The 54,863-nt window shown below is 64.3% G+C and carries 57 protein-coding genes and 1 tRNA gene (1 of these 58 running past the window's edge); 26 read left to right on the top strand and 32 right to left on the bottom strand.

The window, feature by feature from the left end:
- The first annotated feature begins 190 nt into the window (after positions 1-190).
- On the top strand, positions 191-517 hold the full coding sequence (locus tag EN853_RS01125; protein WP_127857441.1) for a hypothetical protein: 327 nt from the start codon (positions 191-193) through the stop codon (positions 515-517).
- Positions 518-600: 83 nt separating this feature from the next.
- Entirely contained in the window at positions 601-846 is a 246-nt protein-coding gene (locus EN853_RS01120; protein WP_027166589.1) for a YMGG-like glycine zipper-containing protein, read from the top strand.
- Between the two features lie 119 nt (positions 847-965).
- Here EN853_RS01120 and EN853_RS01115 read toward each other — a convergent pair whose 3' ends face one another.
- The 4 genes from EN853_RS01115 to xylF form a co-directional block, all read right to left on the bottom strand.
- Complete coding sequence (locus EN853_RS01115; RefSeq protein WP_127857440.1) at positions 966-2,609, bottom strand: CHASE domain-containing protein; 1,644 nt, start codon at positions 2,607-2,609, stop codon at positions 966-968.
- Between the two features lie 131 nt (positions 2,610-2,740).
- Positions 2,741-3,541 carry an ATP-binding cassette domain-containing protein gene (locus tag EN853_RS01110; RefSeq protein WP_127857439.1) on the bottom strand — a complete coding sequence of 267 codons (801 nt, stop codon included), beginning with the start codon at positions 3,539-3,541 and terminating at the stop codon, positions 2,741-2,743.
- A gap of 14 nt (positions 3,542-3,555) precedes the next feature.
- Positions 3,556-4,920: a sugar ABC transporter permease gene (locus tag EN853_RS01105; RefSeq protein WP_127857438.1), complete on the bottom strand. Its 1,365-nt coding sequence runs from the start codon at positions 4,918-4,920 to the stop codon at positions 3,556-3,558.
- A gap of 241 nt (positions 4,921-5,161) precedes the next feature.
- A complete protein-coding gene (xylF, locus tag EN853_RS01100) occupies positions 5,162-6,202 on the bottom strand; it encodes a D-xylose ABC transporter substrate-binding protein (protein WP_127857437.1) in 1,041 nt (346 codons plus the stop codon).
- A 352-nt stretch (positions 6,203-6,554) separates the two neighbouring features.
- Here xylF and EN853_RS01095 point away from each other — a divergent pair, with 352 nt between their 5' ends.
- Positions 6,555-7,790: an ROK family protein gene (locus tag EN853_RS01095; RefSeq protein ID WP_127857436.1), complete on the top strand. Its 1,236-nt coding sequence runs from the start codon at positions 6,555-6,557 to the stop codon at positions 7,788-7,790.
- Positions 7,791-7,933: 143 nt separating this feature from the next.
- On the opposite strand, the gene phoB is transcribed toward EN853_RS01095, so the two are convergent.
- The 7 genes from phoB to EN853_RS01060 form a co-directional block, all read right to left on the bottom strand.
- Positions 7,934-8,623: a phosphate regulon transcriptional regulator PhoB gene (gene phoB, locus EN853_RS01090; protein ID WP_127857435.1), complete on the bottom strand. Its 690-nt coding sequence runs from the start codon at positions 8,621-8,623 to the stop codon at positions 7,934-7,936.
- Positions 8,624-8,642: 19 nt separating this feature from the next.
- Positions 8,643-9,350 (bottom strand): phosphate signaling complex protein PhoU, encoded by a 708-nt coding sequence (phoU, locus tag EN853_RS01085; protein WP_127857434.1) that lies wholly within the window; start codon positions 9,348-9,350, stop codon positions 8,643-8,645.
- Between the two features lie 17 nt (positions 9,351-9,367).
- Positions 9,368-10,171 (bottom strand): phosphate ABC transporter ATP-binding protein PstB, encoded by an 804-nt coding sequence (gene pstB / locus EN853_RS01080; protein WP_127857433.1) that lies wholly within the window; start codon positions 10,169-10,171, stop codon positions 9,368-9,370.
- Complete coding sequence (gene pstA / locus EN853_RS01075; RefSeq protein WP_127857432.1) at positions 10,168-11,019, bottom strand: phosphate ABC transporter permease PstA; 852 nt, start codon at positions 11,017-11,019, stop codon at positions 10,168-10,170. Before pstA ends, pstB begins: the two co-directional genes overlap by 4 nt.
- Before the next feature lie 3 nt (positions 11,020-11,022).
- Complete coding sequence (pstC, locus tag EN853_RS01070; RefSeq protein ID WP_127857431.1) at positions 11,023-12,009, bottom strand: phosphate ABC transporter permease subunit PstC; 987 nt, start codon at positions 12,007-12,009, stop codon at positions 11,023-11,025.
- Positions 12,010-12,072: 63 nt separating this feature from the next.
- A complete protein-coding gene (gene pstS / locus EN853_RS01065) occupies positions 12,073-13,131 on the bottom strand; it encodes a phosphate ABC transporter substrate-binding protein PstS (protein ID WP_127857430.1) in 1,059 nt (352 codons plus the stop codon).
- 514 nt (positions 13,132-13,645) lie between these two features.
- A complete protein-coding gene (locus EN853_RS01060) occupies positions 13,646-17,410 on the bottom strand; it encodes a PAS-domain containing protein (protein ID WP_127857429.1) in 3,765 nt (1,254 codons plus the stop codon).
- 950 nt (positions 17,411-18,360) lie between these two features.
- Here EN853_RS01060 and EN853_RS01050 point away from each other — a divergent pair.
- Positions 18,361-18,576 carry a hypothetical protein gene (locus tag EN853_RS01050; protein ID WP_127857427.1) on the top strand — a complete coding sequence of 72 codons (216 nt, stop codon included), beginning with the start codon at positions 18,361-18,363 and terminating at the stop codon, positions 18,574-18,576.
- 112 nt (positions 18,577-18,688) lie between these two features.
- On the opposite strand, the gene EN853_RS01045 is transcribed toward EN853_RS01050, so the two are convergent.
- The 4 genes from EN853_RS01045 to EN853_RS01030 form a co-directional block, all read right to left on the bottom strand.
- Entirely contained in the window at positions 18,689-19,057 is a 369-nt protein-coding gene (locus tag EN853_RS01045) for a hypothetical protein (protein ID WP_127857426.1), read from the bottom strand.
- 293 nt (positions 19,058-19,350) lie between these two features.
- Entirely contained in the window at positions 19,351-20,220 is an 870-nt protein-coding gene (locus EN853_RS01040; protein WP_127857425.1) for a glutathione S-transferase family protein, read from the bottom strand.
- Positions 20,221-20,243: 23 nt separating this feature from the next.
- Positions 20,244-20,825 (bottom strand): VOC family protein, encoded by a 582-nt coding sequence (locus EN853_RS01035; RefSeq protein ID WP_127857424.1) that lies wholly within the window; start codon positions 20,823-20,825, stop codon positions 20,244-20,246.
- A 227-nt stretch (positions 20,826-21,052) separates the two neighbouring features.
- Positions 21,053-21,535: a helix-turn-helix transcriptional regulator gene (locus tag EN853_RS01030; RefSeq protein WP_127857423.1), complete on the bottom strand. Its 483-nt coding sequence runs from the start codon at positions 21,533-21,535 to the stop codon at positions 21,053-21,055.
- A 218-nt stretch (positions 21,536-21,753) separates the two neighbouring features.
- Between EN853_RS01030 and EN853_RS01025 the strand changes: the two genes are divergently transcribed.
- Positions 21,754-22,830 (top strand): histidine kinase, encoded by a 1,077-nt coding sequence (locus EN853_RS01025; protein ID WP_127857422.1) that lies wholly within the window; start codon positions 21,754-21,756, stop codon positions 22,828-22,830.
- Positions 22,827-23,492 (top strand): response regulator transcription factor, encoded by a 666-nt coding sequence (locus tag EN853_RS01020; RefSeq protein ID WP_127857421.1) that lies wholly within the window; start codon positions 22,827-22,829, stop codon positions 23,490-23,492. The genes EN853_RS01025 and EN853_RS01020 overlap by 4 nt, the downstream gene beginning before the upstream one ends.
- A gap of 278 nt (positions 23,493-23,770) precedes the next feature.
- On the opposite strand, the gene EN853_RS01015 is transcribed toward EN853_RS01020, so the two are convergent.
- Together EN853_RS01015 and EN853_RS01010 are read right to left on the bottom strand one after the other, a co-directional pair.
- Positions 23,771-24,112 carry a DUF2853 family protein gene (locus EN853_RS01015; RefSeq protein ID WP_127857420.1) on the bottom strand — a complete coding sequence of 114 codons (342 nt, stop codon included), beginning with the start codon at positions 24,110-24,112 and terminating at the stop codon, positions 23,771-23,773.
- A 92-nt stretch (positions 24,113-24,204) separates the two neighbouring features.
- Positions 24,205-24,555, bottom strand: a complete 351-nt coding sequence (locus EN853_RS01010; protein ID WP_127857419.1) for a YidB family protein — start codon at positions 24,553-24,555, stop codon at positions 24,205-24,207.
- 402 nt (positions 24,556-24,957) lie between these two features.
- Here EN853_RS01010 and EN853_RS01005 point away from each other — a divergent pair, with 402 nt between their 5' ends.
- The 3 genes from EN853_RS01005 to EN853_RS00995 are packed head-to-tail and all read left to right on the top strand — an operon-like array spanning position 24,958 to position 27,684.
- Positions 24,958-25,314, top strand: a complete 357-nt coding sequence (locus tag EN853_RS01005) for a hypothetical protein (protein ID WP_127857418.1) — start codon at positions 24,958-24,960, stop codon at positions 25,312-25,314.
- Position 25,315: 1 nt separating this feature from the next.
- Positions 25,316-27,178, top strand: coding sequence for an OmpA family protein (locus EN853_RS01000; RefSeq protein ID WP_127857417.1), 1,863 nt, complete (start codon positions 25,316-25,318; stop codon positions 27,176-27,178).
- A 17-nt stretch (positions 27,179-27,195) separates the two neighbouring features.
- Complete coding sequence (locus EN853_RS00995) at positions 27,196-27,684, top strand: hypothetical protein (RefSeq protein ID WP_245516785.1); 489 nt, start codon at positions 27,196-27,198, stop codon at positions 27,682-27,684.
- 432 nt (positions 27,685-28,116) lie between these two features.
- Here the strand turns inward: EN853_RS00995 and EN853_RS00990 are convergent.
- The 3 genes from EN853_RS00990 to EN853_RS00980 form a co-directional block, all read right to left on the bottom strand.
- Positions 28,117-28,191 (bottom strand) — tRNA-Glu (locus EN853_RS00990).
- A gap of 85 nt (positions 28,192-28,276) precedes the next feature.
- On the bottom strand, positions 28,277-28,690 hold the full coding sequence (locus tag EN853_RS00985; protein ID WP_127857415.1) for a VOC family protein: 414 nt from the start codon (positions 28,688-28,690) through the stop codon (positions 28,277-28,279).
- Positions 28,687-29,085, bottom strand: a complete 399-nt coding sequence (locus EN853_RS00980) for a fimbrial protein (RefSeq protein WP_127857414.1) — start codon at positions 29,083-29,085, stop codon at positions 28,687-28,689. Before EN853_RS00980 ends, EN853_RS00985 begins: the two co-directional genes overlap by 4 nt.
- 26 nt (positions 29,086-29,111) lie before the next feature.
- Between EN853_RS00980 and EN853_RS00975 the strand changes: the two genes are divergently transcribed.
- Together EN853_RS00975 and rpoH are read left to right on the top strand one after the other, a co-directional pair.
- A complete protein-coding gene (locus tag EN853_RS00975) occupies positions 29,112-30,167 on the top strand; it encodes an RluA family pseudouridine synthase (protein WP_127857413.1) in 1,056 nt (351 codons plus the stop codon).
- A gap of 210 nt (positions 30,168-30,377) precedes the next feature.
- Positions 30,378-31,289: an RNA polymerase sigma factor RpoH gene (gene rpoH / locus EN853_RS00970; RefSeq protein ID WP_127857412.1), complete on the top strand. Its 912-nt coding sequence runs from the start codon at positions 30,378-30,380 to the stop codon at positions 31,287-31,289.
- A gap of 209 nt (positions 31,290-31,498) precedes the next feature.
- Here the strand turns inward: rpoH and EN853_RS00965 are convergent, their stop codons facing one another.
- From EN853_RS00965 to EN853_RS00955, 3 genes are all read right to left on the bottom strand, one after another.
- On the bottom strand, positions 31,499-32,158 hold the full coding sequence (locus EN853_RS00965) for a peroxiredoxin (protein WP_127857411.1): 660 nt from the start codon (positions 32,156-32,158) through the stop codon (positions 31,499-31,501).
- Between the two features lie 189 nt (positions 32,159-32,347).
- Complete coding sequence (locus EN853_RS00960; RefSeq protein ID WP_127857410.1) at positions 32,348-32,713, bottom strand: cell division protein ZapA; 366 nt, start codon at positions 32,711-32,713, stop codon at positions 32,348-32,350.
- A 4-nt stretch (positions 32,714-32,717) separates the two neighbouring features.
- Positions 32,718-32,990, bottom strand: a complete 273-nt coding sequence (locus tag EN853_RS00955; protein ID WP_127857409.1) for a DUF4164 domain-containing protein — start codon at positions 32,988-32,990, stop codon at positions 32,718-32,720.
- A 261-nt stretch (positions 32,991-33,251) separates the two neighbouring features.
- On the opposite strand from EN853_RS00955, the gene tkt reads away from it, so the two are divergent.
- The 7 genes from tkt to EN853_RS00920 all read left to right on the top strand — a co-directional run bounded on the left by tkt (position 33,252) and on the right by EN853_RS00920 (position 42,743).
- Entirely contained in the window at positions 33,252-35,243 is a 1,992-nt protein-coding gene (gene tkt / locus EN853_RS00950) for a transketolase (protein ID WP_127857408.1), read from the top strand.
- A gap of 207 nt (positions 35,244-35,450) precedes the next feature.
- Positions 35,451-36,461, top strand: coding sequence for a type I glyceraldehyde-3-phosphate dehydrogenase (gene gap, locus EN853_RS00945; protein ID WP_127857407.1), 1,011 nt, complete (start codon positions 35,451-35,453; stop codon positions 36,459-36,461).
- Positions 36,462-36,621: 160 nt separating this feature from the next.
- A complete protein-coding gene (locus tag EN853_RS00940; protein ID WP_127857406.1) occupies positions 36,622-38,511 on the top strand; it encodes a potassium/proton antiporter in 1,890 nt (629 codons plus the stop codon).
- Positions 38,512-38,614: 103 nt separating this feature from the next.
- The gene (locus EN853_RS00935) at positions 38,615-39,811 is read left to right on the top strand and encodes a phosphoglycerate kinase (protein ID WP_127857405.1); all 1,197 of its coding nucleotides are present in this window, start codon (positions 38,615-38,617) and stop codon (positions 39,809-39,811) included.
- A 214-nt stretch (positions 39,812-40,025) separates the two neighbouring features.
- Complete coding sequence (locus tag EN853_RS00930; RefSeq protein ID WP_127857404.1) at positions 40,026-41,051, top strand: class I fructose-bisphosphate aldolase; 1,026 nt, start codon at positions 40,026-40,028, stop codon at positions 41,049-41,051.
- Between the two features lie 155 nt (positions 41,052-41,206).
- Entirely contained in the window at positions 41,207-41,947 is a 741-nt protein-coding gene (locus EN853_RS00925; RefSeq protein WP_127857403.1) for a thioredoxin family protein, read from the top strand.
- A 64-nt stretch (positions 41,948-42,011) separates the two neighbouring features.
- Positions 42,012-42,743, top strand: coding sequence for an SGNH/GDSL hydrolase family protein (locus EN853_RS00920; protein ID WP_127857402.1), 732 nt, complete (start codon positions 42,012-42,014; stop codon positions 42,741-42,743).
- Between the two features lie 6 nt (positions 42,744-42,749).
- Here the strand turns inward: EN853_RS00920 and EN853_RS00915 are convergent, their stop codons facing one another.
- Positions 42,750-42,911, bottom strand: a complete 162-nt coding sequence (locus EN853_RS00915) for a hypothetical protein (RefSeq protein ID WP_127857401.1) — start codon at positions 42,909-42,911, stop codon at positions 42,750-42,752.
- Positions 42,912-43,112: 201 nt separating this feature from the next.
- On the opposite strand from EN853_RS00915, the gene EN853_RS00910 reads away from it, so the two are divergent.
- The gene (locus EN853_RS00910) at positions 43,113-43,277 is read left to right on the top strand and encodes a hypothetical protein (RefSeq protein WP_127299808.1); all 165 of its coding nucleotides are present in this window, start codon (positions 43,113-43,115) and stop codon (positions 43,275-43,277) included.
- A gap of 222 nt (positions 43,278-43,499) precedes the next feature.
- Positions 43,500-44,219, top strand: coding sequence for a YafY family protein (locus EN853_RS00905; protein ID WP_127857400.1), 720 nt, complete (start codon positions 43,500-43,502; stop codon positions 44,217-44,219).
- A gap of 69 nt (positions 44,220-44,288) precedes the next feature.
- Here EN853_RS00905 and EN853_RS00900 read toward each other — a convergent pair whose 3' ends face one another.
- The 3 genes from EN853_RS00900 to EN853_RS00890 form a co-directional block, all read right to left on the bottom strand.
- Positions 44,289-44,990: a DUF1013 domain-containing protein gene (locus EN853_RS00900; RefSeq protein ID WP_127857399.1), complete on the bottom strand. Its 702-nt coding sequence runs from the start codon at positions 44,988-44,990 to the stop codon at positions 44,289-44,291.
- Positions 44,991-45,243: 253 nt separating this feature from the next.
- Entirely contained in the window at positions 45,244-45,384 is a 141-nt protein-coding gene (locus tag EN853_RS00895) for a DUF1127 domain-containing protein (protein ID WP_126087200.1), read from the bottom strand.
- Between the two features lie 384 nt (positions 45,385-45,768).
- Positions 45,769-46,779 carry an NAD(P)H-quinone oxidoreductase gene (locus EN853_RS00890; RefSeq protein WP_127857398.1) on the bottom strand — a complete coding sequence of 337 codons (1,011 nt, stop codon included), beginning with the start codon at positions 46,777-46,779 and terminating at the stop codon, positions 45,769-45,771.
- Positions 46,780-46,887: 108 nt separating this feature from the next.
- Between EN853_RS00890 and EN853_RS00885 the strand changes: the two genes are divergently transcribed.
- The 3 genes from EN853_RS00885 (at position 46,888) to EN853_RS00875 (ending at position 48,748) form a co-directional block, all read left to right on the top strand.
- Positions 46,888-47,082: a DUF1192 domain-containing protein gene (locus tag EN853_RS00885; protein ID WP_127857397.1), complete on the top strand. Its 195-nt coding sequence runs from the start codon at positions 46,888-46,890 to the stop codon at positions 47,080-47,082.
- Positions 47,083-47,181: 99 nt separating this feature from the next.
- Entirely contained in the window at positions 47,182-48,429 is a 1,248-nt protein-coding gene (locus tag EN853_RS00880) for an MFS transporter (protein WP_127857396.1), read from the top strand.
- Positions 48,430-48,460: 31 nt separating this feature from the next.
- Positions 48,461-48,748: a metalloregulator ArsR/SmtB family transcription factor gene (locus tag EN853_RS00875; RefSeq protein WP_127857395.1), complete on the top strand. Its 288-nt coding sequence runs from the start codon at positions 48,461-48,463 to the stop codon at positions 48,746-48,748.
- A 55-nt stretch (positions 48,749-48,803) separates the two neighbouring features.
- On the opposite strand, the gene EN853_RS00870 is transcribed toward EN853_RS00875, so the two are convergent.
- Positions 48,804-49,460 (bottom strand): glutathione S-transferase family protein, encoded by a 657-nt coding sequence (locus EN853_RS00870; protein ID WP_127857394.1) that lies wholly within the window; start codon positions 49,458-49,460, stop codon positions 48,804-48,806.
- 77 nt (positions 49,461-49,537) lie between these two features.
- Positions 49,538-50,365: an alpha/beta hydrolase gene (locus tag EN853_RS00865; protein ID WP_127857393.1), complete on the bottom strand. Its 828-nt coding sequence runs from the start codon at positions 50,363-50,365 to the stop codon at positions 49,538-49,540.
- A gap of 97 nt (positions 50,366-50,462) precedes the next feature.
- On the opposite strand from EN853_RS00865, the gene EN853_RS00860 reads away from it, so the two are divergent.
- Positions 50,463-50,981, top strand: coding sequence for a helix-turn-helix domain-containing protein (locus EN853_RS00860; protein ID WP_127857392.1), 519 nt, complete (start codon positions 50,463-50,465; stop codon positions 50,979-50,981).
- Between the two features lie 18 nt (positions 50,982-50,999).
- On the opposite strand, the gene EN853_RS00855 is transcribed toward EN853_RS00860, so the two are convergent.
- From EN853_RS00855 to EN853_RS00845, 3 genes are all read right to left on the bottom strand, one after another.
- Positions 51,000-51,401: a hypothetical protein gene (locus EN853_RS00855; protein WP_127857391.1), complete on the bottom strand. Its 402-nt coding sequence runs from the start codon at positions 51,399-51,401 to the stop codon at positions 51,000-51,002.
- 343 nt (positions 51,402-51,744) lie between these two features.
- Positions 51,745-51,927: a 50S ribosomal protein L32 gene (gene rpmF / locus EN853_RS00850; RefSeq protein WP_006203806.1), complete on the bottom strand. Its 183-nt coding sequence runs from the start codon at positions 51,925-51,927 to the stop codon at positions 51,745-51,747.
- Between the two features lie 154 nt (positions 51,928-52,081).
- Positions 52,082-52,789, bottom strand: coding sequence for a transglycosylase domain-containing protein (locus EN853_RS00845; RefSeq protein WP_127857621.1), 708 nt, complete (start codon positions 52,787-52,789; stop codon positions 52,082-52,084).
- 129 nt (positions 52,790-52,918) lie between these two features.
- Here EN853_RS00845 and EN853_RS00840 point away from each other — a divergent pair, with 129 nt between their 5' ends.
- Together EN853_RS00840 and EN853_RS00835 are read left to right on the top strand one after the other, a co-directional pair.
- Positions 52,919-53,836, top strand: coding sequence for a polyprenyl synthetase family protein (locus EN853_RS00840; RefSeq protein WP_127857390.1), 918 nt, complete (start codon positions 52,919-52,921; stop codon positions 53,834-53,836).
- Between the two features lie 267 nt (positions 53,837-54,103).
- Positions 54,104-54,863, top strand: partial view of an adenylate/guanylate cyclase domain-containing protein gene (locus tag EN853_RS00835; protein ID WP_127857389.1) — the 5' portion only. The gene runs 686 nt beyond the window's last position; the window shows 760 of its 1,446 coding nt (coding positions 1-760); it begins with the start codon at positions 54,104-54,106; its stop codon lies off the right edge, out of view.

Genomic DNA, 54,863 nt, shown 5'->3' with positions numbered 1-54,863 from the left:
ATCTCCCGAAAGCGGGAACCGATTTCGGGGCAAGGACATGCGTAAGTCAAAACCTAAAGCGCATAGAGCGAACCTGAAAGATCGCGACGCGCTTTAAGGCGCGCCGCCATGGTTTGGGCATCGCGGCCAAGGCGGGCGACTGGAACTTTCGAGCGACCAGAATCGTTGCTTGCGGCGAGAGGTTGTCGCCGTGGAACACATCGCCGCTTTGCTCCTCGTCATCGGCTGCTCGGACACCATGACCGAATGCCGCGAGCTGTCGGTGCCGGTCAGCGTCTTCGAAACCTTCGAGGCCTGCATGGCGGAACGTCCCTTCGCCCTGGGCGACCTGCGGGGCCGGACGCCGCGCATCATGGGCGAATGCCTTGCCGTCGATCCGGCGCTTGAAGACGACTATGATCAGCTCCTCTGGACCGTGCGCCCCGACGGCACGCTCGTAGCATCGCTGGAAGTCTCCGGCTCGCTCGTCGCTGCGAACAGCGCACGCCCCGAAAACGACTATCTTCAGCAACACTAAGATCAGGCAGGCAAATCCCGTTTTTTCGTGCTAGATGGCGGACGGCACTGCCAAAAGTGAGGACAAAAGTGAGGAGCAATTTTATGCGGAAGATGATCATTGCCATGGTTGCCGTGGTCGCTGTCAGCGGCTGCACCACGACCGAGCAGGATGTCGTGGGCGGCGGCCTGATCGGCGCCGGCGTGGGCGGCTTGGTCGGCGGCGGCAAGGGCGCGCTTATCGGCGCGGCCGTCGGCGCCGGGTCCGGCCTCTTGGTCCGCAACCTGCGCAATGGCTATTGCCAGTATCGCGATCACCGCGGCCGGATCTACACCGCCCGCTGCAATTGATCAGCCGATAGAGCAATTCCTGGTCTGGAATTGCCTGGAATGCCAATCTGGAGGCCGGCTCGCCGGCCTCCATTCTTGTGTCTGAACGGGCGGTTGCTCGCTGAACGGCTTCGATCCGTTCATCCTGTCAGCGGAATCCTTATTTCCACCTTCAGGCCGCCGGCCTGAAAATCGCGCTTGATCGTGCCGCCCAATTCGCGCGTGACGTTGAGGTCGATCAGCTTGGTGCCGAAACCGGTCTTTGCCGGCGCGTCCAGTTGTTTCTGCCCTGCCTCGCGCCAGTTGAGCACCAGGGTCCGCTCGCGGCCACGTCCTTCGACCATCCAGTCGACTTTCAACGCCCAGTTTCCCTTGAGCGAACTGGTCGAGCTGCTCCCCTCGCCATATTTCAGCGCATTGGTGGCAAGCTCGTGGAAGGTCAGGCCGAGCGCCTGCGTCGTCGTCTCGTCAAGCAGCACCTCCGGCCCCGACAGGATGCCCTCGGGAAGCTCCTTGCCGAACACCTGCCCGAGTTCGATGCGCAGCAGGTCGCCGAGGTCCGCCTTCTGCCAACGCGAACGTGTCAGCATGTCCTGCGAGGCAGCCATCGCCTGCAGCCGCGCCGAGAACGATGCCGAGAACTCCTTCACGTCGGTGGCCTGAGAGGCAGTCTGCCGCGCGATCGCCAGCACCCTTGTGATCGAATTCTTGATGCGGTGCTTCATTTCCTGCAGGATCAGGTCCTTTTCCAGCAGGCTCTTCTCCGTTGCCTCATGCAGCAGCGACTTCGCCTCGTATGCACGCTCCTGATAGCGGGCCACCAGGGCGATCGCCCCGGCAAGCAGCAGGCCGAACAAGCCGAGCATCACCGGAATGGCGCGCGAGGAAGGCAGCGAAAAAGCGCTCGTCGGCCGAAACAGGATCGTCCAGGCCTGGCCGGCCACGACGATGTCCCGGCGCGCCAGAAGCTTTCCGCCGAGCGGTTCGGCCGGCGGCGCCTCCGACCGGAACAGGAGGTTGTCGGCCCCCGGCTTGCCGTCATAGATCTCGACATTGACCGGCAGCAGCGGCGCCTTGCTGAGCGCCACCTGGAACAAGTCGCGCGCCCGGAAGGCGGCATAGAGGAAGCCGGCGGTCGAGGAGCGGCTGGCATTGATGACGTCCGGAGCCGTTTCCACGTTCAGCCGAACGAAAACCAGAAATCCGGGGTAGGTTTGCTCCTGCCCTTGTCCCTGGCCGAGTTGGACAAGGCCGCTGGCATGCTGCCGGTCGTCGGCCATCGCCTTCTCGATCGCCGCCCGCCGCACCGGCTCGCTGAACATGTCAAAACCGATGATCGACTGGTTGGACGTGTCGAGCGGCTCGAAAAGCACGATGGGGGTTCGCCACGACTGCAGCGTGGCCGCCGGATAGATCGGGTGCGCCGAACCGTGATCGTGCAGGATGTCGCGCTCGACCGCCGCCTCGTCGCCGGTCTTGGCCAGCCTCAGGAAGCCGATGCCGCGCAGGCCGGCGAAATTGTCGTCGATGTCGAGCGCGGTGAAGAAGGCGTTGAACTCGCCACGCGTGATATCGCCGTTGCGGGCATCGAACAGCGCCTGGGTCGAGCGCAGCAGCGACAGATGCAGGTCGATGCGGCTCTCGATGCGGTTGAGCGCATCGTCGGCCGTTCCCTCGAACTTGATGCGCGCTGCCTCCTGGGTCGCGAAATAGGCGAACCCCGCCATTGTCAGGCTAATCAGCGCGACGGCGATGAAAGCGACGATCGGAAAGAGCTTTTTCAACGCAAAGTGCGGCCCCTGGGAGGTTGACCACCTTTATGGGCAAGTCTCCGCGCCAACACAATGGCAAGGCCAAACCATCACGGCGCCTGGCACATCAACCATTCGTAAATTAGCCGGCTAACCTACTCTGCTCACGCGGCAATTTTCAGCGCTCCGGGACCTGGAATGGCGCCCGGCGGGCACCTGCCCAGAATGATCATGCCGAGCACCTCGTCCTGGGTGACGTCGCCGGTGCGCGCCGTGCCGACGACTTGGCCGTTCTTCATCACGCAGACGCGGTCGGCAAGCTCGAACACGTCATGGATGTCGTGGCTGATCAGGAAGATGCCGATGCCGTCGGCCTTGAGCTGCCGCACCAGTTCGCCGACCTGAGCCGTTTCCTGCGGCCCCAGCGCCGCCGTCGGCTCGTCCATGATCAGGATGCGGGCGTTGAACAGGATCGCGCGAGCGATCGCCACCGACTGCCTTTGCCCGCCGGACAGCTTGTTCACCGGTTCCTTGAAGCGCTGGAAGCGCGGATTGAGCCGCCCCATCACCTTGCGCGCCTCGGCCTCCATGGCGACGTCGTCGAGCGTCCCCCAGGCGGTCATCAGTTCGCGGCCGAGGAAAAGATTTGCGGCGGCGTCGACATTGTCGGCAAGCGCCAGCGTCTGGTAGATCGTCTCGATGCCGTATCTCTTGGCGTCGCGAGGGTTGGAGATCGACGCCTCCTCGCCGTTGACGAAGATCTGCCCGGCATCGCGTTTGTAGGCGCCGGACACGATCTTGATCAGCGTCGACTTGCCGGCGCCGTTGTGGCCAAGCAGCGCCACCACTTCGCCGGGGAAGAGATCGATCGACGCGTCATCGACGGCGCGGATGCCGCCGAAGGCGATCGAGATGTTGCGCATGTCGACCAGCGGAACATTGGCGGGAGCGTTCTTGTCTGCCATGATCTCCTCCTCTCTCAGACACGTTTGCGATAGATGGTGTCGAGCCAGACCGCGATCACCAGCACGGCGCCGACGACGATGCTTTGCAGCGGCGAGTCGACGCCGAGCAGCACCATGCCGGATTGCAGCGACTGCATCAGAAGCGCGCCAAGCATGGCGCCGAGCACGGTGCCCGAACCGCCGGCAAGCGAGGTTCCGCCGATCACCGCCGCGGCTATAACCAGGAGCTCGTCAAGCGTGCCGAGCGCGTTGGTCGATGAATTCTGCCTCGCCGACGAAATGGCCGCGGCGATCGTCGCCAGCACGCCCATGATCATGAACACCTTCATGGTGATCCAGCGCGTGTTGATGCCGGCAAGGTTCGCCGCCTCCGGATTGCCGCCGATGGCGAAGACATAGCGGCCGAAGCGGGTGCGCTTGGTGATGAAGGTCATGATGAGGCCGACCGCGACAGCCATCAGCACCGGAATGGCGATGCCGTGGGCAATGAATAGCCCTCCCTCGGGAACGGTGATGTTGTTGGCCGCCGCGTACCGGTTCACGATGCCGACCGGCCAGGGATAGGAATTGGCCAGCCACACGGCGCCGAGGATCACGGCGCAGCTGATGGCGCCGAGCAGCGTCTCGGCCCAGATCGGGCGCAGCGGGAAACGGAAGCGCTTGCGCTGCACCCGGCCGTGGAACAGCGCAAACACCACGGCAAGGCAGGCGACAATACCGACGACCCAGCTCCATGTGGCGCCGATCGAGCCGGCTGGTCCGCCGCCCATGAGCTGGAAGGTGGCGTCGAGCGGCGCCACAGTCTGGCCGCTGGTGACCCACCAGGCGGCGCCCCGCCATACCAACAGCCCGCCAAGCGTCACGATGAAGGCCGGCACATCGAGATAGGCGATGACGAAGCCTTGAAAGGCGCCGATCAGCAGGCCGAGCGCCAGGCCGATCGCCAGCGCCAGCACCCAGATCCAGGGATTGCCGAGCTCGAGCCCGACCATGCGCACCAGGAAATGCACCTGGGCAAAGCCCATGACCATGCCGATCAGCCCCTCGGCTGAGCCGACGGAGAGGTCGATGTTGCGCATGACGATGACCAGCACCATTCCGGAGGCCATGATGGCCACGGCCGAGGTCTGTACCGACAGGTTCCACAGGTTGCGCGGCGTCAGGAACGTGCGGCTGTCGAAATCGAGCGGATTGACGCCAAGCCGCAGGCTCGAGATGACGTGCAGGCCGATCCAGATGATCAGCAGCGCGCCGACCATGCCGAGCATGCGCGTATCGAGTTCGGTCGCCTTGAGGAAGCGCCCGACGGCGCTGAGTTCGGATGCGCGCGCGCGATCCGCGGCCGGGTTGGCCGGCGTTTCAGAGGTCGTATCGGTCATGATCTCCTCCCACCGGCCTACCGTCTGGCGCGGATGCCGGACCACGATGCTAGAGCAATTCCAGGGAAAGTGGGTAGTCCGCCCGGAATTGCGTGGAAACGGATGGCTGGAGCGGTTCGACGATCCTGCCGGACGACGAGCTGTTCCAACCGCTTTCCCGGATCATTTGAATCGGGACGCTTCTTGCGAAACGCCGCGGCTTTGGGCCGCGGCGCCAGGATTTGAACAGACGTCGGTCGGCTTAGTTGCAGACCGCGACGCTGCCGGCAGTAACGCCCGCGCAGACTTCGTCCTTCTTGATCCAGCCGGCGTCGATGACGACGTTGAGATTGTCCTTGGTGATCGCGACGGGGGTTAGGAACAGCGACTTGACGGTGTTGCCGCCCGGCGTCGTGAAGTCCTTGGCGCCGGCGATGTCGCCCATCTTCTTGCCGTCGGCGAGCTGCGAGGCGATCTCGGCGGCGTTCTTGCCGAGCTCGCGCGCGTCCTTCCACACCGACACGGTTTGCGTGCCGAGCGCGATTCGGTTGAGCGCGGCATGGTCGCCGTCCTGGCCGGAGACCGGAACGGTGCCGGCCAGTCCCTGCGCCGTCAGCGCCGCGACGACACCGCCGGCGGTGCCGTCATTGGCGGCCACGACCGCATCGACCTTGTTGTCGTTGGCGGTCAGGAACTGCTCCATGTTCTTCTGCGCGTTGGCAGGCAGCCAGCCGTCCGTGTAGGCCTCGCCGACATTCTTGACCTTGCCGCTGTCGATGGCTTCCTTCAGCACTTCCATCGAGCCGGAGAACAGGAAATCGGCGTTCGGATCGGAACCCGACCCCTTGATGAAGACGTAGTTGCCTTCCGGCTTGGCCTTGAACACTTCGCGGGCCTGCATGCGGCCGACTTCCTTGTTGTCGAAGGTCAGGTAGAAGACATCCTTGTTCTCGATCAGCCGGTCATAGCCGACAACCGGGATACCCTCGTCGAGCGCCTTCTGCACCGCCGGGCCGATCGCCGAGGCGTCCTGCGCCAGGATGATCAGCGCGTTGGCGCCCTGCGAGATCAGGCTTTCGACGTCGGTCAGCTGCTTGCCCGGATTGGACTGCGCGTCGGCGGAGATGTACTTGTCGCCGGCGGCCTCGATGGCCTTCTTCATCGCCGCCTCGTCGGTCTTCCAGCGCTCTTCCTGGAAGTTCGACCACGAAACGCCGATCACCTTGTCCTTCGCCTCTGCGACCGACGCCAGTGTCAGCGACATGGCGACACCCGCCAACATGGCGGCTGCAAATTTTTTCATGATTTCCTCCCTGCGCCCGTGGGCGCGACCCAGACTGGCCCAAAGGCCCGCACACAGAGGCTTTTTTTCGAGCCTCGAAAAAATACTGGTCCAACACCGAAGCGCTGTCAACTGCGATTCTGATGGTTTTTGAGGTGCTCCGAACTTTTTTTCGAGGCCCGCAATAAATAATGACAGTCCCGGCCGCTTCTGCCACTATCCCAAAACAGTTCCAAGGAAGCACAGCCGCTTCCGTGGAATTGGATGAAGCAAATCCAGGGCGGTTCGACGGCTTTATCCGGAAATGAACCGATCTGGCGCGTCGCCGACGGCCCATGCATTATCAAGAGGCCGCGCTGACCGGGAGGAAAAAATGTCGGTCGGAATCCGCCACGACGACCTGCGTCGGCGCAACCGCGCAATGGTGCTCTCGGCAGTGCGCCGGGCCGGCCAGCCGTCGCGCACCGAAATCGCCGCGACCACCGGGCTCAGCCACTCGACCATTTCGGCGATCTCCTCGGACCTGATCCATGAAGGCATCCTGGCCGAGAGTAAGCCCAGCGAGACCGCGTCGCTGAAGCGCGGCCGGCCGCAGGTCGGCCTCGCCCTCAGCCCCGAGGCAGCCGCGGTGGTGACGGTGGTGCTGTCGCTGAATTTCCTCTCCGTCGCCGTCATCGACTATGCCGGCCAGGTCGTCGCCGAGGAGCAGCGGCGCCTCGATACGCTGACCATGCCGCGCGACGAGCTGATCGGCGAGTGCACTGCGATCGTGCGGCGCCGGCTGGAGGATCCGGATCTCGATGTCGGCAGCGTCGCCCGCATCGCCATGGGCATTCAGGGCATCACCGATTCGCATGCCCGCGCCATGCTGTGGTCGCCGATCACGCCGCTGACCGACATTCCCTTCGCCGACATCCTGGAAAAGGAATTCGGCATTCCGGCCACCATGGAGAACGACTGCAACATGATGGCGGTGGCCCTGCAATGGCGCGACCCCGACCGCTATCGCGACAATTTCATCGCCATCCTGCTCTCGCACGGCATCGGCATGGGCCTGGTGCTGAAGGGCGAGCTGTTCACCGGCACGCATTCCTCCGGCGGCGAGTTCGGCCACATGATCCACCGCCCGGGCGGCGCGCTTTGCCGGTGCGGACGCCGCGGCTGCGTCGAGGCCTATGCCGGCAACTACGCCATCTGGCGCAGCGCCATGGGGATGAGCGAGGATGCCGAACCGGTCGATGTCGGCGACGCGGAGATGCGCTCGCTTGCCGCCAAGGCGCGCGAGAAAGACGGTCCGGAGCGCGAGGCCTATCGCCGGGCGGGCGAGGCGCTGGGCTTCGGCCTCGGCAGCCTGTTCGCGCTGATCGACCCGGCGCCGGTCGCCATGGTGGGTGTCAGCGCCGCCGCTTTCGACCTGATCGAGCCGGCGCTGCGCGAGGCCATCGCCCAGACCGCCGGCGGCCAGCACTCCAAATCGATCTCCTTCGACACCGAACCGAACGAATTGCCGCTGATCCGCGAAGGCTGCGCCATGCGCGCGCTGACTTTCGTCGACCAGGAGATTTTCGCGCCGGGCGTTCAGGCAAGAACAGGCAAGCAGTTCGCATAAGCCGCAAGCTCAAGCGCCGAGATATGTTGAGATTCATGTCAGGCCGAGTCGAGAATGGTGGACTCCGAGAACCGGAACGGAGCGTGCTTTAGCGCAGGAAGCCGCCATTCGCAGGCCGGCCTCGCCTGAATATCAGCATATCCCTAGTCTTCCCTGATCGCGTAACCCGCCCCTCGGATGGTGCGGATGACATCGGGCATGCGGCCGTTGTTGACCGCCTTGCGCAGGCGTCCGACATGCACGTCCACCGTGCGTTCGTCGATATAGATCGTCTCGCCCCAGACATTGTCGAGCAGCTGGCTGCGCGAAAACACCCGGCCGGGATGCCGCATCATGAATTCGAGCAGCCGGAACTCGGTCGGGCCGAGCCTGATCTCGCTCTTCTTGCGGTAGACGCGGTGCGATTCGCGGTCGAGCACGATGTCGCCGACCTTGAGCACGCTGGACAGCACTTCCGGCTTGGCGCGGCGCAGCAGCGCCTTGACCCTGGCCATGAATTCCGGTGTCGAGAACGGCTTGACCAGGTAGTCGTCGGCGCCTGTCGAGAGGCCGCGCACACGATCGCTTTCCTCACCGCGCGCGGTCAGCATGATGATCGGCAGCCGTTCGGTCTCGGGCCGCATCCTGAGCCGCCGGCAAAACTCGATGCCGGACACCGCCGGCACCATCCAGTCGAGCACCAGAAGGTCGGGCACGTTCTCCTGCAGGCGGATCTCGGCCTCGTCGCCGCGGGTCACCACCTCGACCTGATAGCCTTCGGATTCGAGGTTGTAACGGAGCAGCACCCCCAGCGGCTCCTCGTCCTCCACCACCATGATGCGTGGCGCGATCATATAGCAGCTACCTTCGCTGTCAGGCCGCCGGCGCCGACATCGCCGTCTCGTCCTGCTTGGGACGGTTCGCGGGCAATTGCGTTCCGGTCAGCACATAATAGGCGTTCTCGGCGATATTGGTCACATGGTCGCCGATGCGCTCCAGATTCTTGGCGCAGAACAGAAGATGCGTGCAGGCTGTGATGTTGCGCGGATCCTCCATCATGTAGGTCAGGAGCTCACGGAAGACCGAGGTGTATTTGACGTCGATGCGTTCGTCGTCGTTCCTGAGCTTGGCAAGCGCCGTTGCATCGCCCGCCGTGTACTCCTCGATCACGCCATGGACCTGGATCAGCACCAGCTGCGCCATGGAATCGATGGAGTGCGAAAGATCGCGCGGCGCGGCGCTGACGCCGACCGAGCCGACGCGCTTGGCGATGTTCTTGGCGAGGTCGCCGATGCGCTCGAGGTCGCCGGCCATGCGGATGGCGCCGACCACGCTGCGCAAGTCGTCGGCCATCGGCTGGCGCTTGGCGATCAGCGTGATGGCGCGGTCGTCGAGCTCGCGCTGGCGCGCGTCCATGATGGCGTCGTCGGAGACCACGCGCTGCGCCATCGCGTTGTCGGAGTTGAGCAGCGCCTTGGTCGACGCGCCGACCATCGAGCCGGCAAGGTCGCCCATGTCACGGATGAGCTGGCTGATCTGCCTCAGATCCTCGTCGAAGGAAGCGACCGTATGGGCCATGATGATGTCCTCGTATGAACTCAGCCGAAGCGGCCGGTGATGTAGTCCTGCGTGCGCTTCTCGCGGGGCGAGGTGAAGATCTTCTCCGTCCGGTCGAACTCGACCAGCTCGCCGAGATACATGAACGCCGTCTGCCGCGACACGCGCGCCGCCTGCTGCATGTTGTGGGTGACGATCACGATCGTGTAGTCAGCCTGCAATTCGTCGATCAGTTCCTCGATCTTGGCGGTCGACAGCGGATCGAGCGCCGAGGCCGGCTCGTCGAGCAGGATGACTTCCGGCTTCACCGCCACGGTGCGGGCGATGCAGAGCCGCTGCTGCTGGCCGCCGGAAAGGCTCTGGCCGCTGGCGTTGAGCTTGTCCTTGACCTCGTTCCACAGCGCCGCGCGCTTCAGCGCCGACTCGACGCGACTGTCCATCTCGGCCTTGCTGATCTTCTCATAGAGCCTGACGCCGAAGGCGATGTTCTCGTAGATCGACATCGGGAACGGCGTCGGCTTCTGGAACACCATGCCGATCTTGGTCCTGAGCAGGTTGAGGTCCTGCGAGCGGTCGAGGATGTTCTTACCGTCGAGCAGCACCTGGCCCTCGGCGCTCTGCTTCGGATAGAGCTCGTAGATGCGGTTCAGCACGCGCAGCAGCGTCGACTTTCCGCAGCCGGACGGTCCGATGAAGGCGGTGACGCTGCGTTCGGGCAGCGACAGGTTGATGTCCTTCAGCGCCTTGGACTGGCCATAGTAGAAGTTGAGGTTCTTGACCTCGATCTTGGCCTTCTCGACGACCGTCTCAGCTACGTTAAGGTCGGTGGACAACATCGGTTTCATCTGTCCTCTCTGCGTCCGGTAAGGCTGCGGGCGAAGATGCTCAGCCCGAGAACCGTCAGGGTGATTATGAGTGCGCCCGTCCAGGCCAGCTGCTGCCATTCCTCGTAGGGGCTCAGCGCGAACTGGAAGATGGTCACCGGCAGGCTGGCCATCGGCGCGTTGAGATTGCTCGACCAAAACTGGTTGTTGAGCGCAGTGAAGAGCAGCGGCGCCGTCTCGCCCGAAATGCGGGCGATGGCCAGCAATATGCCGGTGACGATGCCTGAAAGTGCTGCGCGGTAGGCGACCGAGCGGATCACCACCCAGCGCGGCGCGCCGATGGCGGTGCCGGCCTCGCGCAGCGCGTTGGGCACCAGGTTGAGCATGTCCTCGGTGGTGCGCACCACGACGGGGATCACCAGGATGGACAGCGCAACCGCGCCGGCGATAGCCGAGAAGTGGCCCATCGGCCGCACCATCAGCTCATAGACGAACAGGCCGACGATGATCGACGGCGCCGACAAAAGGATGTCGTTGATGAAACGCACCACCGTGGTGAGGCGCGAGAAGCGCCCGTATTCGGCCATGTAGGTTCCGGCGAGCACGCCGATCGGCGTGCCGACGATGATGCCGATGATGGTCATCACGATGCTGCCATAGATGGCGTTGAGCAGGCCGCCGGCGTCGCCGGGCGGAGGCGTCATTTCCGCGAACACCGAAAGCGAGACGCCGGAAAGCCCCTTGTAGAGCAGGGCGCCGAGGATCAGGGCCAGCCAGGCGAGGCCGATGCCCGCCGCGACGACGCACAGCGCCATCATCACGGCGTTCTTGCGCTTGCGGCGTTGATGGAGCGATGCGGCAGTCGACATCGGTCAGGCTCCGGTGCGGCTATCGATGCGCAGCAGCATGTAGCGTGCGAGCGCGAGGATGATGAAGGTGATGATGAACAGGATCAGCCCGAGCGCCACCAGCGAGGAGGTGTAGAGCTCGCCGTCGGCTTCGGTGAACTCGTTGGCGATCGTCGCCGAGATCGTCGTGCCCGGCGCAAACAGCGAAGTGCTGATGCGGTGCGCGTTGCCGATGACGAAAGTGACGGCCATCGTCTCGCCGAGCGCGCGGCCGAGGCCGAGCATGACGCCGCCCATGATGCCGACGCGGGTATAGGGGATGGTCACGCGCCGGGTCACCTCCCAGGTCGTGCAGCCGATGCCGTAGGCCGATTCCTTAAGCACCGCCGGCACTGTGTCGAACACGTCCTTGGTGATCGAGGTGATGAAGGGCAGCACCATGATGGCAAGGATGAGCGACGAGGTCAGCAGGCCGATGCCGTAGGGCGGACCGGCAAACAGGCTGGAGAGGCCTGGTATGCCGTGAAAGAGACTGATGATGAAGGGCTGCACCGTCGTCTGCAGGAACGGCGCGAAGACGAACAGGCCCCAGATGCCGTAGATGATCGAGGGAATGCCGGCGAGCAGCTCGACCGCGATGCCGATCGGGCGCCGGAGCGGGCGCGGGCAGAGCTCGGTCAGGAAGACGGCGATGCCGATACCGATCGGCACGGCAATGAGAATGGCGATGGCCGAGGTGACGATGGTGCCGTAGATGGGCGCCAGGGCGCCGAAATTCTCGGTGACCGGGTTCCAGGACTCGGTCGTCAGGAAGGAGAAGCCGAACTTCGACAGCGCCTCCCACGAGCCGGCGATCAGCGAGATCGCGACCCCGCCGAGCAGGACCAGCACGAGAATGGCGGAAAGGCGCGTCGCCGTGCGGAAGATCGTGTCGGTCAGCGCGAAGCGGCGCACCGTCGCTTCTCTGGTCCGCATGGCGGACGATGTCACGGCTTCGGAAACGGCAGTCATCTAGCCCCTCGCATTTCGAAAGAGACAGGAGGGCGCCAGAGGCGCCCTCCTTATTCGGCAGGATTACATGCCGGAGTAGAGCGGCTTGCCGTTCGCGTCGACGACGTCCTTGCCCCACATTTCCTCGACGCTCTTCACCACCGCGTCGGGCATCGGAACATAGTCCAGCTCGGCGGCCATGTCGTCGCCCTTGGCGTAGGACCAGGCGAAGAACTTGAGCGCTTCGGTCGTGGCCGCGGCATCGTCGGGCTTCTTGTAGACGAGGATCCAGGTGGCGGAGGTCATCGGCCAGGATTCGGCGCCGGCCTGGTTGGCCAGGATCACGCCGTAACCCGGCTGCGAGCTCCAGTCGGCACTGGCCGCGGCGGCCGAGAACGCCGCAGCGGTCGGCTCGACCTTCTTGCCGTCCTTGTTGACTAGGTCGGTGTAGGTCAGCTTGTTCTGCTTGGCATAGGCATATTCGACATAGCCGATCGCGCCGCCGGTCTGCGAAACGTTGTTGGCAACGCCCTCATTGCCCTTGGCGCCGATACCGACGGGCCATTCCACAGCCTTGTCGACACCAACCTTGCTTTTCCAGTCCGCGCTGACGTCGCCGAGATAGTAGGTGAAGTTGAACGTGGTGCCCGAACCGTCTGAACGGTGAACCACGGCGATCGCCTGCGAAGGCAGCTTGACGTCGGGGTTGAGCTTCTTGATCGCCTCGTCATCCCAGCTCGTGATCTTGCCGAGGAAGATGTCGGCCAGCGTCGGGCCGTCGAGCACCAGTTCGCCGGGCTTGACGCCTTCGAGATTGACGACCGGAACGATGCCGCCCATCACCATCGGGAACTGCGCGAGGCCGGTGCCGTCAAGTTCTTCGCCCTTCAGCGGCGCGTCGGAAGCGCCGAAGGTGACGGTCTTGGCCTTGATCTGCTTGATGCCGCCGCCGGAACCGATCGACTGGTAGTTGAGACCGACACCGGTCTCCTTTTTGTAGGCGTCGGCCCATTTTGCGTAGATCGGATAGGGGAAGGTGGCGCCGGCGCCCGAGATGTCGGCCGCCATGGCGGCGGAGAGGGAAAGCGTGGATGCCGCAGCCATTGCAATCGCAACGGCCGCCGAGCGGATGAAATGTCTCATGTGGCCTGCTCCTGTTCGGAATATGGTCTCTTGGCACCCGTTTCTGCCGGCGCCCGTGAGCGCAATAGCTCCCGATTATTACAGTCGCATGACAGTTTCGTGTCAGCCCGGTAACGCCCGATCGGGGATGCCTGGAGGGGCCTGCGGCCGCCCTTTGCGGGTGAGCCGAAGTTTGCCGCGGGAATCAGTGGCTTGTCTGACTTTTGAATCAAAAATTATCCCGGCGGCCGGATCTCGGCCGCCGGGAAATAAAATCCGGACGAGAGCGCGTTTGCCCGAATGCCAGAGCGGATCATGGCATAGCCATCGCCGAAAACAGGTCCGTTGGGGTAGAGTCGACGCTGTTCCTTGCCGGCGGTCGCTGCTCCCGCCCGTAACCGAAAGGCGGAATCGACAAGAAGCATTGTCCTGACTTGGCCCCCGCTTTGGTATGGTGCGATCACACCATACGTCCGCGTCAGTTCTTCGGACCCTGCCTGTGGACGATGCCGTGACGGCCGCCCGAAAAAGCCTGTTAGCCGGCGCCGCGCCGGACCTCCGCGTCCGGGCCGAGCCATCTTTCGAGCTTTTCCAGCAGCGCCTTCGGGCTAATCGGTTTCGGCAGGTAATCGTCCATGCCGGCTTCCAGGCAGCGTTCGCGGTCCCCTTTCAGCGCGTGCGCGGTGACGCCGACGATCGGCACATGCGTGCCCATCTCCGCTTCGAGCTGGCGGATGGCCGCGGTCGCCTCCAGGCCGTTCATCTCGGGCATCGACACATCCATCAGGATCATGCGCGGGTTGAGCTTGCCGAAGGCATCGAGCGCCTTGCGGCCGTTGCCGACGATTTCGAACTGATAGCCGGTCTCGCCCAGGATCTGCGTGAACACCAGCTGGTTCACCTCGTTGTCCTCGGCGACCAGGATGTCGCGGCCGCTCTCCGCGCCGGCCGGGCGCGAACGGGCGCGCGCCGGCGGCGGTTGCAGCAGATTGCGATCCAACGCCGTCGCCTGCGCCACGGGCGCACGCGGCGCGCCGGACCCTGTCGCGGCGCTGCCGGCCAAGGGCGGATGAACGGCCGCCGTGCTGTGGCGGTGGCGCTGGATGGTGGCGACCAGCGTCTCCAAAAGGATGGAGGAGCGCGCCGGCTTGATCAGTTGCGCATCGATGCCGAGATCGCGGTAGGCGGCGCTGGCGAGCGACTGGTCCACCGAGGTCAGCATGATGATCGGCGTGTGCGCGAGGCCGGCGGTGTTGCGCACGATGCGCGCCATCTCGGCGCCGGTCATGCCCGGCATCTGGTAGTCGAGCACGACGCAGTCGACAGGCACGCCATAAGCGGCGGCGGCGATCAGCACCTTCAGCCCCTCGGCGCCGCTTTCCGCCGCGCAGGAATCGAAGGTCCACGACGCCATCTGCTCGCCGAGGATCGACCGGTTGACGGCGTTGTCGTCGACGATCAGCACACGCGCGCCGGTGACGTCGACCGGCATGATCCGCTGGCCGCCCTGCTCCGCCCGCGGCAGCGTGACGGTGAACCAGAAGGTCGAGCCCTTGCCCTCGGCGCTGTCGACGCCGATCTCGCCGCCCATCATCTCGACCAGCCGCGAGGTGATGGCAAGGCCAAGCCCGGTGCCCTCGTGCCGTCTTGTCGAGGAGGTGTCGACCTGGCTGAACTTCTCGAACACCAGCTTCAGCTTGTCCTCGGGAATGCCGATGCCAGTATCGGTGATCGAAATGGTGAGCCTGGTGCCTGCAGGAACCCGCTCGCCCGTGACGTCGACCAGCACGTGGCCCTTGTCGGTGAATTTCACCGCGTTGCCGAGCAGGTTGGTGACGATCTGCCTGAGGCGGCCGACATCGCCGACGAACTGCCCGTCGAGCCCAGGCTGGACACGGACGATAAGCTCGAGGTCCTTCTCCTTGGCGCGCGTCGAGACCAGCGTTGCCACGTCCTCGATCGCCTCGGCCAGGTTGAAGCGCGCCGGGTCGAGCACGAGCTGGCCGGCGTCGATCTTGGAGAAGTCGAGGATATCGTTGATGATGGTGAGCAGCGCGTTGCCCGATTTGACGATGATGTCGGTGAACGTCTTCTGCTTCGCGTCGAGGTCTGACTTGGCGAGCAGCTCGGCCATGCCGAGCACGCCATTCATCGGTGTGCGGATTTCGTGGCTCATATTGGCGAGGAACTCCGACTTGGCGCGGTCGGCCAGCACGGCGCGCTGGCGCGCCTCGCTGAGCTCGGCCTCGCGCTGCTTCAGTTCCGTTATGTCCGTGGTCGACCCGATCAGGTAGAGCGAGCCGTCGGACGCGATCATCGCGCCCTTGCGCGCGAACTGGTGACGCACGCTGCCGTCGGGCAACGTCACCTTCTCCTCGATCTCCTGCGTCTCGCCGGTGCGCAGCACCGCGAGGTCGCCGGCCACGAACGCTTCGCCGTCCGCGCCGAAGATTTCGACATCGGTCTTGCCGATCGCCTCTTCCTTGCTGAAGCCGGTGAGATCGGTCCAGCCCCTGTTGACATAGAATTGCCTCAGATCCGAGCGCTTGGCGTAGATCGACACCGGTACGTTGTCGATCAGGCTGCGGAATACCTCATTCTCGCTCATGCTTTCCTTGAGCGCCCGCTCGCGCGCCTTGACATCGGTGATGTCGGTGCTGGAGCCGACCAGATGCACCGACCCGTCGAGGGCCACCAACCGGCTCTTGCGCGTCATCAGCTGCCGCACCGTGCCGTCGCGGTGGGTGACGGGCTCCTCCACCTCGCGCCCCTTGCCGGTCGCGACGACGTCAGTGTCGTCCTGGCTGTAGCTTTCGGCGTCTTGAGCGCCGAACAGCTCGCGGTCGGTCTTGCCGATGACGTCTTCCTTGGGGATGCCGGTCAGCGCGCACCAGGCCTTGTTGACGAATTCGATGCTGAGGTTTTCGGCCTTGATGAAGGCCGCCACCGGCAGTTCGTCCATGACGTGCCGGTAGAGGTCGATCTGGCGCATCGAGTCGCGCAGCGCCTTCTCGCGGTTCTTGAGGTCGGAAATGTCGACGCGCACGCCGATGAACGTGCCGTCGTCGGTCCTCATGTCGTAGACCTGGTACCAGCGACCGTCGGGATTGAGCCGCTCGTACGACGAATTGGGCAGGTGGTAACGCTCGAGCATGGCGTCGAGCCAGCGTTCCTTGTCGACGCTGTGGAGGTTGTCGATCTCGACGTCGCCGCTCGACCGGAAATAGCCGACGGAATGGCCGAGAGCCAGCGCCTCGCGGAAGCTGCAGCCGGGCTGCCAGGCCGGCTTCAGCGCCGGTAGCGTATCCTGCAGATTGCGGTTGGCGAAGACGAATTTATCGTCCCGATCATAGATGATGACGCCCGCCGGCAGCGATTCAAGCACCGTTGCGAGGTTCTTGCGTGCATCGTCGGCTTCGCTCTCGCGATGCTTCATGTCGGTGATGTCGACATAGGAAATGAGCCGCTTGCCGCCGGCAAGAGGCGCCAGTGAGGCGATCAGCGTGCGGCCGTCAATGCGCGGCAACTGCCTGGACCCGGCGAGGCCGGCGCGGATTTCCGCCTCGCGCTCGGCGATGTGGCGCTGCCAGGCCGCCTCGTCGGCGCCATAGGGGTCGGCTTCGCGGCTCGCCTCCATAAGTTCGCGGAAGCCGCAGCCGACCGCGGCACGACGCAGATCGATCTGCCAGAAGTCGTAGAAGGCGCGGTTGATGACCTCCGTCTTGAGATCGGCATCGAGGACGACGACGCCGATCGGCATCGAATCGACCATCAGGCGAAGATTGGTGAAAGTCTCGGCTGTCTTGGCGTTGGCTCTCTCGATCTCGGCGTCGCGACGCTTGACGTCGGTGACATCATAGTAAGTCAGGAGGCGCTTGCCGTCGGACAACGCCGTCACCGAGAACATCATCGTCCGGCCGTCGGCATGGACGAGCTCGCGCGGCGCGACGGAACCGGCGCGAATCTCCGCGATCCGGGTGGCGAGGTAGCGCTGCCACTCCTGTTCGCCGATCTCGCCATAGATGCCGTTGCGGCGGTTGAGGTCCATCAGCCGGCTGAACGGGGCACCGACCGCCACGGCCCCATCCGGAATCCTGGAGAGATCGCGATAGGCCTTGTTGATGATCAACGTGTCGAGCCGGGCGTCCAAAAGCACGACGCCCATTTGCATGGCGTCCATCGTGCGATCGAGATCGGCAAGGTGCTTTTCGCTGCCGAACGGATCGCCGCCACGCGCAGCCGCTGCTTCGAGGGGGTCGCGCATGCCGCCTGTCCCGCCCGTCTCGTCCAAGTCCGCCATGCTGTTGCCACCCCAGCCGAACCCCTTCGCGGTTCGTCGGCGGACTGTGCCTCAGAAGCATTAACGATCCGCTAACCTTAACGAATTGGAACCGCGCCCACGCAATTCCATTTTAGTCAGACCCTGGTCCGATGCCGGCTACGGTAATCCGCCCGTTGGCTGCCCCGCCGCCGCCACGATATAAGACTGTTCGGGGGTACCTGCTGATGCTTGGTCGAATGCTGGCTTTTGTTCTCTGCCCGGCGCTGCTTGCGGCAAGCGGCTGCGCGCGCAGCGACGACGGCACGGTGATCGTTCCAAGCCGGATGGACGTCAGGCGCATCTGGGACAAGGCTCCGCCGGGAACAACCGCCTCGAGGCCGGTTGCGTCGGACGTATTCCCTCAGCCGCCGAGCCCAACGGCGAGTCCCTCCGACCGGCGGCATTTCAGGCCCGCTTCGACGAAGCCCTCCTTTCAGCCGGATTCACCCGATACGTCTTCCCAGCAGGGGAAGGCGCTCGCATGCAGGAATGTCAGCGAACCCGGCAAGCGCTATCGCGTCGTCTGCGACTAGAGCGTTTCAGCGATTCATAGAATCGCCGAACCGCTCTAAGCATTTGTTCTTACGCAATTCCGGACGGAAATCCGTTACACACTTTTTCTGGAATTGCTCCAATGCATATCGCCCAAAAGCGGCGGACGACATGCATGAAACAAAGACTTAGGTTCTATGTCGGCCGACACCGAGCCGGGCAGCGATCAGGCGGCCAGGAAGAAGGCCGGACCGACCATCAGGACCTGGCGGGAGCTTGCGGGACTGGCGAGGCGATTGCAGCGCCATATCGTCGGTGGCCGCAGTGGCAGGTCCCCAGGCATTGTTGGCCACGTCCGGCACCTCTCGATCACGGACTGCTGATGAAACCTTTGGCTGGCATCTGACGTTATCCTTGCTGCGCGAGGGAGACCGAGGATGTCCATCCACTTCACCGTATCTGGCCTAACCAGGAACCTGATCCATTCGCTTGGACTGGATCAGGAGCGGGCGCCGCGGCATCTGACGCCGGAGCAGAATCTGCTGCTGGAATGCTATCTGGCCGGACAGATTCCGGAATCGGCCTGGAACGACTATGTCTTCGAGATGCCGGAGTTGGGAAAGCACGTCACCGCCAGGCAGGGCGGGCGCTGAATCCTTGCCGCATATGCACGGATATTTGCCTGGGGTAGGTCTTTCCTGATCCGCAAACTGCGTCCCGCTCACGCGACCCAGAGCATTTGCGGCGAGATCGCCTCGATGCTTGCTATTGCTTCGGCGACGTGAACTGCAGCGTGAAAACGGTGCCGGCAATTCCCTTCGCCAGCGCCGGTGAAAAGCTGAGCGGCAAGCAGTTGCGCAGGGCGGTGGTTGCCGCGTCGACATAGGCCTGACGCGCCTTGTCATCGCCGACGACCTTGATGGCCGTCGGCTTCGGCGGGCCGATCAGCGTGCCGTCGCGCTTGAAGCTGAAGCTCAGGGTGACCGACGCATTTTTGGGATCGGCAGGCGGAGTCCAGCACGCCTGCAGGGCGGCGCCGACCTCGTTCATGGTGTTGAGCGACGCGGCGTTCGCCGGAAGGTGTGCCGCCGCCAGCGCGCCGGCGATCGCCGAAAGTCTTGCCATGCTTCTCATCGCGGGTCCTCGTCGCCTTCGCCCGTTCGCCCGTTCGCCCGTTCGCCCGTTCGCCCGTTCGCCCGACGGCATGGTACGATCAACGCGGGAGATGACAATAGATTTCAACCGCACCGATAAAGGCCAAGCCATGTTGCCGCGATGTCGGCGCAACCGTCGCCACGAAAGCAAAAGGCCGGCATCGAGCCGACCTTTCCTTCGCCTCGGCATCGCGCCAGTACATCCGTGGTCACGGCGAGGACCGGACCACTAGACAAGGCTTTGGTTAACGGACCCTTAACCCCACGGCTTGCCTAAGCCGCGGCCTGGGCCTTCACATGGGCGATGTAGCCGCGCACGTCGCGGGCGGGCTCCGCATAGGCTTTGCCGAGCTTCTTCTCGATCGCCGCCATGTAGTCCTGCGCCCATTTGGGCAGCGCGTAGTCGATGACGGCCAGGAACTCGAGCGTCGCCGCCAGGCGGATGTCGGCGATGGACGGGTTGTTGCCGCCGATGAACGGCTTGCCGTCCCTGAAGAAGCTGTGAAACACCTCGAGCGGTTCGGCGATCGCCGCGGCAGCCGCCTTCTGCGCCTCCGATTTCTTGTCGGGGTGGGCATCGCTGTGGCCGACCTCGCCGGGATATTGCGGAAAGCCGAGCGCCGGATAGGTGGCTCTGGCCACATAGGGATAGAGCGTGCCGATCAGGTAGAACATGGCGCTGTCGACCATTGCCCGCTTGGCCGGCGCCTTCGGATAGAATTTATCCAGCCCGTGCTTGTTGGCGAGATACTGCATGATGGCGCAGCTTTCCCAGAGCACGCCTCTGGGAAGTCCCTTGTCCTCGATCATCGGCGTCAGATGCGCCGGGTTGCGAGCCAGGAATTCCGGCGAGCGCGTGTGACCCCAGGCGTCGGTTTCGGCCGGTTCGAGCCCGGCCGCGCGCGCGAACACTCGGACCGTCATGTTGTTGACGCTGGGCCTCAGCATGCTGAGCTTAATGCTGGGCTTCCTTGCCGGCTTGGCCTTTGCTTTAGGCGCGGTCTTTGCCGTCGCTTTAGGCGCGGCTTTTGCCGCCACTTTAGGCGCGGCTTTCGCCGTCGCCTTCGCGGCCGGCCTTGCCGATGCCTTTGCCGCGGCTTTCGGCGCGGCCTTGGTTGCGGGTTTCTTCGCGGTCTTTGCCATCTGTTCCTCCCCTTATGGCTTGTTCAGTATGGATTTTTCGCCGCCCGGTCCTCGGACAATGTCTCGCGCGACCGTTCGACCAGCGCCTGGATGGCGTCGGCGAGGTGCACTTCGGCTATCGCGTAGTCGCCCCGCGCGACGCGGATCTTGTGCGCCTCCATCAGCACATCGGCATGACTGAAGGAGGCCGGCGGCTCGAAGCGGTAGGAGGCGAGCTCGATCAGCAGGCCGAGCGGATCCTCGAAATAGATCGAATCCATGAAGCCGCGATCCTTGACGCCGCTGTGCTTGATGCCGCGCTCGTCGAGCCGGGCGACCGCCTGCAGGAAAGTCACCCGCGACACCGCAAACGCGATGTGGTGGACGCAGCCCGTGTCGGTCGGCGTGCGCCGCTTGACCGGGCTGCGGCTCTCGTCGGTGAAGACCGTGATCAGCCGCCCGTCGCCTGGGTCGAAATAAAGGTGGCTTTCGCTCGCCTTGTCGAGATTGGGCTGCTCGAAGATGAAGGGCATGCCGAGCACGCCTTCCCAGAAATCGATGGAGGTCCGGCGATCGGCACCGACCAGTGTGATGTGATGGACGCCTTGCGATTGTAGTTTCTGCATCTGGTCCTCCCGGCCATGCCGCGGCTTACCGGCGGACGGGTTTCGGATGCCCAGTCGCGCCTGGATCAGCGCCCGGCATGTGACCGCCGCCCGGCCTCGCTCCCCGCGCTCCGCATTCCCACGCCATGCAGGATTGCGGCCGAAGCTTTTGAACGGATGCTAATTCAATCCGAGGCGTTGCGCCAGAAGCGCTGACGCTTCAAGCGCTCCACGTGCGCCTCGATCTCTCAGGTCAAGATCCAGGCGACCGACCTGCTGGTATCAGGCAGTATATCGCGGGCTCCGGCAGACGGATCCGGCGAAACGACATCCAGAGGCACATCCAGAATGCCTGCGATGGCCTCGAGGGTCTGGGTGGAGGCGGTCTTTGCGCCACGCTCGATCTGCGACAGCATGCTGGGCGTTATCCCTGCCTCGGCCGCGAGCTGCCTTCCGCTCAGGCCGCGCAGGATCCTGACGGCGCGAACCGGGTTCTCGCCATCGGCGATCTTGTCCAGGACGCGCCTGGGCAGGGCCCCGTTGCGGGCCACGTCGGCGTCGTCGGCCAGGTTTGCCATCGCCGTCCGCCTGAGCATGCGGAACTGGGACTCCGGCAACACGACCATGCGCTCCCGGGAGCGTGGATGCTTGATGAATTGCACGTTGAGTTTCATGCCTGTCGAACCGCTGATATCCGAAAGCTGACCGGCAGCCGCCGAAACCGTTTCCACGGTTGCTCAAACCGCGGCGACCCTCCGCGACCAGACTCGTTGCGGCGGAGGGCCGCGCACCGACAGGTTGCCGATATTGATGTTTCCGATCTAGTTCCGCTGGTTGGGGAAAGACAGCTGGCGAAAGTCACTGGCGATGATGACGAAAGTCATATTCGTTTGCGGCCGGTTCGGGCTTACGTCAAAGTGCAAGGACCGCGTCCCGTGGCTGGAAACGAATGATCGATCTCGGCTCAGAATTGCTGCCGGCCGCGCGGGCGGATGTCATAGGGCTTGCGGTCTTGCGCGCCGACAGGACGGTCCAGCAGAAGGTGGGCCATTTGGTCGAATGGCTTCCGGCCGTCGGAGAGGACTGCTGCCTGTGCACGCTCCTGGTCGGGATGGAGGCCGAAATGGCCGCATTGTCCGACGGACGCCGCGACCTGATCGCCCTGTCGGGCGTGCGGGCGGAGCTGCCGGGGCTCGATCGCCCGGTCACGGCGGTCGTCCTGTGGAACAGCGATCAATCGCACTACGTCGTGATCGCGATGCCCGATTTCACGGCGCGCCAGGCCGAGATCATGTTCGAAAGCGAGCGGCGGGCCCGACGCCTGATGGAACAGCAGCTCGAAGCGGCCAACTCCGAAGTGCGCTTTGCTTCGCTTGTCCGAACGCGGCTTCGCCTGGCGCGCGACCTCCACGACACGCTCGTGCATTCGATCATCGCGCTGCTGACGCAGATCCGGCTGACGCGGCATTTTCTGGCGACCGACCCGGCCCGCGTTTCGGACGGGCTCGCCATCGCCGAGGAAGCGGCGGTCAACGGCCTGACGCGGGCCCGCGATGCCATCGCCCGGCTGAGGATGCCCGACGAGCTGGGCTCAGATGTCGAGGGGATGCTTTCAGACTTTGCCCAGCAGACCGGCGCCGAGGTCTCCGTGCATATTGACGATGAAGCCCGCATTGCCTTGCAGGACCACGCCACGACGGTTCAGCGCATCGTCGGCGAGGCGTTGCGCAACGTCGAGGCGCACGCGAAGGCGCGACAGGTCCGGTTCGATGCAAACTTGGAGGGGACCGAAGCCGGCAGGAGCCTTCTCGTCGCTATCCGTGACGACGGGCGCGGTTTTGACAGGACCACTTCCAGGCCGGGCCATTTCGGCCTGATCGGCATGGCTGAATTTGCCGAGCTGGCGGGAGGAGGATGCACGGTGGAAAGCTCGCCGGGGGCGGGCACGCTGGTTCGGATTTCGCTACCCCTGACCGCGCCGGCCATGAAGTCCGGTCATGGAGCAATAGAGGCGTCGAAACGATGACCGATCCGCACCGCCAGGCCGAAAGGATACGCCTGCTGATCGCCGAGGATCAGACCTTGATCCGGGAAGGCCTTGCCACGCTTCTTGCCCAGCAGAACGATGACTTCGAAATTGTCGGCGCCGCCGCCGACGGCGAGCAGGCGATCGAGTTCGCGCGCCGCTACCGGCCTGACGTCATTTTGATGGATCTGCAAATGCCGCGTGTCGACGGCGTCACGGCAACCCAGCGGATCCTGCGTGAGTTTCCGGCCATCAGCATCGTCGTCTTGACCACTTTCGAGACCAACGACCTGATCTTCGAGGCCGTCAGCGCGGGCGCCAGGGCGTATCTGCTGAAGGACGCCAGGATCGAAGAGATCGCAGCGACGATCCGCGCTGTGGCGAAGGGTCAATCCGCGCTCTCACCGGGCGTCGCGGCGCGAATTCTCGAAGAGTTCCGGCGATTGCGTCCGCGGCACGCACCTGTCAGCGCATCGGTTCGGGACGATCTGACCGCGCGCGAGAACGAAATTCTCAAACTGATCATCGAAGGCAAGAGCAACGGCGAAATCGGCGAGCAGCTGCATTTGGCCGAGGGCACGATCAAGAACTATGTGAGCACGATCCTGGAGAAGTGCGGGGCCAGGAACCGGACCGAACTGGCCATAAAGACAATTACTTGAACCGGGATGGCCGGGCATTGCGCGTCATCGCGGGCTGGTCCGGTGTTCGTGCGATGCGATGATCGGACACCCTGGCAACGATCACATGCCCAAAAGAACGCCCGCGGCCTGGAGGTCAAGTGGCCGCGGGCAGTCTGATTGCCTGAGTTTCCGGCTCTTCGCGGCAGGTCGAGGGAAGACGGAAACTGAGGGTGCGTCCCCACAAGACCTCGGCTCTTGCAAGGCTGCTTTCTCGCGAGCCTGGAAGACCTGCGGATCGGCAAACGACGCAGGCTCGATCAGGCGAACGCGCTCTCGCGCCTGAAATGCTTGACCAGCAGATAGTAGAAGACCGCGCGATGTTTGTTGCGATTGGTCCGGCCGTACTGGTCGATGACCTTGGCGATCCCCGCGTCCAGAGCGGCATCGGCCGCCAGCCCCAGCCTCTTGACGAGAAAATTTGTCTTGACCAGTTCCATCTCCTCCTTGTCCGAGGCCGAGACGGTGGATGCATCCTTGTCGTAGATCGCCGGGCCGCAGCCCTTTGTGACCCTTGTCAGAAGATCCATATCCGCCGTAAGGCCGCACTTCACTCTCAGGTCCGCCGCATATTTGCTGATCAGTTCGTCTTGCTTGCTCACGCTCTTGCCTTTCTCGCCGCGGCTGACAGCGACGTTGCCGTCGCTTCACGCCGCCGGTTGCCTTTTCATCGATTGTCTCGCTCCCCCGGGCGTCAGCTGCGGCGAGGCGCAAGCACGCCGTCGGGACTGGCCTGGTCGACGGCGGCCGGAAGATGCTGCGCCAGCACGCCGGCCACCTGGTCCAACGGAATCCCGAACTGCCTGGCCAGCTGCTGAAGTTGCGGATCGCCAAGCGCCGCCTTGATTTCGTCGGGCGCGATTGGAAGGTTCGCGAACTTGGCGCTCAGCCAGGATTCGACGCGGTCGCCGAGGCCCGATTTCTGCAGCATTGCGAGCACGCCCTGGTATCCGCCGACGCTGGCCAGCGCATCGGCCAGGAGGTTCGAGCCGCCGCCTTGCTGCCCCTCCTGCAAAGCGCTTTGCAGGTTGTCCAAGAATCCCATCGAGAACCTCCCGTCGAAAATCACGCTTGCCGTCCGCGCAACGGCCAGCCAGCGCCGATCTAGGACGTTTCGAGAGGTCGCGACATCTGACGAAGGTCAGGACCGGCGATGACGAAAGTCATATTCGCTGGCGACCGGATCGCTCTTACTTGAAAAGGCACAGTTTCCCGCAAGTGCCTTCGAGCCGTGCGGGGCAGCCAGGCCGGCTGATCCGTCTGGAGCGAAGATGCGACTGGCATGAGGCTCGTCATTGCGGTACGTGACGATGGATAGGTTTGGTGCAAATGTCACATTCGATCTGTGGCGGCAGCCTGCGGTCGGCACCAAGTCAATTGTCTGTCGCATGAAATAGGATTTGGTATAACGATCCGACAGTGTCAGTAAGCGTAGGATAACCGGGGAATGACCATGAAGAGCGCCGAGCAAGCTGGAAAAGTTGCGGACGGAGCTGCTTCCGCCAACGGATCGGAAGCGACAGTCCATTCCGAGGCGACCATCGATCAGGTCCGCAACCTCCTGTTCGGAGGCGCGCAGCGATCGATGGAGAACAACCTGGCCGGTTTGCGCGAGGAGATGCAGGCCTCTCTCGAGCAGCTGCAGGCGGATTTCGCCAAGGAGATCGCAGCCCTGCAAACCCGGCTGCAGGAGCTCGAGCGGGATACCGAGCAGAAACGGCTCGCTTCGCACCGGGATATCGGCGCCGCGATTTCGGAGCTTGGCGCATCCATAACCAGGCTGGGATCCGCCGCGGGAAGATAGCATGACATCCGCCGTCGGTCAGAACCGTGAGATCGAGCAGCTCAAGACCTTGCTCTTTCAAACGGAGGCGGCGCGTCTCGAAGCGCTGGGAACCGACGTCGCTCTCCTCCAGCAATATATAGGCAACCCCGACCGCCTCGAAGCGGCGACGGCCGACATACTGGTCGCCGCGCTGGAACGTGCCGAGGTCAGCCGGCCGCGCGAACTGGCGAACGTCATCGCCCCGTCGGTGGTTTCCGCCATCAGGAGCGAGATCAAGAATTCGCGGGATCTCATGGTCGATGCGCTCTACCCGATCACCGGGCGGCTGGTCAGCGCGGCGGTGGCGAACGCCTTCAAGGAACTTGTCGCGCGGCTGGAGCAGCGCCTCAACGCGCTCACATCCATGGAGCTGTGGATCGGGCGCATCAAGTCGCTGGCGACGGGCCGCCCGATCAGCGAATTCGTCCTGGCGAACGCCAGTCCGCCGCGCGTCAACCGGCTGCTGATGATCGAGCGCGGCAACGGGCGCCTCGTCGCCGACTGGAAGCGCGAAGGCATTTCCGACGAGCGGGCTGATCTGCTCAGCGCCATGGTTGCGGCGATCCTGGAATTTTCGGTCCAGGCGCTCGCGGGGGAAGGCAATCTGCAGACGCTCGATTTCGGCGGACGCGAGATCGTGCTCCGCGCCTCGCCCCGGTTCATCCTGGCGGCAGAGTGCATCGGCCCCTTGCGCCCCGCGGACGACGCCAGGATCAATGCGCTTTTCTTCGACACGGTCGAGAGCATGGATGGCGGCTGCGACGCTGCCATGCTGGCGTCGCTGGCCACGGCCATCGAAGCCGATCCCGCCGTTGAAAAGAAGCCGCGCCGGGGCGGCAGGGTCGTCCTGTTCGTGCTCGCAGCTCTCGCCGCCGCCGGGCTGGCTTGGCTGGCAAGCATCTACCTGACCCGCACGATGCTGGAGCAGCGGACAAACGATGCGCTGCAGGAACTTGTCGGCAAAGAGCCGCTGCTCAAATCCTTCCCGCTGCGGCTCGACTTCGACCACGGCAATCGCAGTGTGGCGGTCTCCGGCGTAGAGCCCGGCCAATTGGAGGTGGCCCCGCTGGTCGACGCCCTGGCCAAGGCGGCCGCCCCATACAGGGTGGTCGACCGGATCGGTGTCGTGCCCGGAATGGAACAGTCGGCGGCGCTGCGCGCCGAGGTCGACGCCATGCGGCAATCCCTGGCCGGCATCCAGGCAAGCATTGACGGAACGCGCGAGGCAATCGCCGACTTGCGGCAGTCCATTGCCGGCTTGCAGAAGTCCGCCGGCGAGACTGGCAGGGCGATCGCCGGGCAGCAACAATCTCTCGCCGGCCTGCAGGCGCGCATCGATGAGACGCGCGGGCCGAGTGCGCAAGAGCTGCAATCCCTTGCCGGCATGCAGGCACGCATCGACGAGATCCGCGCCGCGATCGCCGCGGAGGCAAGGTCAAGAAGCCAGCAATACGACGCCCTGCAATCGATAGCCGACAGCCCCGCGGAGCAGCTCAGCCGTTTCATGGCCTCGACGGCAATCTTCTTTGGCGAGGTGGACGCTTTTGCCGACGGCAAGGAAGCGGACCAACAGATCCGCGACCTGGCCGGGCTTCTCTCGGGCAACGATCTAAGGATCCGTGTCGTTGGCCACGCGGATGACACCGGGACCGAAGCCACCAACCGGGTGGTTGGCCGCAAGAGGGCCGACAAGGTGGTGCAAGGATTGACCTCGCTCGGAATCGAGCCGTCACGCTTGTTTGTCGTTTCGCGCTGGTCGTCGGTGCCGATTTCCGACGTGCCGCGCGAAGGCAACCGCCGGGTCACTTTCGAAACCGCGTTTCGAGCCGAGCGCGCCCAGTGATGTTCAGCGCGAAGGTCATGCTGCTCGGCGACATGGGTGTGGGCAAGACGTCGATCATGCACCGCCTCGTGCACGATCGTTTCGACGGTGAATACAAATCCACCCTCGGCGTCGAAGTTCTGAGCTACGACGTTCCCGCCGATCCGGTTCGCGGGGACGAAGCGACGTGCCTCGTGCTCTGGGATACGGACGGCGATTTCGGCATGCGTATATTCGACACCGTTTATGTCACCGGCGCTTCGGCCGCGATTGTCGTCTCGGACGTGACGCGCCCGCAGACAGTGACGCGCATGGTCGAGCTGGCGCGCGGTTTCGAGACGCGATTTCCCGGCAGGCCCTACAGGGCGCTGGTGAACAAGATCGACCTCGCCGAGGCCCCCGGAAGCGCCGAACAGTTCGGCCAGCTCGCGCGGTCGAGCGTGAGGCTCGTCAGCGCCAGGAGCGGCGCCGGGGTCGTGGACGCCTTCGCGGAGCTCGCCGAAACGATCCGCCGCCGGCAACTGTAGCCCGGGTCGGCTCCAGTCACGGAACCCCTCTGCCCGCTCGACCGTTTACGACCATGGCATTGGCAGACGACATCCAGATGGCGGAACGGCATGTTCTACAGGCCGAGCGGCAAATCATCCGCCAGCGTGCGCGCATCGCTGCCCTGAAGCACCATCGGTTGCCGCGAGGCAAGGCGTCCAACTTTCTGCAATTGCTCGAGGATGCCCAATTCCTGCATCTCCGGCACTTGTCGCTGCTGTTGGAGAGAGCGTCTCGTGAAAAGGCGAAACCTGCGTTTGGACTGCCAGCCTTGCCTTCCCGGTTGCCGGGGGACCCGTATCTGCCCAGCGAGGTCCTTGCGCCTGGCGAGCGAAAGCCTTTGGGCCCAGCCTCGCGCCCGGACGGCGACCACGGAGCCATCGGACATTTGGGGCCAGAGCCTGAGGAGAACTTGGTACGCCCAAGGGGAATCGAACCCCTGTTACCGCCGTGAGAGGGCGGTGTCCTGACCGCTAGACGATGGGCGCGCTCAAGAACCGGCTACATAGGATGAAGGCCGCGAAAAAGCAACTGGGGTTTCGGACTGTTCGCAGACTTTGCGAAATGCCCCGGTCAACCCTGCCGTTTCGGCTCGATCAGGTCCCAGAGATTGCCGTAGAGATCGGCAAACACCGCCACTGTCCCATAGGCCTCAAAGCGCGGCGCCTCGCGGAACTCGACGCCCCGGCCAAGCATCGCCTGATGGTCGCGGGCGAAGTCGTCCGTCTCCAGGAAGAGAAACACCCGGCCGCCGGTCTGGTCCCCGATGCGGCTTGCCTGCGTCTCGCCTGACGCCTCTGCCAGGAGCAGCCGCGCGCCCTGCCCGTTCGCCGGCATGACCGTCACCCAGCGCTTGCCGCCGCCGAGGTCGACATCGTCGGTCAGCACGAAGCCCAGCCTCTCGACATACCAAGCGATCGCCTCGTCATAGTCCCTGACGACCAGCGCCACCGTCGCAATGCTGCGGTTTTCCGCAAAACCGATCATTTGTTGCGGATCGCGAGCTGGCCGATCATGCGGCGTTCGACAATATCGTAGACGAAGATGGAACGGCTGCCGTCGGCAAGCTCGGCGTCGATCGAGAGGCGATTGCCCGACAGCGCCTGGCTGACCACCCTGGCGCCCACGGGAAGCACGATGTCGCCGCTGAGCGGAGCGCCGGCCGTGGCCTGGACGTCGCCCGCGGGCACGGAACCGGCGCCTGGCGCGTTGCGGGCTTTGTAGACAAGCGCCCCGATCACCACCATAAGGGCGAGGAACAAAAGGCCGAGATTGACGATCATGAAGCGGATGAGCTTCCTGCGCACCTTCTCGGCCGCGGGGTCGAGCGGCTTTTCCCCGCCTTCAGCAACTGAGTCTTCTTCGGCGATCGGCCGGGCCATGGCTAAACAATCCGCAACGGGTTTCGATGAGCGCTCATAACGAAGAGGCCCCGATTTTGATAGGGGATGAGTTGACGGAAGGCGAAGCGGTCGTGCTGGAGGCCGGCACCGATGCCGCCGGCCAGCGCCTCGACCAATGGCTGGCCGCCAGGCTCGGTCCCGACATCTCGCGCAGCCGCGTCCAGGCTCTCATCAAGCAGGGCGCGGTCTCGATCGCCGGCAAGCCGGTCGTGGAGGCCAAGCGCAAGATGGCAGCCGGCGAGCGTGTCTCGGTGATGATGCCCGAACCGGAGCCGGCCGAACCGCAGGGCGAAGCGATCCCGCTCGATATCCTCTATGAGGACGACGAGCTGATCGTCGTCAACAAGCCAGCGGGACTGGTCGTCCATCCCGGCGCCGGCAACTGGACCGGCACGCTGGTCAACGCGCTGATCCATCATTGCGGCGACAGCCTGTCCGGCATCGGCGGTGTCCGGCGGCCCGGCATCGTCCACCGCCTGGACAAGGAAACCAGCGGCGTCATGGTCGTGGCCAAGACCGACCGCGCCCACAAGGCGCTGTCGGAGGCCTTTGCCGATCATGGCCGGACGAGGGACCTCGAACGCGCCTATCTGGCGCTGGTCTGGGGCATTCCGCAGCGGCCGACCGGCACCGTCGATGCCGCGCTCGGCCGCGCCGCCGATCGGGTCCGCCGCGCGGTGGTTCCCGAAGGCCGTGACGACGCCCGCCACGCTCTCACCCATTTTTCAGTCGTCGAGCGCTTCGGCGAAGGACAGCAGGCGTTCGCCACCGCAAGCCTGGTCGAGTGCCGACTGGAGACCGGCCGCACCCACCAGATCCGCGTCCATATGGCCCATATCGGCCACCCCGTGATCGGCGACCCGGATTACGGCCAGGCCTTCCGCACCAAGGCCAACCGGCTGCCGGAACCGCTGAAAGGCGAGGTCAATGCATTTTCCCGGCAGGCGCTGCACGCCTGGCTCCTTGAATTCCGACACCCGACTACCCATCTAGCGATGAGGTTCGAGGCGCCGATGCCGAGGGATATGGAGGAACTTGTCGGCGGCTTCCGCAAACTCTGAGCCGTCATCAAGACGCTTCAAACCAGCCATCAAAAAACCTGACTGGCGTTGTTCACTTCAGCGTGACACACTGTTTCGTGTTGAACAAATGCCTGTCCTTTCTGGTTTTGTTCCTATATACAGCTGCTGCCGCGGATGAGCCGATTGGCATTCGCGTCACATGCCCGCCGCGTTACGGGGGCATCACTCCAATAGAGAGGGGGCGCTATCATGGCCCAGTCACTACCCAGTATCGTTTCCGGTGAAGGCGGTCTCGCCCGTTACCTGGAAGAAATCCGTCGCTTTCCGATGCTGCAGCCGCAGGAAGAGTACATGCTCGCCAAGCGTTATGCCGAGCATCAGGACACTTCCGCCGCGCACAAGCTCGTCACCAGCCACTTGCGGCTCGTCGCCAAGATCGCCATGGGCTATCGCGGCTACGGCCTGCCGATCGGTGAGGTGATCTCGGAAGGCAATGTCGGCCTCATGCAGGCCGTGAAGAAATTCGAACCGGAGCGCGGCTTCCGGCTCGCCACCTATGCCATGTGGTGGATCAAGGCCTCGATCCAGGAATACATCCTGCGCTCGTGGAGCCTGGTCAAGATGGGCACCACCGCCAATCAGAAGCGCCTGTTCTTCAACCTGCGCAAGGTGAAGGGCAAGATCCAGGCGCTTGACGATGGCGACTTGAAGCCCGACCAGATCGCCGAGATCGCCACGCGCCTCAACGTCTCCGAGGCCGAAGTGGTGTCGATGAACCGCCGCCTGTCGGGCGACGCTTCGCTCAACGCCCCGATCAGGGCGAGCGAGGGCGAGTCCGGCGAATGGCAGGACTGGCTGGTCGACGACCACGACAACCAGGAAGAGATGCTGATCGAGCAGGACGAGTTGGAAAGCCGGCGCGCCATGCTGTCGGGTGCTCTGTCGGTGCTCAACGAGCGCGAGCGGCGCATCTTCGAGGCGCGTCGACTGGCCGAAGAGCCGCTGACTCTGGAAGAGCTGTCGGCCGAGTTCGACATCAGCCGCGAGCGCGTGCGCCAGATCGAGGTGCGCGCCTTCGAGAAGGTGCAGGACGCGGTCAAGGCCGCGGCCAAGCGCCAGAGCCAGGCGCTGCGCACGATCGAAGCGCAGCCCGCGGCGTAAAGCTCGATCTCGATATGGAAACAAAAAAGCGGCGCTTCGGCGCAGCTTTTTTTGTTGTCTTCAGGGCACGCCCCAGGGCGTGGTGAGATTCAGGCCAGGATGCGCCGATGACGGCTTGCGAGAACCGGAACGGAGCGTACTCGAAGTAAGTGAGCACCAGAAGCAAGGAAGCCGGCATTTGCAGGCCGGCCTCCCCTGAATATCACGCTCTAAGCCGAGGGCTGCTTGGTCTTCCTCAGATACGGCAGCACCGTCTCGTACGCGCCGAAGCGCTTGATCGCATCCTCGTTGGAGACGGCGGCAGTGATAATCACATCCTCGCCCTGCTTCCAGTTCGCCGGAGTCGCCACCTGGTGCTTGGCCGTCAGTTGGATGGAATCGACGACGCGCAGGATCTCGTCGAAGTTGCGGCCCGTGGTCATCGGATAGGTCAGCACCAGCTTGATCTTCTTGTCCGGGCCGATGACATAGACCGAGCGCACGGTGGCGTTGTCGGCCGGCGTGCGGCCTTCCGAGGTCTCGCCGGCGCCCGCCGGCAGCATCTCGTAAAGCTTGGCGACCGCGAGGTCCTTGTCGCCGATCAGCGGATAGTTCACCGTCTGGCCGGTGGCGATCTTGATGTCTGCCTGCCACTTGTCGTGGCTCGACACCGGATCGACCGAAATGCCGATGATCTTGACGTTGCGCTTCTTGAACTCGCCTTCGAGCCCGGCCATCGTGCCGAGCTCCGTTGTGCAGACCGGCGTGAAGTTCTTCGGATGGCTGAAAAGCACTGCCCAGCCGTCACCGATCCATTGATGGAAATTGATCGTTCCTTGCGTGGTCTCGGCCGTGAAGTCCGGCGCGATATCGTTGATACGAAGGCTCATGACACGCTCCCTACCCTGTGACATGTCGCCGGCATGGGCAACCCGCCGGCTCAGCCTTCTATACCGCCGCGCGGTCCGGTTCAAAAGGCTTGTGTCTGCAAGCGTGATCGAGAGAGCAGAAAAATTTCGTCTTTTCCTGGAAAAGACGGCAGGAATTTCCGTGATGGCTATTTGGGTCGTATAGGTGGATTACGCCTTCTTTACCGCCAGCGTCGTCGCCAGGTCTTCCATGCGCTGCGCAAGCGCTCCGAGCGCGGTGGTCAGCACGCTGTCGCTCTTGTCGGCCTTGGTCAGCGCCTCGTCGCGCGTCTTGCGCAGCGTCAGCACTTCGCTCTCCATGCCCTTGACGCGCTTGTTGAGCTCCGAGAGCTCGTCCATCACCATGATGCCGGCCATCACGGTCAGCCGCTGGTCGCCGATCTCGCCGAAGGAATCCTTCAGATGCGAGACATAGCGGTCGAAACGCTCGGCGAGGTCGATCAGATGCTCTTCCTGGCCCTCGTCGCAAGCCATCCGGTATTGCTTGCCGTCGATGGAAACAGTGACTTGTGCCATGGGCTTACCTGTCCAGTACCGCGCGGATGGTTTCCATGGCGGTCACCAGGCGGCGCGACACCTCCTTGTTGGCATCTTCCAGCCGTTCGGCGCGCGCCTCGGAATTGTCGAGCTCCTGCGCCAGCCGCGAGCGGTCGGCGTTCATGCGCTGCACCTCGGCCTCGGCCTCGGAATAGTCGCGCTCATTCTCCAGTCGCGCCGCCACGGCGTTTTCCAGCCCTTCCATGGCTTTGCCGAGCCTGGCGATGACTTCTTTGAGGGTCGTTTCCCCGGTCATGGCCTTCGTCCTATGCCCTGCCCGTCACCGAATCGCTCGCGTTCAGAACGCGTTATGTCGGAAAGATTAGGCACCGGGTGAAGCGCGCGTCAATAAAGCTCTCGCGACTGTCCCCCGCTAACGCTAATGTAGCGCGCTCGACCCCATCACAAGCCGGCAAAAGCCGACCGATTTGTTGACTAAAAGGCCGCGCCTGCTATGTGTCGCGGCATCCTTTCCAGGGACTCCCCCAAGGCTCCAACCCCTATTTCCGGAGGAAGCATGACCTCGCGTGAACAACATGACCGGATGGCCAATGCGATCCGATTCCTTTCCATGGACGCCGTCGAGAAGGCGAATTCGGGTCACCCCGGCCTGCCCATGGGCTGCGCCGATATCGCCACGGTGCTGTTCACCCGCTTCCTGAAATTCGACGCCAAGGCCCCGCACTGGGCCGACCGCGACCGCTTCATCCTGTCGGCTGGCCACGGCTCGATGCTGCTCTACTCGCTGCTCTACCTCACCGGCTACGAGGACATGACGATCGACCAGATCAAGAGCTTCCGGCAGCTCGGATCGAAGACGGCGGGCCATCCCGAATACGGTCATGCCGCCGGCATCGAGACCACCACCGGTCCGCTCGGCCAGGGCCTCGCCAATTCGGTCGGCTTCGCGCTCGGCGAGCGCATCATGAACGCCGCCTTCGGCAACGGCCTCGTCGACCACTATACCTATGTGCTGGCCGGCGACGGCTGCCTGATGGAGGGCGTCTCCCAGGAAGCCATCGCGCTGGCCGGCCATCTCAAGCTCAATAAGCTGATCGTCTTCTGGGACAACAACAACATCTCGATCGACGGCCCGGTGTCGCTCGCCGACAACACCGATCAGGTCGCCCGATTCCAGGCGAGCGGCTGGAACGCCAGCCACATCGACGGCACCGATCCGGAAGCGATCGCCTATGCCATCGAGGCGGCCCGCCATTCCGACAAGCCGACGATGATCGCCTGCAAGACGACCATCGGCTTCGGCGCCCCGACCAAGGCCGGCACCAACAAGGCGCATGGCTCGCCGCTCGGCGCCGAGGAGATCGCCGGCGCCCGCAAATTCTTCAACTGGGAGTCGCCGCCCTTCGAGATTCCGGCCGACATCCTCGACGCCTGGCGCGCGGTCGGCAAGGGCGGCGCCAAGGCGCGAGCCGACTGGGAAGGCCGCCTCGCCAAGGCCGACGCCGGGCTGAAGGGCGAGTTCGAGCGCCGCCTCGCCGGCAAGCTGCCGGGCAATTTCGACGCCGTCATCGCCGAGTACAAGAAGAAGCTCTCGGCCGACAAGCCGAAGGTCGCCACCCGCAAGTCGTCGGAAATGGCGCTGGAGGTCATCAACGGCGCCGTGCCGGAAACCATCGGCGGCTCGGCCGACCTCACCGGCTCCAACAACACCAAGACCAGCCAGACCAAGAACATCACGCCCGACGACTACGGCCAGCGTTATGTCCACTACGGCATCCGCGAGCACGGCATGGCGGCGGCGATCAACGGGCTGACGCTGCATGGCGGCCTGATCGCCTATGGCGGCACCTTCTTGTGCTTCTCCGATTATGCCCGGCCCTCGATGCGGCTTGCCTCGCTGATGGGCATCCGCTCGATCTTCGTCATGACGCACGACTCGATCGGCCTCGGCGAGGACGGCCCGACCCACCAGCCGGTCGAGCATCTGGCGGCGCTGCGCGCCATTCCGAACCACAATGTCTTCCGTCCGGCCGACGCGGTCGAGACGGCCGAATGCTGGCAACTGGCGCTGGAATCCGAAAAGACGCCGTCGACCTTGGCGCTGACCCGCCAGAATCTGCCCACCGTGCGCACCGAGTTCAGCGAGAAGAACCTCAGTGCTGCCGGCGCCTACGAGCTTGCCGCGGCAAACGGCGAAGCCGCGGTGACGATCTTCGCCAGCGGCTCCGAGGTCGAGGTCGCGCTTGGCGCGCGCGAACTGCTCGAGAAGCATGGCCATCCGACCCGCGTCGTCTCGGTGCCGTGCTTCGAGCTGTTCGACAAGCAGAGCGAGGACTACCGCAGCAAGACCATCGGCAATGCCAAGGTCAAGGTCGCCATCGAGGCCGGCATCCGCCAGGGCTGGGACCATATCATCGGCAGTGACGGCATCTTCGTCGGCATGACCGGCTTCGGCGCCTCGGGCACCATCGAGCAGCTTTATCCGCATTTCGGCATCACGGCGGAGGCTGCGGCTAAGACGGTGGAAGCACGCCTGCACAGCAGGTGAGCCATTGCATGTCGCTCGAAAGCGCATGGCCGTTTGAGCGACATATAGAAGCAGGAAGGGCCGGTCCGGCGAACCCATTCAATGGGTTGCGCCGGCCTGGACTAACCTAATCGATTTAAATCTGGGCTTCCGCGGCTGGATTCTTTGGCCGCCCGCCGCTATGAAGCAGCGGAACCATCAGCTTTCGAGCCCCCCAGGGAGAGAAAAATGACCGTCAGAGTTGCCATCAACGGATTTGGCCGCATCGGCCGCAACATCCTGCGCGCCATCCATGAATCCGGCCGCAAGGACATCGACGTCGTTGCCGTCAATGACCTCGGCCCGGTCGAGACCAACGCGCACCTGCTGCGCTACGACAGCGTGCACGGCCGCTTCCCGCATGAGGTGACGGTCGACGGCGACCAGATCTCGGTCGGCTCGGAGAAGTTCAAGGTCACCGCCATCAAGGACCCGACCCAGCTGCCCTGGAAGGAGCTCGGCATCGACATCGCGCTCGAATGCACCGGCATCTTCACCGCCCGTGACAAGGCCGCCGCGCATCTGGCCGCGGGCGCCAAGCGCGTCATCGTCTCGGCCCCGTCCGACGGCGCCGACCTCACCGTCGTCTACGGCATCAACCACGACAAGCTGACCAAGGACCACGTCGTCATCTCCAACGCGTCCTGCACCACCAACTGCCTGGCGCCGCTGGCCGCCGTGCTGCACGAGACCGTCGGCATCGAGAAGGGCATGATGACGACGATCCACTCCTACACCGGCGACCAGCCGACGCTGGACACCATGCACAAGGACCTCTACCGCGCCCGCGCGGCGGCCCTGTCGCAGATCCCGACCTCGACCGGTGCCGCCAAGGCGATCGGCCTGGTGCTGCCCGACCTCAAGGGCAAGCTCGACGGCATCTCGATCCGCGTGCCGACCCCGAACGTCTCGGTCGTCGACTTCAAGTTCATCGCCAAGCGTTCGACCACCGCGCAGGAGATCAACGAGGCGCTGATCGCAGCTTCCAAGGGCAAGCTGAAGGGCATCCTCTCGGTCACCCATCACCCGAATGTCTCAATCGACTTCAACCACGATCCGCACTCCTCGATCGCGGCGCTCGACCAGACCAAGGTGATGGACGGCAACTTCGTTTCGGTGCTCTCCTGGTACGACAACGAGTGGGGATTCTCGAACCGCATGGCCGACACCGCCGTCGCCTTCGGCAAGACCATCGCCTGATCTCAGAACATCGTTTGAAAGTGAAAACGCCCGGCTTCGGCCGGGCGTTTTTTGTTGGCCGGCTGAGCCAAAAACCACACCGCCGCCTTGCACTGGTCATGTCTTCGCCCCACTCTGCCGTAAAGCGGGAGGGAAGGCGGAAAATGAGGGGCGATTCCGGATGGAGCATGCGATCTATCTTGTAACGCTGGTCGGCACCGCGCTTGTCGTGGCCGCCGCGTTCTCGAGCCTGATCGCCTTCCGCTTTGGCGCCCCGCTGCTGCTCCTCTTCCTCTGCATCGGGCTGGCCACCGGTGTCGACGGCCTCGGCATCGAGTTCGACAATGCGCGCCTGGCTTATTTTGCCGGCTCATTGGCCTTGGCCATCATCCTGTTCGATTCCGGTTTCGGCACGCCGCTCAACGCCTTGCGGCAGGCCGCCGGACCGGCGCTGTCGCTGGCCACCGTCGGCGTCATCCTGACCACCGCCATCTTCGGCGTCGCCGCTTTCTACCTCCTCAACCTGAGCTGGCTGGAATCCTCGCTGCTCGGCGCCGCCGTCGCCTCGACCGACGCTGCCGCCGTCTTCTTCCTGCTGCGCGCCGGCGAGATCCACCTGCGCGAGCGCGTGCGCTCGACCCTCGAGGTCGAATCCGGCACCAACGACCCGATCGCCATTTTCCTCACCATCACCTTGGTCGAGATCATCGCCTCGCATGCCAATCCGGAAGCCAACGTGCTGGCCACCAACCTGCTGCTCGGCTTCCTCATCAATATGGGGCTTGGCGCCGTCATCGGCGTGTTCGGCGGCTTGGCGATCGTGCGCCTCGTCGAGCGGCTGAACCTCGACCACGGCCTGCTGCCGATCTTCGTGCTGACGCTGTCCTTGATGGTGTTCGCGGCAGCCGGCGCCGTCGGCGGCTCGGGCTTCCTGGCCGTCTATCTCGCCGGCCTCGTCGCCGGCAATTCCGACATCCGCGCCGTCACCATCCTCAAGCGCTTCCAGGACGGCATGTCGTGGCTGGCGCAGATCATCATGTTCCTGATCCTCGGCCTGTTCGCCACGCCCTCGCAGTTCCCGGCGATCATGGTGCCGGCGATCCTGCTCGGCCTGTTCCTGATCTTCGTGGCGCGGCCTTTGGCCGTCTGGCTCTGCCTGATCCCGTTCCGCCTGCCGCGTCCCGAGGTCGCCTTTGTCTCCTGGGTCGGCCTGCGCGGCGCCGTCTCGATCCTGCTTGCCATCACGCCGCTGCTCGGCGGGCTGGCGAACGGGCGGCTGATCTTCAATGTCGCCTTCATCATCGTGCTCGTATCGCTGGTGGTGCAAGGCTGGACCGTCGGCCCGCTGGCGCGCCGCCTCGGCCTGATCGTGCCGGCACGGCTCGGACCGCTCGACAAGGTCGAGCTCGAGCTGCCGGGCTCGGCCCATCACGAGCTGCTCGCCTATCGCGTGGCGCCCGGCAGCCCGGTGGCTCGCGGCGAGCGCATTCCGCGCTGGGCAAGACCCTCGCTGGTGCTGCGCGACGGCCGCTCCATGCGCTTCCAGGACATGGGCCGGCTCGCCGCTGGCGATCAGGTCTACATCTTCGTGCCGGATCGCTATCCGCGCCTGCTCGACAAGCTCTTCGCCAGCCGCGCCGTGGTCGACCCCGAGGACGCGGACTTCTTCGGCGCCTTCGCTGTCGATCCGGCGCGCTCGGCGGCAGAGCTGGAGGCCGCATACGCGCCGGGCCTCACCGAGGCCGAGCAGAAGCTCACCGTTGCGGCACTTGTCACGGAGCGGCTCGGCGGCCACGCAGAATATGCCGACCGCGTGATGATCGGTCCGATCGAGCTGATCGTGCGCGATGTCGACGAAAAGGGCAGGATCACCGGCCTTGGCCTGTCCTTCGAGCCGACCGCGCCGGTGGCGCGTGTCCCGGTCTTCCTGAGCGCCGGCGAGATCGCCGACCGCCTGAGCGCCTTCGTCCGCAGCTGGCGCAAACCCGTGCAGGCGCCTGCCGTGGAGGCCCCGGTCGAAGACGTTCCAGGCCCCGATCCTGTGGCGCAAAAAGCGGCAAGCGACGGCTGACGTCACACAACGACATCTTTTTTGCGCGCGCGCCCCGACGCGGGCCTTGCATCGCCGCCGGTGCCGGGTAAGGTCCCCGCGTTTTTCGCGGAAAGGAACGACCATGGCCGGCTTCAAGACACTCGACGATATCGGCGCCGTCAGCGGCAAGCGCGTTCTGGTGCGCGTCGACCTCAACGTGCCGGTAGCGGACGGCAAGGTCACCGACGCCACACGCATCGAGCGCGTCGCGCCGACGATTTCCGAGCTCTCCGGCAAGGGCGCCAAGGTGATCCTGCTGGCGCATTTCGGCCGCCCCAAGGACGGCCCGTCGGCCGAATTCTCGCTTGAGCCGATCGCCCGCGCGACGGCTGAGGTGCTCGGCCGTCCGGTCGGCTTCGCCGCCGACTGCATCGGCGACAAGGCGGCTGAAGCCGTCGCCGCCATGAAGGACGGCGACGTCCTGCTTCTGGAGAATACCCGTTTCCACAAGGCCGAGGAGAAGAACGAACCGGCCTTCACCGAAAAGCTAGCCGCCAATGGCGACATCTATGTCAACGACGCCTTTTCCGCTGCGCACCGCGCGCATGCCTCGACCGAAGGCCTGGCGCACCGGCTGCCGGCCTATGCCGGCCGCACCATGCAGGCCGAGCTCGACGCGCTGGAAAAGGGCCTCGGCAACCCTGTGCGCCCGGTCGTCGCCATCGTCGGCGGCGCCAAGGTGTCGTCCAAGATCGATCTCCTGATGAACCTGGTGAAGAAGGTCGATGCGCTGGTCATCGGCGGCGGCATGGCCAACACCTTCCTGGCCGCGCGCGGCACCGATGTCGGCAAGTCGCTTTGCGAGCACGACCTTGCCGACACCGCCAAGCAGATCATGATCGAGGCGGCCGAAGCCGGCTGCGCCATCATCCTGCCGGCCGACGGCGTCGTCGCGAATGAATTCAAGGCGGGCGCCGCCAGTGAAACCGTCGCCATTGCGGACGTGCCCGCCGACGGCATGATCCTCGACGTCGGCGCCAAGACCGTGAAGAGCGTCACCGACTGGATAGACCGCGCCGCCACACTCGTCTGGAACGGTCCGCTCGGCGCCTTCGAGATCGAGCCCTTCGACCACGCGACCGTTGCGGCGGCCAAGCACGCCGCGGCTCGCACCAAAGAGGGCAAGCTGGTTTCGGTAGCCGGCGGCGGCGATACGGTGGCCGCGCTCAACCATGCCGGCGTCGCTGACGACTTCACCTATGTCTCGACCGCCGGCGGCGCCTTCCTGGAATGGATGGAAGGCAAGCCCCTGCCCGGTGTCGAAGTGCTGAAGCACTGAGCCGATCAACAGTCGGCGAACCGGTCCAGCCGCGAATACTTTCAATAGATTCGAGCTTTCCGGCGTCATTCCTTTGGCGGTAGTGTTCTGCTTAGAGCAATTCCGGGACAAGCGCGAAGCGGTTTCCGTCCGGAATTGCGGGAAGACAAGGGCCTGAAGCGGTCAGCGGGCTGACCGCCACAGGCGCGGAACAAACATCGTCAAGGAGAGCACCATGAGCGAACGTCTCGAAGACATTGCCGCCGCGATCGTGGCCGATGGCAAGGGCCTTTTGGCTGCCGATGAGAGCTCCGGCACCATCAAGAAGCGCTTCGATGTTATCGGCGTCGAATCGACCGCCGACAGCCGGCGCGACTATCGCGAGATGATGTTCCGCGCCAAGGAAGCGATGACCAAGTACATTTCCGGCGTCATCCTCTATGACGAGACCATTCGCCAGAAGGCCGCCGACGGCACGCCACTGGTCGACATCATCAAGGCTTCCGGCGCCATCCCGGGCATCAAGGTCGATCTCGGCGCCAAGCCTCTCGCCGGCTTTCCCGGCGACACCATCACCGAAGGCCTGGACGGCCTGCGCGAGCGGCTGGCCGACTACTACAAGCTCGGCGCCCGTTTCGCCAAATGGCGCGCGGTGATCGACATCGACACCGCCAGGGGCGTGCCCTCGGCGACCTCGATCGCCTCCAACGCGCATGCTTTGGCCCGCTATGCCGCGCTTTGCCAGGAGGCCGGCATCGTTCCGATCGTCGAGCCGGAAGTGCTGATGGATGGCGCCCACTCGATCGACACCTGCTACGAGGTGAGCAAGGCGACGCTGCTGAAGCTCTATGGCGAGCTCCATGCGGCGCGCGTGGTGCTGGAAGGCACCATCCTGAAGCCGAACATGGTCATTTCCGGCAAGAAGTCGGGCAAGCCCGACAGTCCCGAAGAGGTCGCCGAGAAGACGATAAGGCTGTTCCGCGAAACCGTGCCGGTGGCGGTGCCGGGCATTGCCTTCCTATCCGGCGGCCAGGACGACGAGGAGGCGACGGCCAACCTCAACGCCATCAACGCCATCGGCCCGCATCCATGGAAGATCTCCTTCTCCTACGGCCGCGCTTTGCAGGCGGCCGCGCAGAAGGCCTGGAGCGGCAAGGCGTCGAACGTCGCCGCCGGCCAGGCAGCCTTCATCCACCGCGCCCACATGAACCATCTGGCCGCGCTCGGGAAATGGAAGCCGGCGCTGGAAAAAGCTGCCTGATTTCCGCCTCTCGGCGCCGCTGAAGAGCCCGGGCCATCGGCCCGGGTTTTGCTTTTTGCGGTCTGCATTCCCACCTGTGAAGCTCCGGCGGCCACCGGCCGTGTCGGATCGCGCCGATGTCGGACGTCCTTGGCAGGAGAGGACAGGAGATAGTCATGCATCGCAATGCCGTGGTTTCGCGGGAGGATTGGTTCGAGGCGCACCGAAAGCACCTCGAGCGCGAGAAGGAACTGACGCGGTTTCGCGATTGCATCGCCGCCGAGCGGCGGCAACTGCCCTGGCTCAAGCTGCGCAAGGACTATGTCTTCGAAAGCGAGCGGGGGCCGAAGCGCCTTGCAGAACTGTTCGCCGGCAAGAGCCAGCTCATCGTGTACCATTTCATGATGACGCCGGGCTCCGACCACCGCTGCGAGGGCTGCTCGTTCCTGGCCGACCACATCGATGCCGCCGACCAGCATCTGAAGCACCATGATGTGTCGCTGGTCGCCATCTCGCGGGCGCCGCTGGCTGAGCTGTTGCCCTACAAGCAGCGCATGGGCTGGAGATTCGACTGGCTGTCGTCCTACGCTTCGGACTTCAACTTCGACATGCAGGTCTCCTTCACCGAAAGGCAGATCGCGGCCGGCGACACCATCTACAATTTCGAGAAACGCCCGCTGCGATCGAAGGACCTGCCGGGCACTAGCGTCTTTTACCGCGACGAGTGCGGCGACATCTTCCTCACTTTCATGTCGCGAGCCCGCGGCGGCGACGCGTTGATCGGCGCCTACCACTATCTCGACATGACGCCGAAGGGCCGCAACGAGACCGGCCCGTATCACGGCCTGATGGACTGGGTGCGCCTGCACGACGAATACCAGGACAGGGCGAAGGGAAAGCCGGACTGCTGCGAGTGACCGGCCTCGTTCACCTCCGGCGAAACATGCGCTAATGGCTTTTCGCCCATCCAACGGATTTGCCATGCGCCTGCCCGCCCTCCTCACCTGGCTCGCTTTCCCGGTCTATGTCTGGCAGGGCCTTGGCGTGCGCCGTCGCACCACACGCACGCTGCCGGCGCAAGGTCCGGTCCTGCATGAGATCGCCGGCAGGACGCCGGCCGTCGCGTTGCTGGTTCTGGGAGACTCTTCCGCCGCCTCGGTCGGCATCGAGAAGTCCGAATACGGGCTCGCCGCGCAACTGGCCGGCCTGATTGCCGAACGCACCGGCCGAGCCGTGCGCTGGCGCGCCGCCGGCTTCAACTCGGCGACATCCGGCCAGATCCGCGATCATGTCCTGCCCAATCTGTCGGCCGATCCGTGGACGCATATCGTGCTTGCCATCGGCACCAACGACACCAAGAACTTCCATTCCGTGCCGCGCTTCAAGAAGGAGTTCGGCGGCCTGCTCTATGCGCTGCGCGCCAAATGGCCGGAAGCGCGCGTGGTGTGGTCGCCGGTGCTGGAATTCACCCGCGCGCCGGCAATGCCGCCATTGCTCGGTAAGATCCTCGAGATCCGGGCTATCGCAATGAACCGGATGGGCGTGCGCCTCTGCAACGAACGCGGCGCCGTTCCGGCGGCACGGCTGCCGATCACCAATCCCGAGGCCGGCTTTGCTTCAGACGGCTTCCATGCCTCGGAAGCGGGCTATCGCGCCTGGGCACAGCATCTGGTGGATTTTGTGCTCGGCAATGACGGCCTCGATCCGGTTTGATGTCCCTCAGGCCCAGTGGCCCAGCACGGCGGCCAGCGAGATCGCGGCCATGGCAAGCAGCGCCAGCTTCCAGAAATCGCCGCGGCGCTTCAGCCCCGGCCATCCGAGCGGCTTGATGATCTGGATCAGCATGATGCCGATGACGACAAGGGCGAGAAGTTTCGTCATGCCGCCTTTGACCAGCATCGCCGACGGCTGTCAAAGCCGTTCTTGGCGCTTCCGGCAGCCGCATCGCTCCTGACAAGCAGGCCGTTTCGCAGATCTCGCCAAGCTTTTTGGAGCCTGCTCCCGCAACCTGCCAGGCTCCTGACAGACTGCTGTCAGCAGGGGTGTGAGATACTCCTCCCATCAAAAGAGAGGAGTCTGGTCATGAACGGTTTTACCATCCTGCGTAGCGTACAGAACTATGTCGGCAAGATCCGCACCGTGCGGGACGAGATTCGCACGCAGCGTTTCCTGAACACTTTGCCCGCGGACATCCGCAAGGACATCGGTTGGCCGGACCTTTATGACGGCCGCGTGCGTAAGAACTGAAATTTTTGAGCGCACGACTTGGATAGCGACCGTGCCACGCCCAGATGTAATGTCGGTTGAAACGCTGGGTTTCAGGAAAGACGCCGTTGTACCGTGGCGGATTGGCTGCAGCCTCCTGACAGTATGTTGTCAGGAGGCTTGCGTTATTGATGCAGCCTTGAACCTGCGGGAACCGGTTTTGGGACCGCGGCATGCGTAGAACCGAAACCAAGGGGTCAAACGATGCGCCGCGCCGACAGGCTTTTCCAGATCGTGCAGCATTTGCGTGGTGGCCGATTGGTCACCGCGCAGAAGCTCGGCACGTGGCTCGAGGTTTCCGAGCGGACCATCTATCGCGACATAGCCGACCTGCAGTCGACCGGCGTGCCGATCGACGGCGAGGCGGGCGTCGGCTACATGATGAGGGAGGGTTTCGACCTTCCGCCGCTGATGTTCACGCGTGACGAGATCGTGGCGCTGGTCGCCGGCGCCCGCATGGTGCGCGCCTTCGGCGGCGCCGCCATGGCAAGGGCCGCCGACGAGGCGCTGGTCAAGATCGGCGCCGTGCTGCCCGACACCGAAAAGGACCGCATCGCCCGCACCGAGATCCACACGCCGATGTGGGTGGTGAGCGACGCCGCGCGTGAGGCGATCGACCTGATCGAGCGCGCCATCGAGAAGCGTCAGGTGCTGACCATCGACTACTCGGACGAGGCCGGCCGCGGCACCGCGCGCGACATCCGGCCCCTGGGGCTGTGGTTCTGGGGCAAGGTCTGGACCTTGGTCGCCTGGTGCGAGATGCGCGACGATTTTCGCGCCTTCCGCATCGACCGCATCGGTTCGGTGGTCATCGCCGGCCGCATCTACAAGCCGGAGCGCGGCAAGCAGCTTGCCGATTTCTATCGAGCCGTGGAGCGCAGCGAGGACTACGGCATGGCGCCCGACCGCGCCGCCCGGACATGATCCCTCCCAAGCGACTTGTCCAACAAAAAAGCCCGCTCGAAGCGGGCTTTTTTGTTGGACCTCGAGAACCTACTCCTCGCCGTCGTCTTCCTTCTTGTCCTTCGACTTCAGCGCAGAGAGCTTGGCGAAGACGGCGTTGGCGTCGAGTTCCTGATCCTCGTCCTTCGGCTTTTCCGGAGCCGGCACCAGCCGCTCGGTGAGCGCCGCCGGCAACAGCGTGTCGCCGGCAACGGGCTGCGCCTGCTCGCGGCCGCGCGAGGCGCGGTTGACTTCCAGGTCGAGGTCGATCTGCGAGGTGAGACCGAGCGTCACCGGATCCATCGGCTGCAGATTGGCCGAGTTCCAGTGCTTGCGCTCGCGGATCTGCTCGATGGTCGACTTGGTGGTGCCTACGAGGCGGGCAATCTGGGCGTCCTTGAGCTCGGGATGGTTGCGCACCAGCCACAGGATGGCGTTCGGACGGTCCTGGCGCTTAGACAGCGGCGTGTAGCGTGGACCCTTGCGCTTCGATTCCGGCACCCGCACCTTGGGGTCGGACAGTTTCAGCCGGTGGTTCGGATCTTTCTCGCCGCGCGCGATCTCGTCGCGGGTAAGCTGGCCGGTCATGATCGGGTCCATGCCCTTGATGCCCTGCGCCGACTCGCCGTCGGCGATCGCCTTGACCTCCAGCGGATGCAGCCCGCAGAACTGCGCGATCTGCTCGAAGGAGAGCGCGGTGTTGTCGACCAGCCAGACGGCGGTCGCCTTCGGCATCAGCAGCGTATTGGCCATATCAAAAATCCTCTCGTTCGCCCGCGTTCCCGCGCGGGCGGTGGTTTTAGAGCCACCAAAATGGGAAATTCGCGGCCTGTATAAACGCTCCGTCACGATTTCGCAATGTTTTTGGGAAGGGGCGATTCATAGCCCTGAAAAGACAAAACCCGCTGGACGAGGTCCAGCGGGCTTGGAACCGGAAACGAAGCAAGCGTCTCGACGGCTCTGGCTTGCATGTCCCAGCCCGGCCTTGCGGTCGGGCTGCGTCTGATTACACCGCCTGGCGAGCGATGCGCTCGATGTCGGCGCGGTTGATGCCGAGATCGTTCAGCTGGCGGGCATTGAGCTTGTTCAGCTCGCGCACGGTCTCGTTGTACATGCGCCATTTACGGAAAGCACGGATCGGGTTCATGTTGGTTCTCCAGTCGTTTGGTCAAATTGTTCGATGCCGCGTAAATAGGCACGCCTGCCCACAAATTGAACGGACGCTTTTGCATGGCCGCAATGCGTTTTGTGCAATGCAGCATTAAGCCTTTGTTCAGCCTGTCACTGGCGACGCGCGCTCGGCCGAGATGTATCGAGATTCAGGTCAGGCCGAGCCGGGCTCGAAGACGGGCGCGAAGCGACCAAACAAGGTGGGCTCCGAGAACCGGACCGGAGCGTGCTTAAGGTACGTGAGCACCAGCCTACGCCGGCCGTAGCCTTGATTGGTCACGTCACTCTCATGAATGCTTCGGCCGGCGAAGGCCGGAAGCCGTCATTTCGCAGGCGGGCTCACCCTGAATATCGGTCCATCCTAGCCGACGTCGAGCACGATCTTGCCGATATGCTCGCCCTCCTCCATCCGCTCATGCGCCCGCCAGGCTTCCGTCAGCGGGAAGATCATGTCCATGACCGGAGCGACCTTGCGGGTGCCGAGCAGCGGCCAGACCTGGGCTTCGAGGGCCGCCGCGATGGCTGCCTTGAATTCGACGGTGCGGGGCCTCAGCGTCGACCCGGTATGGACAAGGCGCTTGACCATGAGCTTTGCGAAGTCGGCGCTTGCGACAGCGCCGCCCTGCACCGCGATCTGGACGATGCGCCCCTCGATCGCCGCCGCTTCGTAGTTGCGCGCCACATAGTCGCCGCCGACCATGTCGAGGATGACGTCGGCGCCCCGGCCGTCGGTTGCGTCCTTGACCTCGGCGACGAAGTCCTGCTCGCGGTAATTGATCGCCCGGTCGGCGCCGAGCTTCAGGCAGGCATCGCATTTCTCCTTGCTGCCGGCCGTGGTGACGACATAGGCGCCGAACGCCGACGCCAGTTGTATGGCCGTGGTGCCGATGCCGGATGAGCCGCCGTGGACGAGCAGCGTCTCACCCTTTTTCAGCCCGCCGCGCTCGAACACATTGTGCCAGACGGTGAAGTAGTTCTCCGGCACGGCGGCGGCTTCTGAGTAGGTGAAACCTGCCGGGATCGGCAGCACGCTGCCGGCATGGACCTTGACATACTCGGCATAGCCGCCGCCCGGCGTCAGCGCGCAGACCCGGTCGCCGATGCGCCAGCGCGATATCTCGTCGCCAAGCGCCGTCACTTCGCCGGCCACCTCGAGGCCGGGCAGGTCCGAGGCGCCAGGCGGCGGCGGATAGGCGCCCTTGCGCTGCTGCACGTCCGGCCGGTTGACGCCGGCGGCATGCACGCGGATGAGGATCTCGCCTGGGCCAGGCGAAGGCACGTCGCGCGTCTCCGGCTTGAGCACCCTGGGGCCGCCGGGCTGCGAGATCGCAATGGCCGTCATCCTTGCCGGGATCTTCTGTCCGCTCGCCATGGTTGTCCCATCTCCTCATGCCGTTGGCCGGCTATTTGCATCAGCGCCCCTGCCCTATGTATGCTCATTACCAAATCAGGCAAATGGCCAAGTGAGGGAGGAGCGACGATGGCGATCTTCGACGACGAACCCAAAAAGAAGCCGCGCCCGCATGAGATCGGCCAGGATCTGTCGTTGCTGTCCGTCGACGAATTGTCCGAGCGCATTGCCCTGCTGCGCGAGGAGATCGCCCGGCTGGAAGAAGCGCGCGCCGCCAAGGGCGCCACAAAATCCGCCGCCGAGGCGCTGTTTCGCCGCGGATAATCACGGCGGCATGCCCGCCCGCCCCGGAAAAGCCTGAAAGCGCCTGCCAGGCCTTCTCTGAAAAAGACCAGCGCCTCGAATCTCCAGCCGGATCAGCCCATGTTCGCAACCTACCGACCGATCCTCTCGCTGCTGCGCGGCACCGCGTTCCTGCTGGCGGCCTCCGGCCTGCACGGCCTGCTGCTGCCGCTGCGCGGCCAGGTGGAAGGGTTCTCGACCGCTTCGCTCGGCCTGATGGGCACGGCCTGGGCCGGCGGTTTCGTCACCGGCTGCTTCTTTGCGCCGCGCCTCGTTCGCCGCGCCGGCCACGTCAGGGCCTTCGGCGCCTTCGCCGCCTCGGGCGCGATCATTGCGCTGCTCACCGGCCTCATCATCGATGAGTATTTCTGGATCCTGCTGCGCGCCTTCACCGGCTTCACCATGGCCGGCGCCTTCATGGTGATCGAAAGCTGGCTGAACGAGAAGGCCACCAACGAGAACCGCGGCACCGTGTTCGGCCTCTATATGATGGTCACCTACGCCTCGATCATGGGCGGCCAGATGATCGTCGCCGGCGGCGACGTGAAATCGGCCTCGCTGTTCATGATCACCGGCATCCTGTTCTGCCTGTCGCTCATTCCGACCGCCGTTTCGACGCAGTCGCATCCGAAGCCGCTGCAGGACGTCAAGCTCGACGTCAAAGGCCTCTATGCCAATTCGCCGGTGTCGGCGGTGGCCTGTGTTCTGATCGGCATCGCCAACGGCGCCTGGGGTACGCTCGGCGCTGTCTATGGCGCCCGCATCGGCATCTCCACCGCCGAGATCGCGCTGATGATGAGCCTTGTGGTCGTCGCGGGTGCTGCCATGCAGCTTCCCGCGGGGCGGCTTTCCGACACGACCGACCGCCGCTTCGTGCTTGCCGGCGCTGCCTTCGGCGCGGCGCTGTTTGCGGTGCTGATCTTCATGATCGAGCCGCATTCGGGCGTCTTCGTCATCGTGCTGGCCGCCGCCTACGGCGCCTTCGCCTACACGCTCTACTCGATCGCCGTCGCGCATGCCAACGACCACGCGCGGGCGGAGGATTTCGTCAAGGTTTCTGGTGGGCTGCTTCTGCTATACGGCTTCGGAACCATGATCGGGCCGCTGCTCGGCGCTGCCTTGATGGGCTGGCTGCGGCCGGAAGGCCTTTTCCTCGCAACCGCGCTCGCCCATCTCAGCCTCGCCGGCTACACGCTGCTGCGCATCCGCGCCCGCGCGCCGGTGCCGATCGAAAACCGCGATGCCTTCAAGACGCAGCCGGCCGACCGTGCGGTCACGCCGGAAGCGTTGCGTCTCGATCCGCGCAGAAAGGTTGAAACCGATAGTTGAGATTTGGAGAACTTTGCCCCACAAATAAGGCATGATGTTTTCCGACGCCTTCGTGGCGATTGCCGATCCCAACCGGCGCTATATCCTGGAAGAGCTCCGGCGCGGTCCCAGGACGGTGAATGAATTGGCATCCGGGTTGCCCGTGTCGCGCCCGGCTGTTTCCCAGCATCTGAAAGTCCTGCTCGACGCGGGCCTGGTCAACGCCAAGGCGGAGGGCACCAGACGTGTCTATACCGTCAGCACCGCCGGGTTCCTCAGGCTCAACATCTGGCTCGACCAGTTCTGGAACGTCGAGGAGATCGGCGCGCCGGGAAGCTGACCTCTCGCCTGGCGCCTGGTGCAAATCGGCCGAGCGGGACGTGCAGCATCGCCGGCTAGCCGTCGTTGTAGGGGAAGAGCTTGAAATAGGGCTGCGCTTCCTCGAGCACGCGGGCGAAAGACGGTCGCTCCAGCAGGCGATCGTGGTAGCGTTTCACGGCGGGGAATTTCTCGCCGAACGGCTCGACCTTGTTGGCGTAGAACAGCGCCGGAGCGCCCGAACAATCGGCCATTGTGAAAGTCTCGCCGGCTGCCCAGGTCCTTTCCTCCATCTCGCGTTCGATAATGGCGTATGAATTGCGAAGCTGCGCCCGCGCCTGCTCGACCCCGAACGGATCGGTCTGGTCCCGCGGCCGCAGCCTGTCGCCGACGATTTTCTGCATCGGCTCCTGCACGTAGAAGTCGTAGAAGCGGTCGGCCTGGCGGACTTGGATGGCAAGATCGGTGTCGGCGGGGATGAGCTCGATCGGCCCGGGGTAATAGGCGGCGAGATACTCGATGACGATGGTCGATTCCAGCACTGTGCGGTTCCGCGCGTCGTCGCGAAGGGCCGGCATCTTGCCAGTCGGCGAAACCTCCAGGAAAGCCGCACGCGACTGCTCGTCGCCAAGATCGACGATCACCGGAGCGAAAGGCGTGTCGTTCTCGTAGAGCACGATCAGCGGCTTCCAGCAAAAGGAAGCCAAGGGATGGAAATGCAGGGTCAGGGACATTCTTCGCTCTCTGTCGTCTGTGCCGTCACGGCATCCAGGTGATTTTCGCCAGCCGTTGGTGTCAAGGCCGCCGTTCTCTAGGGGTGCGTAGCGACGGCTTCGATAATTTGCCGCCAGTCGTCGCGGTGCAGTTCGTGGCCGCCGCCTTCGACCCGCACCAGCCTGGCACCGGGAACCGCGCCGGCAAGCGCCTCGCCATGCTCGATCGGGAAGATCGGATCGGTGGTGCCATGGATGACGAGCAGCGGCACGGTCACATCCCGCACGGTCCGCTTCGGACCTTCGCCCTTGAGCAGGAAATGATTGGTCGCGCTGGCGAGGCCGCCCGACCGGTCGTAATCCATCTCTATCATCGCGCGTGTCCGCGCCTCGTCGAAGGGGTGCCGGGTGCTGCCGAGCGCCCGCGCGTCCTTGACCATGAAGCCGAGCACCTGCTCCCGGTTCGACCAGTCGACAGCGGCGCCTTGCGCCGAATGCTCCCTGTAAGTCTCGCTCGTCCCCGGCAAACCGGACGTGTCGACGCCGAGCGGCGAGCTAGAGATCACGGTCAGCGCGTTGACCCGTTCGGGATGTTTCAGCGCCACGATCTGCGCGATCATGCCGCCCATCGACATGCCGACGACATGCGCCTTGGCGACGCCGTGGTCGTCGAGCACGCGGACGGCATCCTCAACCATGTCCTCGAACGTATAAGGCGGCTCGCCCGGCGTATATTTGGTCGACAGGCCCGTATCGCGATTGTCGTAGCGGATGACGAAGCGGCCGCCGCGCCCGGCGAGCCGCCGGCAGAAGGCTTCCGGCCACCAGAGCATCGATGCCATGGCGCCCATGATCAGGAGGATCGCCGGATCGGCCGGATTTCCGAAGGTCTCCGAGACGATTTCAGGGCGAGGCAAAGCGGCCAACCTTATCTTCTCCTCGATCAATCCGATTGCATTTCGCAATCAGTTGCACGATAATCAAACCGATATCATAATGCAACCGGTTTTTTTGGAGATCGTCATGTACACGGAACACCGGTCCGGCTGCCCGATCAATCTATCGCTCGAGGTATTCGGCGACCGCTGGAGCCTGATCATCCTGCGCGACATGATCTTCGGCGGCCGGCGCCATTTCCGCGAGCTGCTCAACGGCTCGATCGAGGGCATCGCCTCCAACATCCTGGCCGACCGGCTGAAGCGGCTGATGGAGCTCGGCTTGCTGACCAAGGCCGACGATCCGAGCCACAAGCAAAAGGCGATCTACAGCCTGACCGAGATGGCGATCACCCTGGTGCCGATCATGGCGCATCTCGGCGCCTGGGGGCGGGTCTGGCTTCCGGTCAGCGAGGAGCTATCGATCCGCGCCGAGCTTCTCGAAAAGGGTGGTCCGCCGCTGTGGGAGCAGTTCATGGACGAGCTGCGTCACGAGCATCTCGGCGCGCCGATCAAGGCGCCGCCAGGCACGCCGGGCGTGCGGCAGCAGTTGCAGGCCGCCTATGAGGCCGTGGTCGCGCGAAAAGCCGAGGCAGCCACGGCGTGAAGCAGCCGTCGCGCAGGCCTAGTTCAGATTGATGTCCCGGCTGGCCGACCGCATCGAAACCGAGAAGCCGGCGAGCACATCGAACAGCGCGATGACCATCAGCGTGAAGAACACCGAGTGCGCCGCGCCCTTCACCAGCAGGAACTCGACCAGGAAGGCGATGAAGACCAGTGTCGATAACAGGTGGTCCAGGATCGATGCATTGGTGGTGCGCACCGATTTTGAGATTTCGATGAACAAGAAGACCAAGCCGATCAGCACCATAAGGTCGCCGAGCGTCATCGAGAAGACGCCGCCCGACATCATGCGGAACGAGAACATTTCGATCGCCCACGGATCGTCGCCGCCGCCGAACAGCCCGAGCAGTCCGAGATTGTAGAGGACGAAGGGCACGATCAGCAGCGGGATGGCACCGAACATCTGGGTGACTCCAATGAGGCACCCTTTTGTAAAATCCGCGGCAGGCACGCCGTCAAGGCTTTTCGGCAGCGGCAGCGAACACGCTCTAAGACCTAATGAAATAACGATGTCAGCCGGTTGCTCACGCTCTCGGCAGAACCGGCCGGGCATGGCCAACAGAAGCATGCCTCCCGAAAGTGGGAACCGGTTTCGGGACAAAGACATGCGTAAGATCAAAAACCTAAAGCGCATGGAGCGAATCTGACAGATCGCGATGCGCTTTAGCGCCATCATTCGGACGCCAAACGCAAAAAGACCGGCCAGGGGCCGGTCCTTCGTCACCTCACGGAACCGTGGAGGCTGCTCAGCTTTCCTTCGGCTCCAGAACCTGGCGGCCGCGATACATGCCGGTCTTCAGGTCGATGTGGTGCGGGCGGCGCATTTCGCCGGAATTCTTGTCCTCGACATAGGTCGGGGCCTTGAGGGCGTCGGCCGAACGGCGCATGCCGCGCTTCGACGGAGAGGTTTTTCTTTTTGGAACGGCCATGGATATGCTCCACTACATGGTCAAAATGCCCCGGCAACCCTCGCGAAAGGGCCGCACTGAGGCCATAATCTGAGAAAGTCGGGTGCCTATACACGCCTTGCGCCGTTTTGGCCAGCGCCGCTCGTGAATTTTTTTGAGCCGGCGCCGCTTCACCCTAATCCAGGCAGCCCACATACGCTCCGGATCTGCCGGCGCGCCGCTCGATCAGATTGGCAAGCCGCCTCAATCCCGGGCCGGGCTTGGCCGGATTTCGCGCGATCGGGTTGGGCAGGCTGACGGCGAGCAGCGCCGCCTGCCGGCGCGACAATTGCTTGGCCGAGACGCCGAAATGGTGGCGCGCGGCGGCCTCGATGCCGTAGATGCCAGGTCCCCACTCCGCGATGTTGAGATAGATCTCCATGATCCGCCGCTTCGACATCACCGCGTCGAAATAGACGGCCAGAGGCAGCTCGACCGCTTTGCGCACGCTGCCCAGCGGCCGCGACCATAAGAAGAGGTTCTTCACCGTCTGCATGGTGATGGTCGAGGCACCGCGTGTCGCCTCGCCGGCGAGCGCATCGTCGACCACGCCGCGCAATTCGCCAAGATCGACGCCGCGATGGAAGCAGAACTGCCCGTCCTCCGACATGATCACCGAATTCGCCAGCACCGGCGCCACGTCGTCTATCGACACCCAGCGGCGGTCGTAGCCGGAGAAGGTCGCGAGGTCCTTCAGCATCAGCGTCGAGACCGGATGCACGAAGGACGGCAGATAGAGGAAGGTGAGCACGACCGGGATAACTGCAAGCACGATCGCCGCGATCAGGCAGCGCCGGCCGAGGCGCTTCAGACCGGCGCGGTTCAGGCGCCGCGGTCGCGCCATGTCCAGCCCTTCGCTTTCATGATCGACGATCGGTTCCGTCAAGCCGCCCCACCCGTGCCACACGCCACTCCGGCATAATGGCGCGAGGCTTCTTGCGCAATGTCTGAGTGTCGGCTACCGGTCCCGGCCATGACGAAAGACGACCGAACAGCCTTCGAAACCGCGCTTTTCGCGCGCGCCGCCGCGATCGAGATCCTGCTGCGGCAGATCCTCGATGTGCGCCCGCTGTCCGGCGAGATCGCCCGGCCCGAACGCCTGATGGCGGCGATGCGCCATGGCGTGCTCAACGGTGGCAAGCGGCTTCGCCCTTTCCTGGTCATGGAAGGCGCTGCTCTTTTCTCCGCCGATGGCGAGGCGGCGCTGCGCGTCGCCGCGGCGCTCGAATGCGTGCATTGCTATTCGCTGATCCATGACGATCTGCCGTCGATGGACGACGACGATCTGCGCCGCGGCCAGCCGACGGTGCACAGAGCCTTCGACGAGGCGACCGCGATCCTTGCCGGCGACGCGCTGCTGACTTTGGCCTTCGACATCATTGCCGACGAGGCGACCGCGCTGCCAGCCGAACGCCGCACGGCGCTCGTGCTGGCGCTCGCCCGCGCCGCCGGAGCGGGCGGCATGGTCGGCGGTCAGACGCTCGACCTCGAGGCCGAGCGCAAGCGCCCGGACGAAGCCGGCATCATCCGCCTGCAGGCGATGAAGACCGGCGCGCTGATCCGCTTCGCCTGCGAGGCCGGTGCCATCGTCGCCGGCGCGCCCGCCGCCGACCGTGAAAGGCTGGCGGAATTCGGCTCGGCGATCGGCCTCGCCTTCCAGCTTGCCGACGATCTGCTCGATCTGACGGCCGACGCAGAGCAGATGGGCAAGGCGACCAAGAAGGACGCCGCCGCTGGCAAGGCGACGCTCGCCGCGCTGCACGGCGCCGACTGGGCGCGCGAGCAGCTCCACGGCCTCATCGACCAGGCGCACGCACTGCTGGAGCCCTATGGCGAGCGGGCGGATATGCTGAAGGCGGCAGCGACCTTCGTGGCGACGCGCAACAGTTGAAGGCGAGCGCACAATGCCCCTTCGGCATTGTCCGCCATGCGCGAGCAGCGGCCACTGGTCACCACGTCTCGCATGACTGCGTGCAGGGAAGAACGATAACGGACCTTCAACCTCCAAGGTCCGATCGTTCCACCGACTCCGATGCGGACGTTTCGGCGCGACTGCTCGCGTGCCGTCTGAACCTCCTGGACAGACTGTCGTGCTTCAATCCATTCGCATCGTGCTGGTTTTTTAGTAGACTGTCGCGAGAAAGTTTGAGGATCCGACGTGACGGCAGTCGACGATCGTCTTCTCGAAAGCAAGATGACCAAGGTCGAGCAGGCGCGAGCCTGGAGCCCACGCGTCATCTCGAAATTCGAGACGCTGATCAGGAGCGCCGACGACCAGTCACTCTATCGCGTCAATCCGTTGACATTTGCTCGCGACCGCGCGATCGCCGCGCCTGAAGCGATCGACCTCTTCCTTCATGCCGCCCGCTGTGGCCTGTTCGACATGAGCTGGGATGTGATCTGTCCCCAGTCCGGGATGGTGCTCGATAGTTTCGGTGCCCTGCGCACGCTGAAGACCCATTACGTCTGTGGCCTGTGCGACGTATCGGGCGACACCAGCCTCGACGACTTCATCGAGGTCACCTTCTCGATATCGCCGAAGCTACGACGCCTGCCGTACCACGATCCCGAGACGCTCCCTGTCGAGGATTTTCACTGGAAGCTCCACTTCGGACATGACGGGCGGCTGCCGGGGCAACACGTTCGCTTTCTTGACGTTCTGCGCGGCTTCGTTCGGGGCATGACGTTTCTGCCGCCCGGCACCACAACAGTGCTCCGCGCCGACCTGGGACCGGGCGCCCTCGCGGGCGTCAACGTGCAGACGCAGGCCGCATTCGCTGTGCCGATATCGGGCGACCCGGTTTTGGCGCCGACGCTTCTGAAGGTCGATTATGACGGCAAGCGCTTCTTGCCGGCTTTGCCCGCCGTGCCACCTGGTCCGATTGTCATTGAGGTGGCGAACAGGGGGCCGCTGCGCG

This window comes from Mesorhizobium sp. M1C.F.Ca.ET.210.01.1.1, from assembly GCF_004791585.1.
GTDB lineage: Bacteria > Pseudomonadota > Alphaproteobacteria > Rhizobiales > Rhizobiaceae > Mesorhizobium.
The sequence above is the reverse complement of the archived record's forward strand: the minus strand, read 5'-3'. Positions and strand labels throughout refer to the sequence as shown.

Excerpts from the sequence above, each read along its gene's own strand:
- EN853_RS00960 (WP_127857410.1), bottom strand. The coding sequence starts at position 32,713 with ATGGCACAAGTCACTGTTTCCATCGACGGCAAGCAATACCGGATGGCT.
- EN853_RS00890 (WP_127857398.1), bottom strand. The coding sequence starts at position 46,779 with ATGGCGAGCGGACAGAAGATCCCGGCAAGGATGACGGCCATTGCGATC.
- EN853_RS00860 (WP_127857392.1), top strand. The coding sequence starts at position 50,463 with ATGTACACGGAACACCGGTCCGGCTGCCCGATCAATCTATCGCTCGAG.
- EN853_RS00965 (WP_127857411.1), bottom strand. The coding sequence starts at position 32,158 with ATGAGCCTTCGTATCAACGATATCGCGCCGGACTTCACGGCCGAGACC.
- EN853_RS01035 (WP_127857424.1), bottom strand. The coding sequence starts at position 20,825 with ATGCAGAAACTACAATCGCAAGGCGTCCATCACATCACACTGGTCGGT.
- EN853_RS00925 (WP_127857403.1), top strand. The coding sequence starts at position 41,207 with ATGCATCGCAATGCCGTGGTTTCGCGGGAGGATTGGTTCGAGGCGCAC.
- phoB (WP_127857435.1), bottom strand. The coding sequence starts at position 8,623 with ATGATCGCGCCACGCATCATGGTGGTGGAGGACGAGGAGCCGCTGGGG.
- EN853_RS00975 (WP_127857413.1), top strand. The coding sequence starts at position 29,112 with ATGAGCGCTCATAACGAAGAGGCCCCGATTTTGATAGGGGATGAGTTG.
- xylF (WP_127857437.1), bottom strand. The coding sequence starts at position 6,202 with ATGAAAAAATTTGCAGCCGCCATGTTGGCGGGTGTCGCCATGTCGCTG.
- EN853_RS01000 (WP_127857417.1), top strand. The coding sequence starts at position 25,316 with ATGACATCCGCCGTCGGTCAGAACCGTGAGATCGAGCAGCTCAAGACC.
- EN853_RS01120 (WP_027166589.1), top strand. The coding sequence starts at position 601 with ATGCGGAAGATGATCATTGCCATGGTTGCCGTGGTCGCTGTCAGCGGC.
- EN853_RS00985 (WP_127857415.1), bottom strand. The coding sequence starts at position 28,690 with ATGATCGGTTTTGCGGAAAACCGCAGCATTGCGACGGTGGCGCTGGTC.
- EN853_RS01060 (WP_127857429.1), bottom strand. The coding sequence starts at position 17,410 with ATGGCGGACTTGGACGAGACGGGCGGGACAGGCGGCATGCGCGACCCC.
- EN853_RS00955 (WP_127857409.1), bottom strand. The coding sequence starts at position 32,990 with ATGACCGGGGAAACGACCCTCAAAGAAGTCATCGCCAGGCTCGGCAAA.
- pstA (WP_127857432.1), bottom strand. The coding sequence starts at position 11,019 with ATGTCGACTGCCGCATCGCTCCATCAACGCCGCAAGCGCAAGAACGCC.
- EN853_RS00980 (WP_127857414.1), bottom strand. The coding sequence starts at position 29,085 with ATGGCCCGGCCGATCGCCGAAGAAGACTCAGTTGCTGAAGGCGGGGAA.
- pstC (WP_127857431.1), bottom strand. The coding sequence starts at position 12,009 with ATGACTGCCGTTTCCGAAGCCGTGACATCGTCCGCCATGCGGACCAGA.
- EN853_RS00915 (WP_127857401.1), bottom strand. The coding sequence starts at position 42,911 with ATGACGAAACTTCTCGCCCTTGTCGTCATCGGCATCATGCTGATCCAG.
- EN853_RS00920 (WP_127857402.1), top strand. The coding sequence starts at position 42,012 with ATGCGCCTGCCCGCCCTCCTCACCTGGCTCGCTTTCCCGGTCTATGTC.
- rpmF (WP_006203806.1), bottom strand. The coding sequence starts at position 51,927 with ATGGCCGTTCCAAAAAGAAAAACCTCTCCGTCGAAGCGCGGCATGCGC.
- EN853_RS00935 (WP_127857405.1), top strand. The coding sequence starts at position 38,615 with ATGGCCGGCTTCAAGACACTCGACGATATCGGCGCCGTCAGCGGCAAG.
- EN853_RS01040 (WP_127857425.1), bottom strand. The coding sequence starts at position 20,220 with ATGGCAAAGACCGCGAAGAAACCCGCAACCAAGGCCGCGCCGAAAGCC.
- EN853_RS00885 (WP_127857397.1), top strand. The coding sequence starts at position 46,888 with ATGGCGATCTTCGACGACGAACCCAAAAAGAAGCCGCGCCCGCATGAG.
- EN853_RS01095 (WP_127857436.1), top strand. The coding sequence starts at position 6,555 with ATGTCGGTCGGAATCCGCCACGACGACCTGCGTCGGCGCAACCGCGCA.
- EN853_RS01110 (WP_127857439.1), bottom strand. The coding sequence starts at position 3,541 with ATGGCAGACAAGAACGCTCCCGCCAATGTTCCGCTGGTCGACATGCGC.
- pstS (WP_127857430.1), bottom strand. The coding sequence starts at position 13,131 with ATGAGACATTTCATCCGCTCGGCGGCCGTTGCGATTGCAATGGCTGCG.
- EN853_RS00855 (WP_127857391.1), bottom strand. The coding sequence starts at position 51,401 with ATGTTCGGTGCCATCCCGCTGCTGATCGTGCCCTTCGTCCTCTACAAT.
- EN853_RS00910 (WP_127299808.1), top strand. The coding sequence starts at position 43,113 with ATGAACGGTTTTACCATCCTGCGTAGCGTACAGAACTATGTCGGCAAG.
- EN853_RS00875 (WP_127857395.1), top strand. The coding sequence starts at position 48,461 with ATGATGTTTTCCGACGCCTTCGTGGCGATTGCCGATCCCAACCGGCGC.
- EN853_RS01005 (WP_127857418.1), top strand. The coding sequence starts at position 24,958 with ATGACCATGAAGAGCGCCGAGCAAGCTGGAAAAGTTGCGGACGGAGCT.
- tkt (WP_127857408.1), top strand. The coding sequence starts at position 33,252 with ATGACCTCGCGTGAACAACATGACCGGATGGCCAATGCGATCCGATTC.
- EN853_RS01105 (WP_127857438.1), bottom strand. The coding sequence starts at position 4,920 with ATGACCGATACGACCTCTGAAACGCCGGCCAACCCGGCCGCGGATCGC.
- EN853_RS00845 (WP_127857621.1), bottom strand. The coding sequence starts at position 52,789 with ATGGCGCGACCGCGGCGCCTGAACCGCGCCGGTCTGAAGCGCCTCGGC.
- EN853_RS00880 (WP_127857396.1), top strand. The coding sequence starts at position 47,182 with ATGTTCGCAACCTACCGACCGATCCTCTCGCTGCTGCGCGGCACCGCG.
- EN853_RS00940 (WP_127857406.1), top strand. The coding sequence starts at position 36,622 with ATGGAGCATGCGATCTATCTTGTAACGCTGGTCGGCACCGCGCTTGTC.
- EN853_RS00905 (WP_127857400.1), top strand. The coding sequence starts at position 43,500 with ATGCGCCGCGCCGACAGGCTTTTCCAGATCGTGCAGCATTTGCGTGGT.
- EN853_RS01045 (WP_127857426.1), bottom strand. The coding sequence starts at position 19,057 with ATGAGAAGCATGGCAAGACTTTCGGCGATCGCCGGCGCGCTGGCGGCG.
- EN853_RS00930 (WP_127857404.1), top strand. The coding sequence starts at position 40,026 with ATGAGCGAACGTCTCGAAGACATTGCCGCCGCGATCGTGGCCGATGGC.
- EN853_RS00895 (WP_126087200.1), bottom strand. The coding sequence starts at position 45,384 with ATGAACCCGATCCGTGCTTTCCGTAAATGGCGCATGTACAACGAGACC.
- EN853_RS00870 (WP_127857394.1), bottom strand. The coding sequence starts at position 49,460 with ATGTCCCTGACCCTGCATTTCCATCCCTTGGCTTCCTTTTGCTGGAAG.
- EN853_RS01025 (WP_127857422.1), top strand. The coding sequence starts at position 21,754 with ATGATCGATCTCGGCTCAGAATTGCTGCCGGCCGCGCGGGCGGATGTC.
- pstB (WP_127857433.1), bottom strand. The coding sequence starts at position 10,171 with ATGAAACCGATGTTGTCCACCGACCTTAACGTAGCTGAGACGGTCGTC.
- EN853_RS01010 (WP_127857419.1), bottom strand. The coding sequence starts at position 24,555 with ATGGGATTCTTGGACAACCTGCAAAGCGCTTTGCAGGAGGGGCAGCAA.
- EN853_RS01050 (WP_127857427.1), top strand. The coding sequence starts at position 18,361 with ATGTCCATCCACTTCACCGTATCTGGCCTAACCAGGAACCTGATCCAT.
- EN853_RS00995 (WP_245516785.1), top strand. The coding sequence starts at position 27,196 with ATGCTGCTCGGCGACATGGGTGTGGGCAAGACGTCGATCATGCACCGC.
- rpoH (WP_127857412.1), top strand. The coding sequence starts at position 30,378 with ATGGCCCAGTCACTACCCAGTATCGTTTCCGGTGAAGGCGGTCTCGCC.
- EN853_RS00840 (WP_127857390.1), top strand. The coding sequence starts at position 52,919 with ATGACGAAAGACGACCGAACAGCCTTCGAAACCGCGCTTTTCGCGCGC.
- EN853_RS00900 (WP_127857399.1), bottom strand. The coding sequence starts at position 44,990 with ATGGCCAATACGCTGCTGATGCCGAAGGCGACCGCCGTCTGGCTGGTC.
- EN853_RS01020 (WP_127857421.1), top strand. The coding sequence starts at position 22,827 with ATGACCGATCCGCACCGCCAGGCCGAAAGGATACGCCTGCTGATCGCC.
- gap (WP_127857407.1), top strand. The coding sequence starts at position 35,451 with ATGACCGTCAGAGTTGCCATCAACGGATTTGGCCGCATCGGCCGCAAC.